Origin of the sequence: Pseudomonas sp. 44 R 15 (assembly GCF_900004965.1) — a bacterium.
Classification (GTDB): Bacteria; Pseudomonadota; Gammaproteobacteria; order Pseudomonadales; family Pseudomonadaceae; genus Aquipseudomonas; species Aquipseudomonas orientalis_A.
The window spans coordinates 1-53952 of record NZ_CVTU01000114.1 but is presented as its reverse complement, the minus strand read 5'-3'; the positions used below and the strand labels follow the sequence as shown (position 1 = coordinate 53952).

Below are 53952 nucleotides of genomic sequence, written 5' to 3'. Positions count from 1 at the left end.
AATTGAAAAATGACTGACATCAACAAAGAATCGATCTCTGTACTCAACGACCTGATCGAGACCAGCATCGATGGTCAGAAAGGTTTCAAAGAGTGCGCAGAAGACATCAAGCACCCTGAACTCAAAGCGCTGTTCGCCAAGCGCTCTGTTGATTGCGGCACTGCTGCCGCCGAGCTGAAAACCGCCGTACGTGCCCTGGGTGGCGATCCGGAAGATTCCGGCAGCGTGGCCGGTGCCCTGCATCGCGGTTGGGTTGACGTGAAGTCCATGGTGACCGGCAAGGACGAAGAGTCCGTGCTGAACGAAGCCGAGCGCGGTGAAGACCACGCACTGAAGGCTTATAAGGAAGCGATCGAGAAGATCAATAAGCACAACCTGCTGGGCATTCGTGACCTGGTTGAGCGTCAGTATCACGGCGTGCAACGTAACCACGACCAAGTCAAAGCCTTGCGTAACCAGGCTCGCGCCCAGTCGTAAGCCCTGTGCTGTAAGGCTGTAAAATGTGGGAGGGGGCTTGCCCCCGATAGCGGTGGATCAGTCGATAGCTCTATGACTGACACACTGCAATCGGGAGCAGGCCCCCTCCCGCTTTGCTTTCGTCTACCTGTCAGCCGATGCTGATCGGCGGCAGTTCGGTCAGCGTTACAACCTGCTGCTTACGCGGCGCAAGGATCTCCGCTTCGCCATCCACGACCAGTTCATCACGCTGGTTGAACACGCGAGTGGCAATGCGTACCCGGAACTTGGGCAGTTTTTCCAGAATTTCCAGGCGCACCGTCAGGGTGTCGCCGATTTTGACCGGCTTCTGAAAGCTCATCTGCTGGCCGATATAAATCGTGCCCGGCCCAGGCAATTCGCAGGCAACCGCCGCACTGATCAGCGCGCCGCTGAACATGCCGTGGGCGATACGCTCCTTGAACATGGTTGCCTTGGCATATTCGGCATCCAGGTGCACCGGGTTGTGATCGCCGGACATGGCGGCGAACAGCTGGATATCGCGTTCTTCGACGGTCTTGCTGAAGCTGGCGGTCTGGCCGACTTCAAGGGCCTCGTAGGGGGTGTTGGTTACCTGGGTCATCTAAACGTGCATCCTGTGGCTAATCGATAATTTAATCGGCTGATTTTAAACGCAAAGTCATTCGCAGCGGGTGGGCCTGCGCAATGCCTGAGTGTGCTCGAGCCACGTCAGGACATCCGCGGTGACGTCGTCGCGGTTGGTTTCGTTGAACACCTCATGACGCGCCTGCGGGTAGAGTGTCAATTGCAGGTGCTGGCAGCCGGCCTCACGCAGGGCGCGGGCCAGGCTCTTGAGACGCTTGCCTTCACTCACCGGATCACATTCACCGCCGATCAGCAGAATCGGCAGGCCCGGATCGATCTGCGCGAGATTGGACGCTTTGCTGATGTGCTGCAAGCCGCCGAGCAGGTCGACCCACAGTTGATTGGTGCAGCGAAAACCGCATAGCGGGTCATGGATGTACTTGTCGACTTCAAGCGGGTCGCGGCTGAGCCAGTCGAAGGCGGTGCGATTGGGTTTGAACGCCTTGTTGAATGAACCGAATGACAGAAAATCAATCAACCCACTGCGCCCGCGCAGGCCCTGGCGCGCGCGCTCGATACGTGCAATCAGCCGCGCTGCGCGATACAGCGCCACCGGCTGGAAATTCGAACCGCTCAGAATGGCGCCGTGCAAGCTGGCGCTGTGGTGCAGCAGGTACGCCTGGGCGATATAGCTGCCCATGCTGTGGCCCAGCAAGATGATCGGCAGCCCCGGATGCTGCTGGCCGATGTGCTGGTTGAGGCTGGCCAGGTCTCCCACCACCTTGTTCCAGCCATCGTTCTCGGCATACAGCCCCAGGGTGCCCTCGTCGGCGGTGCGGCCATGCCCGCGTTGGTCCAGCGCATATAAACCGTAGCCGGCGCCGCACAACGCCTGGGCCAGGCGTGCATAGCGGCCGCTGTGCTCGGCCATGCCGTGGGACAGCATCACCACGGCCTTGGGGAGCGCGTCAGGCATCCATTGATTGACGAACAGCCGGCTGTGGTCATTCGCGGTCAGCCAGAAAGTGCTGTGGTTCATGGCGGTTCCTTTGCTCAGGGTCGTTGCAGTGTATAGCTCATCTGCCCGAGGGCGGGGTATCTGCCTGCGCCTTAGCGACAAGATTCATACAATCAATGACACAGTTCAGCGTATTTGCCTGTTTGGCCATTACTGCTAACGTCCTCAAAGCTCCGCTCTTTGTAGCTGCATAGAAAAGCGGCCGGACCTGTTCAGGTAAAGAGGACAAGAATAATGCAACCTGATTTCTGGAATGACAAACGCGCCGCGGGCGTTCCCAATGACATTGATCTGACCAGCTACACATCGGTGATCGAAGTTTTCGAGCGCTCCTGCAAGACCTTTGCCGACCGTCCGGCGTTCAGCAACATGGGCATTACCCTGACCTACGCCGAGCTTGAGCGCCACAGCGCGGCGTTCGCCGGTTACTTGCAACAGCACACCGACCTCAAGCCCGGCGAGCGCATCGCGGTGCAGATGCCCAATGTGTTGCATTACCCGATTGCCGTTTTTGGCGCACTGCGCGCTGGGCTGATCGTTGTCAATACGAACCCCTTGTACACCCCGCGTGAAATGCGCCACCAGTTCAAGGACGCCGGCGTGCGCGCGCTGGTCTATCTCAATCTGTTCGGTTCGCGGGTTCAGGAGGTGTGTGCCGATACCGAGATCGACTACCTGATCGAAGCCCGGATGGGCGACTTCATGCCCGCCGCCAAGGGCTGGCTGGTCAACACAGTGGTCGATAAGGTGAAGAAGATGGTCCCGGCCTACCACCTGCCGCGTGCGCTGTCGTTCAAGCGCGCCCTGCGCATGGGCGGCGGCCTCGGCGTGACCCGCCATCCGGTGACCCTCGACGACATCGCTGTGCTGCAATACACCGGTGGCACCACGGGCCTGGCCAAGGGCGCGATGCTCACCCACGGCAACCTGGTGGCGAACATGCAGCAGGTGCGGGCGTGCATGTCCCAGACCGGCGACGATGGTCACCCGCTGGTCAAGGAAGGGCAGGAGGTGATGATTGCGCCGCTGCCGCTGTACCACATCTATGCATTCACCGCGAACTGCATGTGCATGATGGTATCCGGCAACCACAACGTGCTGATCACCAACCCGCGGGACATTGGCGGCTTCATCAAGGAGCTGAAGAAGTGGCGTTTCACCGGGTTGCTGGGGCTCAACACGTTGTTTGTGGCGCTGATGGACCACCCGGACTTCAAGCACCTGGACTTTTCCCATCTGAAGCTGACCAACTCCGGCGGCACGGCGTTGATCAAGGCCACCGCCGAGCGCTGGCAGCACATCACCGGTTGTGCGATCGGCGAGGGCTACGGCCTGACCGAAACCTCGCCGGTGGCCAGCACCAACCCGTATGGCAATAAGTCGCGACTGGGCACCGTCGGCATTCCGGTGCCGGCCACGGCCATGAAAGTGATCGATGACGAGGGCACCGAGCTGCCGCTGGGCGAGCGCGGTGAGCTGTGCATCAAGGGCCCGCAGGTGATGAAGGGCTATTGGCAGCAACCGCAGGCCACCGCCGAAGCGCTGGACGCCGAAGGCTGGTTCAAGACCGGCGATATCGCGGTGATCGATGCCGACGGTTTTATCCGTATTGTGGACCGTAAGAAAGACCTGATTATCGTGTCGGGCTTCAACGTGTACCCCAACGAAATCGAGGACGTGGTGATGGCGCATCCGGCCGTGGCCAACTGTGCGGTGATCGGCGTGCCGGACGAGCGTACCGGGGAGGCGGTGAAGCTGTTTGTGGTGGCGCGTGCCGAGGGGGTGAGCGTTGAGGAGTTGAAGGCGTACTGCAAGACCAATTTCACCGGGTACAAGGTGCCCAAGCATATTGTGCTCAGGGATTCGCTGCCGATGACGCCGGTAGGCAAGATTCTGCGCCGGGAGCTGCGCGACATCGCCTGAACCTTGAATTGAAATGCAATTAAAAATGTGGGAGGGGGCTAGCCCCCGATAGCAGTGGTTCAGTCAACACATTGAGTGACTGACACACCGCCATCGGGGGCAAGCCCCCTCCCACATGTGTTATTTGTCGCCCGGTATGGCTCATTCCAGAGCGGATTCCAGAGGTATAGAATCTTTGCTCTAAAAATGACCACTGGATATTCTTGAGTCATGTTTATGACTGTAGGGCCCTCTTTTGGCTCTAGGCGGGCCTTGGCAAAGCTGCTACTCTCGGCGCGCTTTGTGACGTCTAGGCCTGCTTGAAAGCGCCAGATTCACCTTAAAACACACACCAATAATAATCGCATCAAATGCGATGATGAATTCGCGTCGCTGAGGAGTGGGCTTCCATGAACGAAGACTTTTGGAAGGATAAGTACCCCGCCGGGATTGCTGCACAAATCAATCCAGACGAGTATCCGAATATTCAGGCGGTATTGAAGCAGTCCTGCCAGCGCTTCGCCAACAAACCGGCTTTCAGCAACCTGGGCAAGACCATCACCTACGGTCAACTGTACGAATTGTCCGGCGCATTTGCCGCCTACCTGCAACAGCATACCGACTTGAAGCCCGGCGATCGAATTGCCGTGCAACTGCCCAACGTCCTGCAGTACCCGGTCGCCGTATTCGGCGCCATCCGTGCCGGGCTGATCGTGGTCAACACCAACCCGCTGTACACCGCGCGGGAAATGGAACATCAATTCAACGACTCCGGGGCCAAGGCCCTGGTCTGCCTGGCCAACATGGCGCACCTGGCTGAAAAAGTCGTGCCCAAGACCGCCGTCAAGCACGTGATCGTGACCGAAGTGGCCGACCTGTTGTCGCCGTTCAAGCGCCTGTTGATCAACAGCGTGATCAAGTACGTGAAGAAAATGGTCCCGGCGTATCACTTGCCGCAAGCGATCAAGTTCAATGACGTGCTGGCCAAGGGGCACGGCCAGGCGGTCAGCGATGCCAACCCGGCCAGCGGCGATGTGGCTGTTCTGCAATACACCGGCGGCACCACCGGGGTGGCCAAGGGCGCGATGCTGACTCACCGCAACCTGGTCGCCAACATGCTGCAATGCAAGGCGCTGATGGGCTCCAACCTCAATGAGGGGTGCGAAATCCTGATCACGCCGCTGCCGCTGTATCACATCTATGCGTTCACCTTTCATTGCATGGCGATGATGCTGATCGGCAACCACAACATCCTGATCAGCAACCCGCGCGACCTGCCGGCGATGGTCAAGGAACTGTCGAAGTGGAAGTTCAGCGGCTTTGTCGGCCTTAACACCCTGTTCGTGGCGCTGTGCAATAACGAAGGTTTCCGCAAGCTGGATTTCTCCGCGCTGAAGGTCACCCTGTCCGGCGGCATGGCGCTGCAACTGGCGGCGGCCGAACGCTGGAAGGCCGTGACCGGTTGTGCCATCTGCGAGGGCTACGGCATGACCGAAACCAGCCCGGTGGCCACCGTCAACCCGATCCAGCATATCCAGATCGGCACCATCGGCATTCCGGTGCCTTCCACCGTGTGCAAGGTTATTGCCGACGACGGCACCGAGCTGGCGCTGGGCGAAACCGGCGAGCTGTGCGTCAAGGGCCCGCAAGTGATGAAGGGCTACTGGCAGCGTGAAGACGCCACCGCCGAGATGCTCGACAGCGAAGGCTGGCTGAAGACCGGTGACATCGCGATCATCCAGCCCGATGGCTACATGCGTATTGTCGACCGCAAGAAGGACATGATCCTGGTCTCGGGCTTCAACGTTTACCCCAACGAACTGGAAGATGTGCTGGCGGGCCTGCCGGGTGTGTTGCAGTGCGCAGCCATCGGCGTACCGGATGAGAAGTCCGGGGAGCACATCAAGCTGTTCATTGTGGTCAAGCCGGGGGCCACCCTGACCAAGGAGCAGGTGATGGAGCACATGCGCGCCAATGTCACCGGCTACAAAGTGCCCAGGGCGGTTGAGTTCCGCGATGCATTGCCGACCACCAACGTGGGCAAGATCCTGCGGCGTGAATTGCGTGATGAAGAACTGAAGAAGCTCGGTCTTAAAAAGTAACTTAAACCAAATGTGGGAGGGGGCTTGCCCCCCGATAGCAGTGGTTCAGTCAACACATTGAGTGACTGACACACCGCCATCGGGGGCAAGTCGAATCGTCGCACCGCCCCTCCCACATTTTTGATCGCGTTCTTACAGAGCGAACTGGGCGAAGCCGATTCCTGCACCGGCCGGCCGCACGTCCTTGAGGAACGAGTCCTTGTCGGCGCTCAGTTCCAGGGTGATCTCCGGCTTGCGTTTTCCGGCATTGCGCACCACCAGCCCTTCGAGGTTTTCGCGCAGGAACAGGGTCGGCACCTTCAGGTGCAGCAACTGGTCGGTGTCGGCGTTGTGCATCAACAGGTGGATCCACTCGTACTGGCCCACGCCGATCCGCACCACGGGCAGGTCGAACCACCAGATGTTGCGTTTGCGGTCCAGGTCGGTGAAATGACAGTTGTTGACGCCGAGTACGGCACCTCCCAGTTCCTGGTTTCTGCGGGCGATGGCCTGTGCTTTATCGAGTTTCATAACCTTCCTACGGGATCTGTTATTCAGCGTGTGAGCCTGAATGTGCCGGGCATTCTCGTGGGTTGGCCACAAAACATAAAGGCAAACCTGCCCCTTTCGATGAAATGCCCGCTGAAAATAATTGAAACTCTGGCGCATGGCGTCGAGTCAACCGCAGCGTAGTGACCAAAAACCATTTGATTGTTATCAGGAGTAATACCATGGGCAGCACTTCCGATAAGGTAAAAGGCATGGCTAACGAAGCCGTTGGTAACGTCAAGCAAGGCGTCGGCAAGGTTACCGATAATGACAAACTGCGTGCTGAAGGCGTGATCCAGGAAAAGAAAGGCGAAGCGCAGCAGGCTGTTGGCAAGACCAAGGATGCGGTGAAAAAAGCCACCGAGTAACACGGCTAGGCTGGCTCCTCTCCAGCAGCCCGACGGCCATCCACGGATGGCCGTTTTTGCAGGTACTGGCGCAACTAAACTTCAGAAATTGTTTCAAAGTCGCCAAATGGGCTACTTTGATGTAGAAAACGGCCCCTGAGTCGCCCACGACTTCAACTCTTTGCGGCGAAAGGAGACGCTAATGATTTTTCCGGTACTTGATGGTCTCAAGCTGCACAAGGTGCTGGTGCGCACCGTCACCGAATTCGTCGACGACGAGATGCCCACCTATGCCTCGGCACTGGCGTACCAGATGCTGTTCTCGCTGTTTCCCTTCCTGCTGTTCCTGATTGCTTTGATCGGTTTCCTGCACTTGCCGGACTTTTTCACCTGGCTGCGCCTGCAGTCTGAGCTGGTATTGCCGCCCCAGGCCCTGGAGCAGGTCAACCCGGTGATCGACCAACTGCAGCAATCCAAGGGTGGGCTGCTGTCGGTGGGTATCGTGATCGCCCTGTGGACCGCCTCCGCCGGTGTGCGCTTGATGATGAGTGCGATGAACGCGGCGTATGACGTGGTGGAGGGGCGGCCGATCTGGAAGCGTTTTCCGCTGTCGATTTTCTACACCGTCGGCATCGCCGGCATGCTGCTGGCCGCCGCCGCGCTGATGGTGCTCGGCCCGCAAGTGATGGAGTGGCTGGCGGGGCAGATCGGCATGCAGGAGTTCGTCGTCACCCTGTGGACGATCCTGCGCTGGCCGCTGATCGTGATCCTGCTGATGTTTGCCGTGGCCCTCATGTACTACGTGATGCCGGACGTGGAACAGGAGTTTCGCTTTATCACCCCCGGTTCCGTACTCGCGGTGGTGGTGTGGATCGTCGCCTCCCTCGGCTTTGGCTACTACGTCAAGACCTTCGCCGACTACAACGCTATGTATGGCAGTATCGGTGCGATCATCGTCCTGCTGCTGTACTTCTATATTTCCGCCGCCGTGTTGTTGCTCGGTGCGGAGATGAATGCCGTGATCGAACACATGTCCGCCGAGGGCAAGGACCCCGGCGAGAAGGAAATCGACGAACCGGGCCATACCTCTGAAAAACAGCATGTCTCAGGCCTAGGCCGGGACCACTCCAAGCCCCTCGCCGAGCCTGAACAATGATCCGTGACATCCTCAAAATGGGCGATGAACGCCTGCTGCGCATCGCTCCGCCGGTACCGCCGGAAATGTTCGACAGCCCCGAGTTGTGGCAACTGATTGATGACATGTTCCAGACCATGGAGCATGTGGGCGGCGTCGGCCTGGCCGCGCCGCAGATCGGCGTCGACCTGCAACTGGTGATCTTCGGTTTCGAGGCCAGCGAGCGCTACCCTGACGCGCCGCCGGTACCGCAGACCATCCTGATCAACCCACTGATCACCCCGCTCAGCCCGGTACTGGAAGAGGGCTACGAGGGTTGCCTGTCCGTCCCCGGCCTGCGCGGCGCCGTGGACCGTTACCAGCAGATTCGCTACGAAGGTTTCGACCCCAAGGGCGAGCCGATCGTACGCTTCGCCGACGGCTTCCATGCACGGGTGGTGCAGCATGAATGCGACCACCTGATTGGTCGCTTGTACCCGTCGCGGATTACCGACTTCAGCAAATTCGGGTTTATCGAGGTGATGTTCCCGGAAATGGACCCAGCCGCCGACGAATGATCTGCAGGCCCTCTGTAGGAGCGAGCTTGCTCGCGAAAAACGTCAACGATAACGCGTGCTTCCTGAATGAACGCGGTGCCTGTGAATTTTTCGCGAGCAAGCTCGCTCCTAACCACCGCTATCGGGAGCAAGCCATCCAGGTGATTGAAGTCCCATCGCGATCATCGGCTTGTTGCGCTTGTAACGCACCAGCCGCTCACTGAGCGATTGCGGCAGCACGGTGTCCTGTGAAAACCCCATACGCCGGTACAACCCTTCAAGGTCCGGATGGCACAACAGCCAGACCGTGCCGTCCACACCCGCCACGGCCTGGTGGATCAATCGCGCTGCCAGCCCCTGGCCGCGATAGGCCGGGTCAACGAACACCCCCGTCAGCCACTGCCCACCGACCACAGGTGTCAGGCACAACCCGGCCACAATCTCAGCGTCTCTGGCCACCCACAACTGCCCGCCCTTGAGCGCCTTCATCGACGAGTTGTGGTTGCGGTAAAACTTGTTCAGCAACGGCCATAGCGGCGCTGCCAGCCGTTCGATGTGCATGGTCAAACCAAATGAAAAGGGCAAGGCGCGCATTGTAACCGGTGCCGGCGGAGCACCGACAATGGCTGCGCTGATAGTACATAAAGTTATAATCAGATGAATTTTAAATATTATTAAAGAATAAGAGGGCTTGTTAGGATCGCTCCCAACCTGCACCCGCCGCCAAGGCCAAGGAAGCGCTCTTATGCTGAAAATAATTGTTGTTGCCGTTCTTTCGCTGTTCGCTGCCAACGTGCTGGCCGCCGATCCCTCCACCCTGCGCATTGGCTATCAGAAAAGCTCGGTGAGCATGGTGCTCGCCCGTGAGCACAAGCTCTTCGAAGCCGCGCTGCCCGGCACACAGGTGCAGTGGACCGAGTTCCTCGGTGGCCCGCCGCTGATCGAGGCGCTGAACGCCGGCAGCCTGGACATCGGCAATATCGGTGACATCCCGCCCATTTTCGCCCAGGCCGCCGGTATCGAGTTGCAGTACATTGCCGTCGAGCCCAATGATGGCAAGACCGAAGCCGTGCTCGTGCCCAAAGCCAGTACGATTCAGAGCGTGGCCGAACTCAAGGGCAAGCGTGTGGCCCTGCTCAAGGGTTCCAGCGCGCACAACCTGTTCCTCAAGAGCCTGCTGCGCGCCGGCTTGCAGTGGAAGGATGTGAACGTGGTGTACCTGTCGCCGTCCGACGGCCGCGCCGCCTTCGAGCAGGGCAAGGTGGACGCCTGGGTCGTGTGGGACCCGTATTACTCGGCCGCCGTGGTCGACGGTGCCGCCCGTGTGTTGGGCACCGGTGAAGGCCTCAATCCAGCGGGCAGCTTCTTCGTGACCAGCGGCGCGTTTGCCCGGCAAAACCCCCAGGCCATCGCCACCATCATCCAGACCCTCGGCAAGGCGCAGCGTCTGTCGCTGGCCCAGCCCGAGGACAGCATCACGCTGATGGCCAAGACCCTGGGCCTGCAACCGGCCGTGGTCAAAAGCTACTTCGAGCACCGCTCGCCGGCGCCGATCCGGCCGCTGCAGGGGGGCGACATCGCCACTCAGCAAGGCACCGCCGACCTGTTTTTCGCCAATGGCCTGATCCCGAAAAAGATCGAGGTGCAGCAGGTTGTGTTCAAAGGTCCATAAGCCCAGGCTGAGTTCAAAGTGTGGGAGGGGGCTTGCCTCCTCCCACATTTCTTGTTCAGCGGTGTGGCTTAGATGGCTGCCAGGGTGTCTTTCAGTGCCTGGGTTTGTGGAGCAGCCGTCTTCGCCGCTACCTGCTGCTGTTGCTGCTCCTTCAAGCGCTCCGCCACTTGGCTGGCAATGGCGTCTTGCCTTTCCTGCGGCAGGGCCTGCACTTGCTCCTCGGTCATCCCCTGCTCCTTGAGCAACTGTTCGCGGATGCGTTCGGCCGGGGATTTGCTCATGTACTCGGTGAATTCAGCCCGCGCCCCCGAGGTCGGTGCTGTGGTCTGCAGCTGCACGCGAGTCTTGGCGAACGCTTCGTCGATGCGGTCGCCCGCCTTGTCCAGCTCCTTCTGCGCGGCCGGCATCGCCGTACCTGGCTGCGCACCCTGCAGGGCGCCGCTGTACAACGCGCTGGCGGCGGCATTGGCCGGGTCCATGTCGGGCCGCTTGATCTGTTGAACCGTCGAAACGGCTTGGGTGTTGGTGTTAACCAGCATGATCGTTCACCTGTGCAAATATGCGGTGTGACAGCTGGAGCAATTAGCATGCCGGGCGCAGGGTGCGCGTTTTTACTGGGGTAGAGGCCGCCGTCGCGGCAAACACTGTCCCGCCGACGGCCAACTGTTGCCGTCAGTGGGCGATATGCTCCAACGCCAGGTTACGCGTACGCGGCCCGAACCAACTGATGGTAATCATCACGATCAACATGCTGCTGGCGATAAACGCCAGCACGCCCGGCGTGCCCAGGTGCTCGAGGATAAAGCCGATCAGCAGGCTGCTGAACACCGTGGACAAGCGGCTGAACGAATAACAGAACCCAACCGCCCGCGCGCGGATATTGGTGGGGAACAACTCGCTCTGATACGAGTGATAGCTGAAGCTCAGCCAGGCATTGCAGAAGGTGATCATCACCCCGCAGAAAATCAGCCCTACCGCCGTGGTTTGCAGGGCGAACAGGCTGCCGAAGATCACCGCGCCCATGGCCGAGCCGACGATCTGCCATTTGTTTTCAAAACGGTTGGCGACCTTGACGAACAGCAACGGGCCCAGCGGGTAGGCGAGGGTGATGATAAAGGCATAGAGCAGACTGTGGGTCACACTGACGCCCTGGCCCGACAGCAAGGCCGGCAGCCAGTTGCCAAAGCCGAAGAAACCAATCGCCTGGAACACGTGGAACACGATCAGCATCAAGGCGCGGCGACGGTAGGGCGGCTGCCAGATATCGGCGAAACGGCCGCTGCCCTGCACGCTGACAGCCTCCGGCTCCGGCGCAGCCAGGGGTTTGCCGTGATCCTTCAGGCAGCGCGCCTCCAGGTTGTCCATGATCGCGCCGGCTTCCTCGAAACGACCTTTCTGTGCCAGCCAGCGCGGTGACTCCGGCAGGCGCTTGCGCAGTTGCCAGATAAACAGCGCGAACACCGCACTGCTGAGCACCACCCAGCGCCAACCGGAGATGCCGAACGGTGCCTGGGGCACCAGCCACCACGACATCAGCGCCACCGCCGGTACCGACAGGAACTGGATGAAAAACGCAAAGGCAAACGCCGAACTGCGCATGCGCTTGGGCACCAGTTCCGACAGGTAGGCGTCAATCGTCACCAGCTCGATGCCCAGGCCAATGCCCACCAGAAAGCGCATGCAGATAATGCCCACGGCCGACGTCTGGATGCCCATCAACACCGTGGCGACGGTGTACCAGATCAACGCAAAGGTGAAGATCGCCCGGCGCCCGAAACGGTCGGCGAAGGGGCTGAGCAGGCTGGCACCGAGGAACAGGCCGAGAAACGTGGCCGAGGCGAATGCGGCCTGGTCAGAGAAGCCAAACGCGCCCGCGCTGCCGGTGTGGAATATCCCGTCGCTGATCAGGCCTGGGCTGATATAGGCCGTTTGGAACAGGTCATACAGCTCGAAGAAACCGCCGATCGACAGCAATGCCACCAGGCGCCAGATGCTGGCGACTGCGGGCAGGCGGTCGATGCGCGCGCTGATGTGGGCGGCGCGGGTCGGGTTGATGCCGTCGGTGGCAGCGGCGCTGAGGTTGGGCATGGGAGAAGTTCCAGAAGCAGTGAGCTGGAATCTTAACCTGCAACTGACAGTGAGCAATTGTGCAATGTAGGGCGAAAGCCGCTGTTTTGGCGATTTATTGCGTGCGGGTTTCATCGACGACCAATAATGGCCGTCGATTGGGCTCATGCACAGTAAAACAGCGGACCTTGAGTCACGCTTTCTTAGGAGGAAGAGGCTGCCCGCACATGCTTGAAGTTCTCTACCGTAAAAGCGCCAGATGAGAAGCTCATTTGCTGCACGCGGCGACCTCTCGTTTCAGCCTCGAAGTGAAATTTTGCAGTCAGGACACCGTCCTGTAATTGCAAGACGGTGAATTCTCCCCGGCTTGCAAAATAAGTACCCTGATTACCCGCGCGCGTATCATCAAATTCCAGCCTTACCTTATGATCGGTATCCGTTGCACCAATCGCGTAGGTCTCGCCTGAGCGAATATCCTGGTCAATGCTGATTTTGAGCAATGCGTGGTCCGTCATGATTCCGACGGTCGAATTAAAGCCGGCCTCTCCATTTAAATGAGCGACAAAGCTCGTCTGAAAGGGGACAGACCATCCGGAAACAGTTCCCGAGATTTTATCGTTTGGGCCCAGTATGTTAGTCATTTGTTTTTTCCGTATTCAAAGGGGAGCAATGGGTTGTCAGTGCCGCCCGATATGAATAAGCGAAGAGAAAAACCAGATCTACTGTCAAATCTGACAGGTATAGCGCGTTTCCGACTAACGGGTCGGCTGGTTCAATAAGTTATCGGTATCCCAAACTGTGCGAATGCATCGTCCAGCGGTTGGTAGTCAAGCAGACGCACTGTCTCGCTCAGGTCCAGGCGTTTGAAACGGTTATTGGAGATGCCATGGGCGATCAAGTGTTTCACGCCTTCGGCCTCAACCGAACGCTGTAATAATTGCACGGCATCGCGGGGGCTGAGCCAGGCGCTGAGGTCGCGGGCGTTGTTCAGGTCGTGGGTTTCGGGAAATTCAAACGCGCCGATGCGCACGGCGATGGTCGACAGCGCCGTCTTGGCGGCATAGTAGCCACATAGCGCCTCGCCGTAGCATTTGCTCACGCCATACAGGTTGGCGGGCATCACCGGCATGCCTGGCGTGATCTGGCGATCCACCGGGTAGCCTTCGATGGTTTGCGCGCTGCTGGCGAATACCAGGCGCTGCACGCCGGCGTTCACGGCGGCTTCGAACAGATAGGTAGTGGCGAGGATGTTGTTGGGCAGCAGTTCGTCGAACGAGGCGCTGGCGTGGGGGATGCCCGACAGGTGCACGATCACATCGATGCCCTGGAGCAGGGCTGCGAGGCTGGATTTATCACTGAGGTCGGCGTGTATGAAGCGGTGTCCAGCCAAATCGAACTCCGGCGCGATGCGGTCAGTGAGGGTGAAACGGTAGCGATCTTTCGACGCCTGGAAAAATGTCTTGCCGATTCTGCCGCAGGCGCCGGTGAGGAGTACGTTGAGTCCGTTCAAGAGGGTGTCCCTGTATTCAGTTGTGGCCGTCGAGGGCGAAGGTGTTGAAACCGGCATGTTGGCTGAGCCGCTGGTAGTAGGCGGCGATGGCCGGGTAGGGCGGACGCTCCATGGGCGTCACCTGCCAGCGGTGCACCGAGAGGCCGATCAGGATATCGGCGAGGGTGAACTCGTCGCCGGCTACGTAAGCGCCGGTCCTGGTCAACTGTTGTTCGAGGATGCCCATCTTGTCGTTCCAGACCTGCACAGCGGCGGCAATCTGTGTCGCGTCCAGCCCATCGGGATTGTTACGCACCAGCGCGGTGAATGCGTCGCCCCAGGCACGGTTGAGTTCGGTGGCTTGCCAGTCGATCCATTGTTCGACGCGGGCCCGTGGCGCGGGCTCGAAGGGCAGCAAGTCAGCGCGTTGATACAGGCCGACGAGGTAGCGGCAGATGGTATTGGACTCCCATAGCACGCCGTGGTCATCGATCAAGACGGGGATTTGGGCGTTGGGGTTCAGGGCGAGGAACTCAGTGGATTGGGTGGGCTTGAAGCCGATGCCCCAGTCCTCGCGCACATAGTCGATGCCCAGTTCCTGGCAGGTCCAGAGTACTTTTCGCACGTTGATGGAAGAGGTGCGACCCAAGATTTTCAGTGAGTGTCCCATGGTGCTTCCCTGGCTTGGAGAGTGGTTAATCTAGCAGGGGCCAAGTGGGCACGGTTAAAAAATGTGGGAGGGGCGGTGCGACGATTCGACTTGCCCCCGATAGCGGTGGGTCAGTCAACTTATCTGTGACAGACCCACTGCAATCGGGGGCAAGCCCCCTCCCACATTTTCGATTGAGTCAGGCTTTAACAGCGTGGTGTGTGCTGGTCCATGGCTTTGCCCACCAGCAAGACGCTCAGCTCGCTCAGTTGATGAATGGCGAGTGCTATATCGCGCTGCTTGCCGGTGAGGTCATCGGACAGGTCGAGCAGCAAGGTGCTGACGGAGCATACGGTTTCGTAGCTGTTGATCAGCAGGGTTTCGGTGGAAACATCGGGGACGAGGGTGAAGAGGGTGGTTGGCGGCGTATCGATTTTTTTGATCATTAGAGCATCCTGGAATGGGCTGCCGCCGTATCGCTACTAAACGAGGGTGGCAGCTGTACGCAGGTTAGTAGACCGGTGGACACTCAAAGCCGGCGCACTCGAAAGTGCCCTACGCACAGCCGCCATTAACGCGGGCAGACTTATGCACCTGGAGTGACCAAACTCAGGCTACTAAACCCGATCACCGAGAAATTCAGCGACCGGCAAACCTTAAAGACCGCCACCCAGGCACACAAGCCGGCCGATTCTGACGTAAGCGTAGGTAGCGGAGCAAGGCGCTTGCCTTAATGTCAGCCGCTTCCTACAGCCGTCCTACGTACTCTCGCGCACCTGCAACTCGAACCCCATATCCACCACCGGCTTGGCGATCCGGTTGCCCGCCATGATTGTCAGCAAGTGCTCCGCCGCGCGCCGGCCAATGGCTTCCCGTGGCGTGCTGATGCTGCTCAGGCGCGGCACCATGAACGACGAGGCGGGCAGGTCGTTGAAGCCCAGCACGGCCACGCGCTCTGGCACTTTGATGCCGTGGCGCATGGCTTCGAGCAAGGCGCCCTGGGCCAGGTCGTCGTTGCCGAAGAAAATGGCATCCACGTCCGGATGCGCCGCCAGCAATTGCAGGAACAGTTCGCCGCCCAGGCCCACGGAGGAGGGGCGAGGTGTCAAAAGCTCCAGCGCCGGGTCGTACAGGCCCGCTTGCTGCAAGGCGCGGCGGAAGCCTTCGCCACGCAGCAAGGTGCGTTGGTCCAACTGCGCGCCGATGTAGGCCAGGCGCTTGCGCCCACGGGACAGTAAATGCGCCGCCGCTGTTTCGCCTGCGGCCAGCTGTGAGAAGCCCACGCAGTTCACCCCGGCATTAGGGTCCAGATCCATCATGTATACGCACGGCACATTGCTGGTCTCGACCATCCGTCGCGCGCTTTCGGTGCGGTCGAACCCGGTCAGCAGCAAGCCGCGAGGCTGGTAGGCCATGTAGTTGCGCAGCAGGTTTTCTTCTTCGTCGCGGCAGTAGTGGGAGTTGCCGATCAGCACTTCAAAGCCCTTGGGCCGCAGCACCTGGTGGATGGCTTCGAGGGTTTCGATAAACAGCAGGTTGGACAATGACGGCACCAAGACCACCACCGAATGGCTCTGGGCCGACGCCAGGGCGCGGGCGGCGGGGTTGACCACGTAGCTGAGTTCGGCGGCGGCCTTCTGCACTTTCTCCACCAGTTCGGTGGCGACCGTGCTGATGCCACGCAGGGCGCGGGAGGCGGTGATCGGGCTGACGCCGGCCAGACGGGCAACTTCATTCAAGGTGGGGCGACCGGTGGTGCGGGTATTTTTATCGTTCTTGGAGGTCATCAGGCGGCTTGCCAAACAAAAATCGAGGCACTAAGGTAGCGCTGTCTCCAAACGGCTGCAAATGCTTGAACGTTGGGTTGCCTGATCCCGTTCGAATGATTGGAGCGGATGCACGCGTCACTCCATAAAAAAAGACAAGACGGCGCGGGAAAAGCCTGTTTTTGCACTAGCCTTAGGCTGTGCAAAGGTAGCGCTATCTGCGTCCTGAGGTGTTTCATGAGTCAACCTGTTACCGCCCTGGTCATCATGGGTGTTTCCGGCTGTGGCAAGTCCAGCGTCAGCGAGGCCTTGTGCCGCCTGAACGGTGCCACCGCCATTGAAGGCGACAGCTTTCACCCCGCCGCGAACATAGAAAAGATGAGCGCCGGCCACCCCCTCAACGACGACGACCGCGCCGGCTGGCTCGACATCCTCTGCGATGAATTGCGCCGCTCGCTCAAGGCCGGTGAACATCCAGTGCTCACCTGTTCGGCGCTGAAAAGGAAATACCGTGACCACCTGCGCGAAGCCGCACCGGGCCTGGGCTTTGTATTCCTGGAGCTGACCCGTGAAGTGGCCGCCGACCGCGTGTCCCATCGCCCCGGCCATTTCATGCCGGCAAGCCTGATCGACAGCCAGTTCGCCACCCTCGAGTCGCCCAGGGGCGAGCCGCTGACCCTGGCCCTCAATGCCAGCGAAGACAGCGTCGAGGCATTGGCCGAGCAGACCAATGCCTGGTGGCGCGAGCACGGCTTTGAACCTACCCATTAATTTTTTGCCGGAAAGATAGCGCTATCCCCGGCAGGAAGTTCAACACCCGCTTTAATAACAACAACAAACAGGAGAGATCCCCATGTTTGGCATGTCCCACGAGTCGTATCTGCTGCTGGATGCAGTCGTCACTATCATTGGCCTGATCGTTCTGATCACCAAGTTCAAGGTGCACCCGTTCATCGCACTGATCATCGCGGCCGGCTTCCTCGGCCTGACCTCGGGCATGCCCGTGGAGAAGATCATCAAGGCGTTCCAGGACGGCTTCGGCGGCGTGCTCGGTTTTGTCGGCATCATCCTCGCGCTGGGGACCATGCTCGGCAAGATGATGGCCGAGTCCGGCGGTGCCGATCAGATCGCCCAGACCCTGATCCGCGCCTTCGGCAAGGAAAAGGTCCAGTGGGCCATGATGTTCGCCGCGTTCCTGGTGGGCATCCCGCTGTTCTTCGAGATCGGCTTTGTGCTGCTGATCCCGCTGGTGTTCATCGTGGCGCGGCGTACCGGTGTGTCGCTGATCAAGATCGGCATCCCGTTGCTGGCTGGCCTCTCGGCCGTACACGGTCTGGTACCCCCGCACCCGGGCCCGCTGCTGGCCATCGGCGTGTTTGGCGCGGACATCGGCAAGACCATCCTGTATGGCCTGATCGTCGCTTTGCCGACCGCCATCATTGCGGGCCCGATCTTCGGTACGTTCATCGCCAAGTACATCCCGGGCAACCCGTCCCAGGAACTGGTCGACCAACTGGCCCGCGAGACCGATAACAAGGCGCTGCCCAGCTTCGCCATCACCCTGGTCACCGTGCTGCTGCCGGTGTTCCTGATGCTGCTCAAAACCTTCGCCGACATCGCCTTTGCCGAAGGCAACGTGGTGCGCAACTGGATGGACATGATCGGTCACCCGATCACCGCGCTGTTGCTGGCATTGCTGCTGTCGCTGTACACCTTCGGCCATCGCCAGGGCATCCATTCCAAGCAGATCCTCAAACTGCTCGACGCCAGCCTTGCGCCGACCGCCGCGATCATCCTGATCATCGGTGCCGGTGGTGGCTTCAAGCAGATGCTGGTGACCAGCGGCGTGGGTGACGTCATCGGCCACATGGCGGTAAACGCCCAGATCAACCCGATTCTGCTGGCGTGGCTGGTGGCGGCGGTGATTCGCGTGGCCACCGGTTCGGCCACCGTGGCGACCATTACCGGCGCGGGCATCGTGGTGCCGGTGGTGGGCATGATTCCAGGGGTTAACCGTGAACTGCTGGTGCTGGCGACGGGGGCTGGGTCGTTGATCCTGTCTCACGTCAACGATGCGGGGTTCTGGCTGGTCAAGCAGTACTTCAACATGACCGTGGCCGAGACCTTCAAGACCTGGACGGCGATGGAAACCATTCTGTCGGTGGTGGCGCTGATCTTCATCATGTTGCTGTCGTTGGTGGTGTAGGCCTCAACCACCTGTCGCAACCGGTAGTTTTCACAGTATCGAGGGATCACGAAGACTTCTAAAACGACTCCGAAGCTCGTCATTTTTGACGAGCATTGGAGGAAAAATCATGGAAAACGACAGTTATAAGCCAGAAAGTGACTCAAAAGTCTTAGTGCCGACGCCTATTATTCAAAACCTGAAGGAGGGGGACAGGGTCGCTGCAGATTTCGTGATAAGAGGGTGGGCTTCTCCTGGCGGAGCGGCAGTTGTGGTGAACAATAGCAACTCGCCCTATCAACAATTTGGTACTGCGCAGGTTACGTTTCCGACTGAGTGGGAGTTTTCCTTGAGCAAGCATTCCATGGGGCGGGGGTCTTACAAGATCAGTGCTTATACGCATTCTGGACCGCAGATTTCCCATCCAACGAACCCCCTGTCATTTGAAGTGATTTGAACGGGCGTTCATACGGCGACTCTTTAATCTGTCAGGCCCGCGCCAGTAAGGGCCTGACAGAACCCTCATTGCGTCGCTTACCCGCCTGTTTTTTTAACTAACCCATCGACCCTGAACATCCCGCGAATCCCTCGCACCGCCTGGCGAATTCAGGCCCAGCCATACATCGACGCTTTGGGATTCTCCACCACTGTCGTTGGTGGTGTAGGCCGCACCGCAGCTTCCTATGTGGCCACCCAGTCAAATGTGGGAGGGGGCTTGCCCCCGATAGCGGAGTGTCAGTCACTGTATCTGGTGACTGAACCACTGCCATCGGGGGCAAGCCCCCTCCCACATGTTGACCGAGTCAGACGCTGGCTTTCGGTGCTATTCCATCGGCCCTGAACATCCCGCGAATCCCTCGCACCGCCTGGCGAATCCGGTCCTGGTTTTCGATCAGCGCAAAGCGCACGTGATCATCCCCATACTCGCCAAACCCGATCCCCGGCGACACACACACCTTGGCTTCCAGCAGCAGCTTCTTGGCGAATTCCAGCGAACCCATGGCGGCATATTGCTCGGGAATTTTGGCCCAGACATACATTGATGCCTTCGGATTTTCCACCATCCAACCCAGCTCATGCAGGCCCTTGACCAACACATTACGGCGCTGGCGATACTGCTCGGCGATGTCTTTCACGCACTGTTGATCGCCTTCCAGCGCCGCAATTGCCGCCACCTGCAGCGGGGTGAAGGTGCCGTAGTCGTGGTAACTCTTGATCCGCGCCAGGGCGTTGACCAGTTCCGGGTTGCCCACCATGAAGCCAATGCGCCAGCCCGCCATGTTGTAGCTCTTGGACAGGGTGAAAAACTCCACCGCAATGTCCTTGGCGCCCGGCACCTGCATGATCGATGGCGCTTTCCAGCCGTCGTAGACGATGTCGGCGTAGGCTAGGTCGTGCACCACCAGTACGTCGTACTGCTTGGCCAGGGCGATCACGCGCTCGAAGAAGTCCAGCTCCACGCACTGCGCGGTCGGGTTGGACGGAAAGCCCAGGATCATCATCTTCGGCTTGGGGATCGAACCGCGAATCGCCCGCTCCAGTTCGGCGAAGAAGTCCACGCCGGGCACCAGCGGCACCGAGCGCACCTGGGCGCCGGCAATCACGGCACCGTAGATGTGAATCGGGTAGCTCGGGTTCGGCACCAGTACGGTGTCGCCCTGGTCGAGGGTGGCCAGCATCAAGTGCGCGAGGCCTTCCTTGGAACCGATGGTGACGATGGCCTCGGTTTCGGGGTCGATATCCACTTCATAACGGTCCTTGTACCAGCGCGAAATCGCCCGGCGCAGGCGCGGAATGCCTTTGGAGGTGGAGTAGCCGTGGGTGTCTTCGCGCTGGGCGACGGTGACCATTTTCTCGACGATGTGCGGTGGCGTGGCGCCGTCGGGGTTACCCATGCTCAAGTCGATGATGTCTTCGCCGCGCCGACGCGCAGCCATCTTCAGCTCGGCAGTGATATTGAACACGTAAGGGGGGAGTCGATCTATGCGCGCAAAGCGGCGCGGCGAACCTTGGTCTGCCATTGTTGCCTCGAGGTACGTAAGCGCCCGGAACCGTCCGAGCGACGTCGGCCACTGCGGTGGCCTGCGGGGCAGACAATACGGTCGATGATGGCAAGTTGTCCATATGCGTAGGAAAAATTTCTGCATGGAGTACGGCGCGGATATGCCCCTATACTCGTTGCGGGTTTGTTCCCTCATAAGAAGGAGACTGTTCGTATGGATCAGCAGACAAGACAACCGTTGGAACCACGCATGGAAGCCGGCAAGGCCCTGGTGATCGCAGGCGTCCAGGGGCGTTATTCGAAAGCCACCGTGGGGGACATTCCGCGGCTACGGGAATTGTTCGACAGCTGTATCAAGGACATCAAAAAGCGTGTCGGCGGCGTGACCTACGGGGTTTGCCATAATCCCAGGCATGGCGAATTCGACTACATGGCCGGTGTTGAAGTCCCCACCAAAAGCGATGTACCGGGCAATTTCCAGTTCATTGAAATTCCACCACTGAACTATGCCGTGTTCCCTCATCACGGGGCGGTGCAGGCGCTTGAGCAAACCTACGAGCGCATCATGTTCGAGTGGCTGCCGCACTCGGGCTACAAGGTGATGGGGGCGGATTTCGAGCGCTATAGCGCGGATTTTGATGCGAGGAAGGGCACCGGGACGGTGGAGATCTGGTTGCCGGTTGGGCAAAAGGTCTGATCGGAACAGGGGCCGATGGAGTGGCCCCTGTCAGTGCCTGGTCGGGCAGTGAGACGGGCTCTACACACTCAGCACGCGCCCAATGAACGATCCCCCGGACACATTGCCGGAAATCTGCAGCTTGCCGTGGCCCGAAACCCATTCAAGCTTGTCCACGAAGGCGGTCAGGGGACGGCCTTGCGGGACTCTATAGGCCTCGGCGACGCCGCCGATACCGAACAGGGTGTCCCAGTATCCGCCCAGCGTATGCCTGACCAGATTGACGTAGCTGCCCCTTGCGTAGTCCCTGGCCAGGGCAACCATTTTTCCATCGTCTTGAAATATCAGACTTGTGTAAGCACCCGTATTATTGTCATCGGTGACCTTCGGGGAGCCGTTGTTGAATTCCTGGCTGAATGAGCCATTGGGCTGGAGTTTCGTGATGAAATTCTGCTCATCGGGGGGGAAGCGACTCGCCCCTACGACCCCAATAGAGCCTTGAGGGCCGAGAGCCAGAGCCGAGACAGTGAGGTTTTGCCCCAGGGCTTTCTCGCCTCTTTCACCAAATTCGACATCAGGCTCACCACTTGCGTCATATAAACATGGGTGAATGCTCGGGGTCGAGCTCACCGTCGGCGTTATGGATGAACACGGCGATGTAGGGCAGGTTTTCAAAATAGCAAATGCCTGCCGTGATAATTGAACCATCGTCTCGTAATGCAGAAATGCCGGTGATCTGCGAAAAAAAGCTCTCGCCTGTTTTAGGAAGGGTATTACCGAAGCTCAGATCCTTGCTGCCTGCGGAATTGGCATCGATGTTCGAGCGTCTGGCTGGAATGCTCATGAGTCTGCTCCTTGAGGGGGTAGAGGTTTCCATACCTGCTTGATAACCGCTCAACGCGACGACGATGGAGTCCTATTGAACAACGGGTGGGCCCTCATGCGCAGCTGGCAACTATCACAGTAGACAAGTCGAGGGATCTTCGGGTTGGATCGCCACTCACCTTGCAAACTCCCAGCTCAGCCTGCGCTCATACCCGACCCGCCCTTTGTATGCCTCACCGCTGTCCACCCAACCAGCCCCCAGATACAACCCCATCGCCGCCACATTGTCCGCATCCACCGACAATTCCAGCGCCTTGATCTGCGGCCATGCCTGTAGCGCCGCTGCAGGCAGCATCTGCAGACAGATTTTGCCGTAGCCGCGCCCTTGCTGATGCCGATCCACCTGCAATGCATGCAAGGTGGCGCTGTGTTCATCTGCCCAATGGGGCAGGCACGGCGGGCGTTTGAGCAGCAGGAACGCCACGGGCACGTCGCCCGCGAGGAGGGCGAAGCCTTTGACGCTGTCGGGGTTGGGATTGACCAGCAGGCTGTTCAGCGCGCAATAGATATCACCGGAGTACGCCAGTTGCTCGGGGTGCACCGTCAGGCCATCCAGTTGCTGTTTTTGCAGAACGTTCAGCGTTTCGTAGGGGGCGAGGCGGGTTTGCATGGGCGGCATATCCAAAATTCCTACGAAGGGGCGGGAATTCTACCTCATCCGCTTATAGCGCTCGTGCCCCTTGCATACGCCGGTCCTCATGGCTCACTCGAGCATCTTTGCCAACAACCAACTCCCCGCCGGGCCCGGCGGTTGTTGTCGCGACCACAGCGCATCCACCGCCACCGAGCGTGGCCAACCGCGCACCTTGAGCTCGACCAGCCGGTTGTCGCCGAAGCGCTCCACCAACCAGCGCGGTATGGGGCCCCAGCCAAAGCCCAGTTGCGCCATCTCCATCAGCATCAGGTAGCTTGGTGCCGACCACACGCGTTGGGCGCCACGGTTTTCGTCAGGGTTGATGACGCTTGCCAGGCGCAGTTCCCGATGTGCTTGCAGGGTATGCGGATCAAGACCGGCCTGGCTCGCCAGCGGGTGTCTGGGCGAGACGAACAGGGCGATCTCGGTGCTGTCCTCAATCGTCGAGCAACTGAGGTCCGGGGGATAAACCTGCTGCTGCTCGATAAACGCGATGTGCGCCCGGCCACTTTGCACCAGGGCGATCAGGTCTTCGCATTCGGCGATCAGGCATTCCAACTCAAGGTCCGGGTAGCGTTGTTCAAAAGCGCTGAGGGCGACTTCGAAACGATCGGACTGATAGGTATCGGACATGGCGATACTCAGCTTCGGCTCCAGCCCCCGGGCCAATTGACTGGCCGCCAGTTCCAGCCGGCTGCTGGCTTCCAGCACCTGTTCGGCACGCTGCAACAGCACCTGGCCGGCCGGGGTCAGCGTCGGCTTGCGGCTGCCGCGATCGAACAACACCACATCCAGGTCGATTTCCAGGCTGGCCACCGCTGCGCTGATGGTGGACTGGCTCTTGCCCAGCTTGCGGGCGGCGGCGGAAAACGACCCCTGGGTGGCGGCCTGGACAAACGCCTGGAGCACTTCATGGGAGGCCATGACTATCGCCTTGATCGATGGTTATTGGTTATGAAGTATCGGCCTGGGGCGTGATCATGGCAACCATCGTCACTCACGGAGCCGGGTCATGCACCCTACCAAGTCGATTACTGAACGTGTTTTCCAGGCCTTGGGGTTTGAAGGTTTGGCCTTATTGATCTGTACGCCTTTGCTGGTCTGGGTGACCGGTCGACCGGCCTTGGAAATGGGCACGGTGACCTTGGGCGTCAGCTTGCTGGCGCTGAGCTGGAACGTCATGTTCAACAGCCTGTTCGACCGCCTTAAAGCGCGCCTGCACCTGTCCAACGGTGGCCGCACGCGAGTGCTGCACGCGCTGCTGTTCGAAGGCGGGTTGATCCTGCTGGCGGTGCCGTTGATTGCCGCATTGATGAAGACCAGCCTGTTGGAGGCGTTCATCCTCGACATTGGCGTGCTGCTGTTCTTCCTGCCATACACCTATGTGTACCACTGGGCGTATGACGTGATTCGGGAACGAGTCACCCGCAAAACGCCAATCGCCCTGTAGTCGCCAGCCGCTTACAGAAACATGCCGCCCGAGGCCTCGATCCGCTGGCCGGTGATCCATTGGCCTCCATCGGCCAGCAGCAGCGCCACGGCCCCGCCAATATCGTCGGGCAAACCGGCGCGGCCCAGGGCGGTGTTGTTGGCGACCATGGCATTGAGGTTGGCGTTATCGCGTACCGCTCCGCCGCCGAAGTCGGTTTCAATCGCGCCAGGGGCGAGGATATTCACGCTGATGCCACGCGCGCCGAGCTCCTTGGCCTGGTAGCGGGTCAGCACTTCCATCGCGCCCTTCATCGCCGCGTAGGCCGCGTAGCCCGGCAGGCTGAAGCGCGCCAGGCCGCTGGACACATTGAGAATGCGCCCACCGTCGCGAATCAACGGCAACAGCTTCTGGGTCAGAAAAAACGGCCCCTTGAATTGGATAGCGACCAGTTGGTCGAACTGGGCTTCGGTGGTTTCGGCAAAGCTTGCGTGAATACCGATACCGGCGTTGTTGACCAGAAAATCAAACTGATCCTGTGCGAACACATCCTTGAGCGCGTCAGTCACTTGATCGGCAAAGCCTGCAAACGTCGCGCTCTGGCTCACATCCAGTTGCAACATCGCCGCGCGGCCGCCCAGTTGTTCGATTTGCGTCACTAACGCCTGCGCCTCATCGGCCCTGCTGTGGTAAGTGCCGAGGATATCGACACCCTGGGCGGCAAGGTGCAGCGCAGCGCTTTTGCCCAGGCCACGGCTGGCGCCGGTGATCAGTGCGATTTTACGTGGGGTCATGGTGCAGTCCTCTTGGGTGATGATGGGACTGAGTGTATTTGTCCGCCCATAACGTGATAAACAGCGCTATACCGGAATCACTGGTCGAACAGGGCGAACAATCCCATGAATAAACTTGAGCTGCTGCGCACGTTTGTGCGCGTGACCGAGCTGTCGAGCTTTACCCAGGCCGGTGAAAGCCTTGGCTTGCCGCGCTCCACCGTGTCCGAACAGGTGCGCGCCCTGGAAGAACTGCTCGGTGCACGCCTGTTGCAACGCACCACGCGCAAGGTGCAGGCCACCCAGGACGGCCAGGTGTTGTATGAGCGCAGCAAGGATTTGCTGGCGCACATGGAGGAACTGGAGGGGCTGTTTCGACAGGACGAAACCCAGTTGGCCGGGCGCATACGGGTGGACATGCCCAACGTGATAGCGCGCACGCTGATCGTGCCCAACTTGCCCCCGTTCATGGAGCGCCACCCCCTGATCGAGATGCAAATCGGCAGCTCGGACCGCCAGGTGGACCTGATCGCCGAAGGCTTCGACTGTGTTGTGCGCGTGGGCGCCCAGCCCGACCAGAGCGTGGTGGCGCGGCGGGTGTGCAGCATGCAGATGGCCAATTGTGTGAGCGCGGGGTACGTGCAGCGTCACGGCGTTCCGCGCACCCTGGCTGACCTGCAACATCATCAGTTGGTGCATTACGTGCGGCCGCTGGGCGCACGCTCGGCGGGGTTCGAGTACCTGCAAGGCAACAAGGTGCTGCGGCTGCCAATGGCCGGGCGGGTGACCGTCAGCAGCACCGATGCGTACCAGGCGGCGTGCCTGGGCGGCTTTGGCATTATCCAAGTGCCGCGGCTGGGCATTCGCGATTTGCTGGCCAGTGGCGAATTGGTCGCGGTGCTGGCCGATTACCCGGCACCGCCTTTGGACGTGTCCTTGCTTTACGCCGGCCAGCGGCATTTGCCGTTGCGCGTGCGTGTGTTCATGGAGTGGTTGGCGGCCACCCTGCAAGCCCATCTTTAACTTGCGCCGCCAACAATGTGGGAAAGAGCTTGCCCTATCACGCTTTCTGTAGGAGCGAGGGGGGCGCCTAGCTCTTGCTCGCGAAAAACGTCAACGATAACGCGTGCTTTCTGAATGAGCGCGGTGCTTGTAAGTTTTTCGCGAGCAAGCTCGCTCCTACATTCGATTGAGGGTGGGTCAGAACAGTTGGGTGAACAGCCAGTAAAGGCTGCCCGACAACACAATCGCCGCCGGCAACGTCAGTACCCAGGCCATCAGCAAATTGCGGATGGTGCGCATCTGCAAGCCGCCGCCGTTGGCTACCATGGTCCCGGCCACGCCCGATGACAACACATGGGTGGTCGATACCGGCAAACCGAACATGTCCGCCGCGCCAATGGTCAGCATCGCCACGGTCTCGGCCGAGGCGCCCTGGGCGTACGTCAGGTGGGTCTTGCCGATCTTCTCGCCCACCGTCACCACGATGCGCTTCCAGCCGACCATGGTGCCAAGCCCCAGGGCGATGGCCACTGCGATCTTGACCCACAGCGGGATAAAGCGCGTGGCGCTGTCGATCTGTTGCTTGAACAGTTGCAGCTTGCCCTGGGTGTCGGCGTCGAAATTGCCGACCTTGCCCTTGTCCATCAGGCGAATGGTTTCGCTGGTCAGGTACATGTCGTTACGCACGTTGCCCACGGCTTCAGCCGGTACCGCGGCAAGGGAGCCATAGCCTTTGACTTCGGCGCCGATGTGCCCGGTGATGGCGGCAAGGGCGGGCACCAGTTCCGGGGTGGCTTCTTTGGTGCGCACGTAAGTGGATAAGGTTGCTCGTGAATCGCCGGGAGCCGGCTGCGGTGCGGATTTCACCAATGCGGCCTGGGTGACTTCCGCCACCGCTGCAAATTGCAGTGACTGATCGGCCGGCATGGTGCGGTTCAGCGCGTAGGCCATCGGCAACGTGCCCACCAGAATCAGCATGATCAGGCCCATGCCTTTTTGCCCATCGTTGGAGCCGTGGGCGAACGACACACCGGTGCACGTGACGATCAGCATGCCGCGAATCCACCACGGCGGCGGGGTGTCGCCCTTGGGCGCTTTGTACAGCGCGCGGTTCTTCACGAAGGCGCGCAGCGCCAGCAACAGCAAGGCGGCAAACGCAAAGCCGATCAGCGGCGACAACAGCAGCGCGTAACCGATCTTGGCCGCCTGGCTCCAATCCACGCCACTGGTGCCATCGCGGCCATGCATCAACGCATTCGCCACGCCGACACCAATGATCGAGCCGATCAGCGTGTGGGACGACGACGCCGGCAAACCCAGCCACCAGGTGCCGAGGTTCCACAGGATCGCGGCGATCAGCAGGGCGAAGATCATGGCGAAGCCGGCCGAAGAGCCCACCTGCAGAATCAACTCCACCGGCAGCAGGGCAATGATGCCGAACGCCACCGCGCCGCTGGACAGCAGCACGCCGAGAAAATTGAAAAAGCCCGACCACACCACCGCGAAATGCGGCGGCAGCGAGTTGGTGTAGATCACCGTGGCCACCGCATTGGCGGTGTCGTGAAAGCCGTTGACGAACTCAAAGCCCAGGGCGATCAACAGCGCCACGCCGAGCAGCAGGAACGGCGTCCACGTGGTGAGCTGGGCGCCCATTTCGTGCATGTCGTGCATCAGGCTGTAAGCGGTGAACAGCAGGCCCATGGCGAGCACGGCGAAGAACATGATCACCGTAACCAGGCCGGGCTTGGTGTCCAGGCGCGGTTTGGGGGCGGAGGGTGAGGCTGTCAGGGAAGGGGTGGCCATGCCGGAGCATCCAGTGTGAGGAGGATGGCGTTCATGATCATTGCAAATTGTTACAGAGATGCTGCGGCAGGTCAGTGTTCAGGTGGGGGAGGGCCTTTCAGTTCATTAAATCCTTACGCTTTCTGAATGCCCAGCGCCCGGCAATCAGGGTGAAGGTCGCCACCAGCGCGACCAATATCCAAAAGCCTTCCGGGTCCTGGGACAGCGGCACCCCACCCACATTCATGCCGAAAAAGCCGGCGATGATATTGATCGGCAGCGCCAGCACCGTCACCACCGTGAGGGTGAACAGCGTGCGGTTGCTCTGCTCGTTGAGGTTGGCGGCGATCTCTTCCTGCAACAGCTTGATGCGCTCGCCCAGGGCCGTGAGGTCGTTGATGATCAGCGCGAACTCTTCGGTGGATTTGCGCAACTCCTTCACGTCTTCCTTTTGCAGCCATTGCGGCGGCCGGTTGAGCAGGCGCAACAGCGAACCCGGTTCCAGCGCCAGCAGGCGTTGCAAACGCACCAGCACGCGACGCGCGGCACCGAGTTCGGCGCGGTTGGTGGACAGGCGCGAGGACAGCAACTGGTCTTCGATATGATCGACGCTGAGGCTGGTCTTGCGCACGATCTGGGTCAGCACTTCGCCCTGGTCGCGCAGCAAATGCACCAGCAACTCCAGCGGCGAGCGAAAACGTTCACCGGCCTTCACCGACGAGCGCAACTTATCCACCGAGTGCAGCGGTTGCAGGCGCGCACTGATCAGCAGGCGACTGCGCGCACACACCCACAAGGTGGATATATCCGAGGAGACCATGCTGCTGAAGTTGAACACCACATCGTTGACCACCGCCAGCAGGGCCGAATCGACATGCTCGATGCGCGTGGAGCGCGAACCTTCGTGCAGCGCTTCGAAGAACTCTTCGGGCAGTTCCAGGTGCGCTTGCATCCAGCGCTCACAGGCGGCATGGGCCAGGTTCAGGTGCAGCCAGAGAAATTCCTGCGGGTCACCGGGTTGTTGCAGGCATTGCAGGGCGGTAGCGGAATCAATCTGCTGGCCTTTTTCGCCGGGCAGAAAGCGGAAACCGTAAAGCAGGCCAAACAGGTCGGGATCCTGGTGGGCGTGATCAATGCTGTGGTTCATGGGGGCTCGCACAGAAAAAGCCTGTAGGACATTTCACAGGTCGCGTGGCCCATCATTGCAGGCAAATCTGACGTTTTTATGACGGCTTATCCAGGCGCGGGCGGCGCGCCTGGGTGCTGGCTCACGCCACTGGCAGGCGGAAGGTGAACACCGTGCCCTGCAGTTCACTGCTGCAAACGCTCAGTTCGCCGCCATGGGCGTCGGCAATCTGTTTGACGATATACAGTCCCAGGCCAAGGCCGGCCTGCGGGCCTTCGGTGGCGGGGCGTGCGTAGGGTTCAAACAGCCTCGGCAGCGCCTGCCGGTTGATCTGCCCGGCGTTTTTCACCACCAGTTCGAAGTGCGCCTGTTCAACTGTCGCACTCACTTCGATGGGACCGTCAGGGGCACCGTGGCTGACAGCATTGGCCACCAGATTAGACAGCAATTGTGCCAATCGGTCACGGTCACCCCTGATGCCTTCGACCATTCCGATCTGCGCACGGATGTCACGCTCGGGATGCACACTCTGCAATTCCGCCACCACCTGCTGCAGGGCGGTTTGCAAGTCTTCGCAGTTGCCCAACTGCAATGGAATACCGCCGCCCAGCCGCCCGCGCGCAAAATCCAGAACATCTTCTACCAACTGCGCTGCACGGCGCCCGCTGGCCAGGATATGGCGCACGATGTTGTCCGTGGCAGGGTGGGGGTGCTTACGCAGCAGGCGTTCGGCGCCAACGTTGATGGCGAACAGCGGGTTGCGCAGATCGTGACCCAGCACCGCGATGAATTGTTCGCGCAGCTGCGCCGTGTTGCGTTCTTCGCGCAGGGTGTCTTCGGTGCTCTGCTGGTTTTCCTCGGCTTCGATTTGCAGCGATAAGACCCGTGCGAACGATTCCATGGTGGACTGGATGGTGCTGCTGCGCAGCGGCGCGGGGTTCGGATCGAGGGCGCAGATGGTGCCGAAAAAACTGCCGTTGGTACGGAACACGGGGACTGAGATGTAGCTTTCGAACCTGTACATCAGTGGGGTGTGATGTGTGCGGTACAGCGGGTCCTCACTGGCATTATCGATCACCACGGACACATGGGAGCCGCGGATTTCATGGCAAATGGTGGTGGTCAGGTCCAGTTCGCCCCCCACGTCCAGGCCGAACGCCAGTTGGTCGAGCACGGCGCAGGCGGTCCAGGTGTTGTCGGTCACTCGGGCGACGGCGACAAAGCGCAGGCCGGTCATGTCACTGATGACGCGAAGCATCGCGGGCACGGCACTGATTCGGCCGATGGTGGCGATGTCGGCGGTTTTCTGCCCCATGGACGTTCTCATATTGGCGATGACGGCAGCGTAGTGCTCGGTCGATGTCGGTGAGTTTAACGACCTTGCATGGTGTAGGGCGAATTTGATCTTTGGCAGGGCAAAAAAAAGCGCCACCCGAAGGTGGCGCGTTTTTTTGGATTGAACTCAGGTATCGAGTTTGTCTTCCAGCACAGCGCCGGTCTTGGCGTCGAGCTTCACTTCGTAGTTCTTGCCGGCGGTGTCGGTCAGGTCAACTTCATAGACCAGTACGCCGCTGTTGTTGTGGTCCAACTCGGTGTCGTTGATCGTTGCGCCAGCGTGTTTGGCCACGGCCGCAGCGTTCAGTTTTTCGAATGGCATCACGGCACCGGACTTGAGCAGGCCTTCAATCTGGTCCGGGCGAATATCCGCCTGGGCCAGGCCCGCAGTCAGTGTCAGGGCAGTGGCGGCGAACAAAGCGGTCAGGGTTTTCATGGTGTGTGTCCTTCTGGTTGAGCTGTTTAAGTGGCGCCAGATTAACCGGCGCAACTTAACTCATCCTTAATGGCTCACTGACACCAACGCCTCAGTATTTATGATCGCTCAACAGGTCCTGCACGCTGGACGACGGCCAGCGCTTGTAGAACTTCAACAGTTCGCCGGCACGGTTGGTGAAGATGCCATCGACGCCGGCCTTCATCACCTTGTCGAAGTCGACCGGCTCGTCGACGGTGTAAACGTGCACCAACAGGCCCTTGTCGTGGGTCAGCTTGTTCATCTCAGGCTTGACCAGGTCGGTGTAGCTCTGGTCGCCATGGTCGGTCAGTTCTGCCGAAGGGCCGGTGCCGATGGCGCCGAGGCTTTTGGCCTGGTCGACCCATTTTTCGAATTCGGCCGCGTCTTTCGGTTCCTGCTTGGCGTAATAGGCGGCTTTGGTCGCCTCGCCGGATTCGGCGAACGTCACCTTGGACTTGGGCTCAATGCTGCCTTCACCGACCCACAACAGCAGGATCTTCGGCGTGTTGGGCATTTCTTTTTGCAGTTCTTTCAAGCTGGCCACCTCAAAGGTTTGCAGCACCACACGGCCCTTGCCCTGGCCGACGCCGGTGTTGCTCTTGCCCAGCTTGGAGCCGGCGGAGCTCAACCAGCCCTTGTCGAGCAACTTGTTTTTCAGGTCGGCTTCGATGCCCGGGAATTGCTTGGGCTCCTTGGTCTCGATGTACAGGCCCGGCTTATGTTGCGGATTGCCTTCGGCGATCTTGATGATGTCATCCAGGCTCTGGATTTTCAGGCCGACGAAACCCGGGCGTGCACGGTCCGGGTAGGCTGCGTTGAACCAGCTGCCGGCATCAAGGCTTTGCAGTTCTTTCCAAGTGAATTCGTTGGCCGGCGCGTCTTTGCGCTCGGGGAACTTGGTCGCCACGTCGGTGGTGCGCTGCAGGTTGTTGTCGTGCAGGGCGAACAATACGCCGTCCTTGCTGCGCTGCAGGTCCAGTTCCAGGTAGTCGGCGCCCAGGTCGCGCGCGACCTTGTAAGCGGCGGCGGTGGACTCGGGGGCGTCATAGGACGCGCCACGGTGGGCGATCACCGCAGGGTAGGGGATGCCTTCGTTTGTCGCCAATTCAGCCGGGCTGATCGGGTCGGCAGCCTGTGCGGGAGCAAGGCCGAGCATCAGCGCCAGCAGCACGGCACTCCCTATCGTGGTGCGCACCAGGCCGTTGGTTAACGTGACAGGCATATGGGAAGTCCTTTCGTGGAGGTAACTTTGAGAAGGCGTCCTTTTTAACAATTGATTGCGAAAGGCGCTATCACCAAACCGACATTAACCTGCGCGCGGACCAACTTTTAGGGTTTTTCTGTGATGTATTGCAGTACTCTTGGCCACAGCTGCCCCGTCAGAGGGCGGTATTTTTTGCCACGCGTGTAAACCATCTTTCCAGTCCCTGTGGGACTTTTCAGTGAGGTTTACCATGCGCATCACTTCCGAGCTTATCTGCCAGGCCGCCGACCAACTCCACGGTTTTGTTGGCCTGAATCGCAAGACTGGCCAGTACATCGTGCGTTTCAGCGAAGATGCCTTCGGCATGGACGTGGCCGATGACGGCATCATTCCCACCGCCGAGTTCGTCTGGGTCCCGGCTGCCGACCACAGCATGATCCTGTCGCGCGCGCGCATTCAGTTACTGCTGGAGCAGAATATCGACGACCGGCTCAACATCAGCGAACCGTTGCGGGTGTATATGCGCCGGGTCGAGATTCCGCAGATCAGTGCGTTGCGTAGCCTGGTCAGCTAGGCCTGCACCTGTGTGCAGGTCAACCTGGGGGAGCGGGCCTGGGGCTCACGTCGGGAATGCGTAGTCGCGTTCTACTTTGCATACGCGAGTTTGAAACGCGGTGTACCAGAGGGAACGCCCTTGCTCCCGCACCTGTCGATGCTCGGCCTGCTGTTTCCAGGCCAGGATCGCCGCTTCGCTGCTCCAGTAGGACACGGTGATCCCCAAACCCTCTTCCCGCGCCGACTCCACGCCGAGAAATCCCGGCTGTTCACGCGCCAGTTCCAGCATGCGCGTGGCGGCCTGACCGTAGCCCTGGTCGCCCTCGGTGCGCAGTGAGCTGAAAATCACCGCGTAGTAGGGTGGCGGCGGTGTCTTGGCGATCATGCCGAGGCCTCCCGGCACGCCTTGAGCAGGGCTATCGCCAGCGGCGGCGTGGTGCCTTTGAGGGCGGCGCGTTCGGGCTGGAACAGGGTGGCGACGAAAAATGGATGGCCCAGCAGCTCTATCGCGCGAAGCTCGCCAGCCGCGTCATGGCCGCCGGGGATCAACGCCCCGTCGAGCAGTGCGTGAGCGAACTGCGGATTGATACCGTAGCTGCAACGATAACCTTCGTGGATATCCAGGCTGCCGTAGGCTTGGGCGATACGCGTATTGGGTAGCAGGCGCACGGTGTCGCTGGCTTCCACCAGCGCACAGCTCAATGGCGTAATGACCGCGCGTTCGGCGTCCGGTACCAACTCGCCGTGTTCGGCATTCGCCCATCCCAGCACGTTGCGGGCATATTCGAGTACCACGTGCTGAAAACCACCGCAGGTGCCGAGGAACGGTCGCCGCTGCTCGCGGGCAAAGCGGATGGCTCGCAGCGCGCCTTCGATGTCGCGATAAGGGCTGGCAGGCACGCACCAGAAGCCGTCAAACCTGTGCAGCGAGGCCGGGGAGGTGAGGGTGTCGGTGCCGAGCCAGTGCAGGTTGACGTCAAGCTTCAGGGCTTGGGCCGCTTGTTGCAGCGCTACCGGGATGGCTTGGTGCGCAATCACGTCGGGGTTGTAATCGCCGATCAGAGCGAGGTGCAGCGGGGTGTCGTTCATCGTGTGCATCCCATGGCTTGTGGTGTCCTGGTGGGCACTATAGATTGGCGCTCACGCAATCGATATTGGCGTTTTCCCACATGGTCAATGCAGCCACGCACTATCAGCTCGACTATAACGACCTGTCGCTGGTCCTCGCTCTGGTGCGTGGCGGCACGCTGGCGCGGGCGGCGGGGTTGCTGCGCGTGGATGTGTCCACGGTGTTCCGCGCGGTACGGCGCCTGGAAGCAGCCCTGGGCCAACCGCTGTTTGAAAAAAGCCGCGCCGGCTATCTGCCCACCAGTCTGGCCAACCACTTGGCGCAACAGGCCGAGCGCGCAGAGCTTGCCCTGGAGGCTGCACGCATCGGTGTGGAGCAGGGCGGTGAAGTGATCAGCGGCACGGTGCGCCTGACCTGTTCCGACTCGGTGCTGCAAGGTTTGCTGCTACCCGCCCTGGCCAGCTTCATGGCGGACTATCCGGCGTTGATCCTGGAGCTGAGCACCTCCAACGATTTCGCCAACCTCAGCCGCCGCGATGCGGATATCGCGCTGCGCCTGACCAGGAACCCGCCGGAGCATCTTGTCGGACGTTGCCTGGGCACGGTGACGTATCAGGTGTGCGCCAGTGCCGACTATGCCCGTCGGCATGCAGGCCATGAACTCGCCGACCTGACCTGGATCGCGCCGGATGACTTCTTGCCCGACCACCCCACCGTGGCCTGGCGCCGTGAGCATCTGCCGGGCGTGCGCCCCGGTTATCGCTGCAACAGCATGCAGTCGGTGACGGAATTGGTACGCGCCGGGCTTGGGGTGGCGGCGTTGCCGGATTTCCTGATAGACGATGGCTTGCAACGCCTGGGCCCCGCTTTGGCAGGACATGACACGGCGCTGTGGCTGTTGACGCGCCCTGATTGCCGGGCGTTGCGTTCGGTGGTGACGCTGTTTGATGAGCTGGGGCGACACGTGCGCTGGCTGCGCCGTTAGGTTTTGCGCACAAAGTGCTCATGCATTTCACTGGTCAGGGTTTCGATACGCTCGGTCAGCTGTTTGGTCATTTGCGTCAACCGCGTGTTCTGCTCCAACAGTTCCAGCAGCTGTTGGGTGGTCTGTTCCGCCTGGGCCTGGCGTGCGGTATTGGCGGTGGCCAGGGCTTCGCGGTGCTGCGCGTCGGCGTCGGACTGGGCTTTGTCGCGCGCCGCCTGGCGCGTCTGGGCCAGCAGGATCAGCGGCGCGGCATACGCCGATTGCAGACTGAAGGCCAGGTTGAGCAGGATGAAGGGGTAGACGTCGAAGTGGGTGATGCCGGTCGCGTTCAGCACCACCCACAGCACCACAATGGCGGTTTGCGCGCCAAGGAACGTTGGGGTGCCAAAGAAGCGCGCGAAGGCTTCGGCCTTGAGGGCAAAGGTATCGTTGCCAAAGGTCGGCGCCAGGTGAGCGTGGTGGCGATGGAAGCGCAGGTGGTCGACAGGGATCGGGTCGGGTTTATCTGAGGTCATGGCAGGCTCGAGTCGAGGGCGTAAGGCTTACGCACTATAGACCGAGCCTCCCGGCCAGGCACATGAAGAAGCCGTCAGCGATTGCCCCGCTCGTTGGCGAACGCGCTCACCGCCTGCACGGCCTCGCTGGTGCCTTCACGAATCTGCAGGATCACCGTACCGGCCTGGTTGGCCAGCTCCACGCCCTGGGCCGCACGGTCGCGGGTGGCGTCCATGCTGTCGATGGCCTGGCGGGTTTCGTCCTGGATCATGGCGATCATGCCGGAAATTTCCATCGTGGAGCCGCTGGTACGCGCCGCCAATTGGCGGACCTCATCGGCGACCACGGCAAAGCCACGGCCTTGCTCGCCCGCACGGGCGGCTTCGATGGCGGCGTTGAGGGCCAGCAGGTTGGTCTGGTCGGCGATCCCGCGAATGGTGTTGACGATGGTGGTGATCTGTTGCGAGCGCTCGCCCAGCTTGGCGATCAGTTGCGAGGAAGCGTCAATATCCACGGCGATTTCGCGCATGCCGGTGGCGGTTTTCTGAATCACGTCGGCGCCTTTTTCGGCCATGTCCTGGGTATTGAGCGACAGGTGATACGCCTGCGCAGCGCTTTGCGCGTCAGCGGCATGCTGTTGCACACGGGCGGTGACGTCCGACGCAAACTTCACCACCTTGCACAGACGCCCGCTGGCGTCGTACACCGGGTTGTAGTTGGCTTCGAGCCACAGCGTGTTGCCGTGTTTGTCCACGCGCTCGAACTGGCCGTTGAACAGTTCACCCTGGTTCAGACGTTTCCAGAATTCGCTGTAGGCGGCGCTGCCGGCCAGCTCTGGTGTGCAGAACAGGCGGTGATGCTTGCCCTGGATCTGCGCCAGGCTGTAGCCCATGCGCTGCAGGAAGTTCGCATTGGCGGTGATGATGGTGCCATCGAGGTTGAACTCGATCATCGCCATGGCGCGGTCGATGGCTTGCAGCTTGGCGTTGGCTTCACTTTCGGCCTGCAGGCGTGGGGTGACGTCCATCGCGTATTTCACCACTTTGATCACGCGGCCGGTTTCATCCTTTACCGGGTTGTAACTGGCTTCCAGCCACACCGATTGGCCATTGGCGCCCACTCGCTCAACGGTGCCCGACTCGAATTGGCCGTTGCGTAGATGCGTCCACAGCTGGTTGTACTCTGCGCTACGGGCGAACGCCGGTGTGCAGAACAGGCGGTGGGGTTGGCCCAGGATCTGTTCGGCGCGATAGCCCATGGTCTTGAGGAAATTGTCATTGGCGCGCAGCACCGTGCCCTGCGTGTCGAATTCGATGACCGCCATGGAGCGCTCGATCGCGTCCAGCAGGCTGGCTTGTTGGGCATTGGTGTGTTGCAAGGCGGTGATGGTTTTTTTGTAAGCATTGAATAGCATGGTCGGAAGCTCGAGCAGGCATGCGTATGAGGATTCCATGTAGATGCGCCTGACCCCGTAGGGCATCTGGGCCTCACGGTTGACTTGCTCATTGCCAGCTTCCTTGTGCTGACAGAGGGGTGGAACAACGGGTTCAGAGTGATCGGCCGGCCGAGAAGTTCGCCGCTTTGGGGGCGTATTTCATGACCATGCGACCAATGGCGGCATTATGCTATCGCGGCAGGCTGGGGGAATAAAATTCAGACGAAGCGTTGTAAGACGACTCAGGCCGGACGGCGTACCGTCAGCGGTGAGCATTGACCTCATAACCTGCCAGGAACAGATCGATTGCCGATTCGATCACATTGGCCTGGGACGCTGCATCCAGGGTAGGTTGGCCAAGGGTAATCTGCGGCCAGAATGCGAAGGCCTTGAGCAGGCTTTGTACCTGGTGGGCGGCGAACGCCGGGTCGTCGCCACTCAGCCGGCTGTCTTCCTGGGCGGCGCGTATCCACAGGGTAAAGCCTTCTTCACGGGCGCTCAGGCGGTTGACCATGTCCTGGGCACGTGCCGGCGAATGAATGGTGGCCGCAATGGCCACGCGCGCCAGGTCGAGGAAGTTGGTATCCGACATCATCTTCATTTTCGCTTCCAGCAACTGGCGCAATTGATCGCGCAAGGGTTGGTCGCGGCTGTAGGCCACATCCAGTTGCGCGGCGCTGCTGGCCCACAATTTGTGCATGATTTCGGCAAACAGCTCTTCTTTACTGGGGAAGTGGTTGTACACCGTACGCTTGGAAACCCCGGCAGTGGCGGCGATCTTGTCCATGCTGGTGACCTCGAAGCCATTGGCGCGAAATTCGGCAATGGCCGCCGTTACGATAGCTTCGCGTTTACGGTCGGTGAGGCGTGGGGAGGCATTCATGGAGGGCGTTCGGCTCGAAGATGAAGTTACACTCGGTAGTTTACTTGTTCAGGATTTTGTTGCAATGTAGAAACTACACTGTGCAGTGTAATTCATCAGCAGACGTAGGAGTCACTGTGTAATGGGCACCCTTTCAACCCGTCTCGATCCCGCACCCACTGCGCGCAAGCCTGCCGAGCGGGAGCAGGGGCATTTTCATAACGATGCGCCGGTGCCGCACGGTGGCTTTGGCAAGACCTTGCGTATCTTTTGGAACATGTTGTTCAACAAACCGCGTACTACAAGGCCTGTGGGCAATATCCCGGTACAGCGTCTGACCCGCGAACACCTGATGGCCGCCCCTGACCACAGTGTGTTCCGCCTGGGCCATTCAACCGTGTTGCTGAAAATGCGCGGTAAGTTCTGGATCACCGACCCGGTATTCGCCGAGCGCGCCTCGCCGTTCAGTTGGGCCGGCCCCAAGCGTTTCCACCAGCCGCCTATCAGCCTTGAAGAGTTGCCGCCGTTGGAGGCGGTGATCCTGTCCCACAATCACTACGACCACCTTGACCGCGCGGCGGTCGTGCAACTGGCCGACAAGACGCGCTACTTCCTGGCGCCTTTGGGCGTGGGAGACACGCTGATCAAATGGGGTGTGGATGCCGATAAAGTGCGGCAACTGGACTGGTGGCAGGGCACCGAGGTCGATGGCATTCGTTTTGTTGCCACGCCGGCGCAGCATTTTTCCGGGCGTGGCCTGTTTGATGGCAACCAGACCCTGTGGTGTTCCTGGGTGATGATCGATGACGCGCGGCGGATTTTTTTCAGCGGCGACACGGGGTATTTCGACGGTTTCAAGCGGATCGGCGAGCAATACGGACCGTTTGACCTGACCCTCATGGAGACCGGGGCCTACAACGTCGACTGGCCTCACGTGCATATGCAGCCGGAGCAGACATTGCAGGCGCATATCGACCTCAAGGGCCGTTGGCTGCTACCGATTCACAACGGTACGTTCGACCTGGCGTTCCACGCCTGGCACGAGCCGTTCGACCGCATCATGGCGCTGGCCTGGGAACGCAATGTGTCGATCACCACCCCGGCCATGGGGCAGGCTTTCAGGCTCAGCCAGCCCGAGCGAGGGCATGCGTGGTGGCTGGAAGTAGAGAGTCATGATGCAAAAGAACACGCTGCGGGCTAATTGAAGAGCGTGTGGAAAAAGGTATTTTCAGGGTGTTTCAACGCTGCGACAAACGTCGGAAGGGAGTGCGATGATCCCTCGGAAATTTAATTTCGGGGAGACGTTGTCATGAGCGACGACTGCAAGAAACTATGGCGATTGGGCATACCCTGCTTCTCGGCGGCGTCGCACGCCGTTGAGCAGGGGAGCGTTGATCCTGGCTCTGCCAGCACCACGGCGGCGCATACCGATAACACCAACCCCGGTGCTATCGTCTTCGGTACCGCACGCGCTGAGGGCGCGGTGCTCATACCCGGCTACAATGCGTTGGCGCCCATGATCAAACCCCCGCGCGACCCGGCTTTATCACTGATCGCCATCAGTGGTGTCGACCCCACTGAGCCTGTGATGGTTGAAGTCCCCCTGGTGCAAAACAACAGTGCTTCGCGTGCATCCCTGGTACTGGAGGGGTGGCGTATCGGTTATGCCAGCCGCTATGTACGCGGTGGTCATATCGAACCTGCCGACCACAGTGCGACCCTGCAGCGAGCGTTCGTCATCCTGCGCCAAGCGGGCGTGCAGTTGGTGGCAGTGGACGCGCAGTGTACGAGCGACCCGCTTGAATCCGGCACGGCCATTGATGAGCTTGCGACCCGCCATCGTCTGGATGCCTTGATATCAGACGAGCAAAGCCAGGCGTTTCATGCCGCCTGCAGAAGCGGCTACCCCAGTGGTTGCCAGGCACTGGAAGACGGGGCCAGGCTCTGGTTTTATGGGGCTCGCTGGGCAAGTGAGCGGGTGACGGTTGTGCTGCGAACTTATGCTCAGCTGATATCACCCCGCGCACCTACAGCGGCTATGGAATGATCATACCGGGCGGTAGGATTAGCCTGTACAGCGCTGCCGGAACGACCTCTTAGACTGCTGTCGGGTTATCGCAAGATAACCCTCATTCAGTCACTTACAGGGGTATTTCATGATCGGACCCGTTTCGGCAGGTGGGTGGGCGTCAGGCCTGTTGCAAGAACTTTCAAATCCGCCGCAGGGCTTCAAAGGCGCCTGTCAAATGGCAGGGGAGATGGCCAGCCAGGGCGGGGTCACCTCAGAGTCGCTGGTGAAGGACTCATTCAGACAAATCGCTAATATTGACCGTGGCCTGCAGGGCGGTAACGCGTTTGTAGAAACCAACCCGGATGCCCTCAACGACGCCAGGGCTCGCGATCTGGAACGTAAAAGAGGCCATGTGCGCGGGTATTTGCACGGCGTTCCCATTGCCCTCAAGGACGTGTTCGAAACCAGGGACCGTATGCAAACAAGCGGTGGTTCCAGGGCTTTGGTGGGAAAGGCGGCGACTAAAAATGCCAGGGTTGTGGACAACTTGCTGGGGGCGGGGGTGGTGGTTGTCGGTAAAACCAACATGAGCGAACTGGCCAACTTCCGCTCTGAACTGCCCGTGGATGGCTGGAGTTCGCGAGGCGGCCAAACGCTGAACCCACATCGCCTGGGCGGGGTGGTAGCAGGGTCGAGTTCAGGCTCCGCCGTGGCAGTTGCACAGGGGCATGTACCGCTGGCGTTGGGGGTGGAAACCAGCGGATCGGTCATTACGCCAGCGGCTTATAACGGCGTTTTTGGCTTGAAAACCTCCGTAGGCTTGCTGAGCAACGAAGGTGTCATGACCAGTTCACGCATGGATACGATTGGCACATTCACCCGCAATGTCTGCGACGCGGCAGAAGCGCTCAACGCCATGGCCGAGACCCGTGTGTACACCGAAGGCCTGCGCTCCGATGCGTTGAAGGGCAAGCGCATCGGCTACACGCCGGTGCCTGAATTGTCCGAAGAGGATGCAAAGGACCCCGCGAAGCGCGCCGACAGCAAGCATTACGCAGAGGCGCTTGAGGTGCTGCGGTCTCAAGGTGCGATCCTGGTGCCCGTCGGCACCCTCGAGGAGGGCGTCGAAGAGCAAACCTACAGCGATTACAACGAAGCGTTGTTTTCAGACGTCAAGCATCACTTGGAAGAGTATCTCGCCGGACGCGAAGGCTTGCCGGTCAAATCGATTAGCGATCTGATTGCATTCAATCAGCGTACCCAGCAACCGGGTGAGCCTGATCACAAGCTGCTTGAGATTATCAATGGCCTGGAAACGACTCAGGACCAGCGCGATGAGCTGTGGGAGAGCGTCCTCCCTCTTTTTCAGAAAACCATCGATGATCCGATGAAAGAGCACAAGCTCGACGCCATGGTGTCGAATTTCCTCTCGAACAATTATTTTTTCACCGCAGCGGCAGGCTACCCCGGAATGTCCGTTCCGTCCGGCATGGATGACGAAGGTATGCCAACTGCACTTTACCTTTACGGGGCGGCTAACAGCGAGGCGACATTACTGTCGGCTGCCTACGTTTATGAGCAAGCCACACAGGCGATCAAAAAACCGGCATTCCTCCCCGGCACTCCGTTTACGCCGGCACCCGTAACGGTAGATAACGCCGCTGAGGTACCTGCAGGCAACGTCTGAATGTGATCCAACCTCTGCCCGATGGCATACGGCAGAGGTTGTCCCTCTGTGGTCAACCGACAAATAATGCATAGAGCTGCGCCACTGCTGGCCCAACGTCGGCGTGGCTTGAACTCAATGTCATGGAGAGAAAACCATGGCCTGTAGAATTCACATCCTTGGCGCTGCGGGCGCCGGTACGTCCACCCTGGGCAAGGCGTTGGCCGACTGCCTGAATGTGGCCTTTTTCGACTCGGACTTCTATTACTGGCAGCAAACCCCGGAGCCGTTCTCTGCTGCCCGACCCAAAGGTGAGCGCATCCGCCTGCTGCAGGAACACACCGCACGCCATGAAGGTTGGGTGTTGTCCGGCTCGCTATGCGGATGGGGGGATACCATGATCCCGCTGTTCACCCACGTGGTCTTTCTGCGCCTGGACCCCGACGTCCGCCTGCATCGCCTGCGCGTGCGAGAACAGCAGCGCTACGGCGACCAGATACTCGAAGGCGGCAGCCGCCATGCAAACAGCGCGGCATTTCTTGACTGGGCCGCGCGTTACGACGACGGCAACCACAGCCTGCGCAGTTTGCGTCGGCATGAAAGCTGGTTGAAACCACTGAGTTGCCCGGTGATCCGGCTGGACTCTACGCGCCATTCGGTTGAGGCGTTGTTGACTCAATTGATGCAGTGGGTGAGCCCAGCAACCGGGAGATAATGCCAGGTGTGGCAGGCTCGGCCGATACGATGTCGAACCGGCGTTTGCTCATTCCCCATCCGGGTGCAAACCCCGGGAAAAACACCAGCCCTTGGGCCTCCAGGCAAAACGCCAGGGCCAGTCGAGTTTCATCCTCGACATCGCCATGGCTCTCCAGTTGTTGAACGGCCTGCACCGCCACGCCAGCCTGGCGGGCCAGTTCTTCGCGGCTCCAGCCCAACATGACACGGGCCTGGGCGCTGTGTTTGGCGGTGAATTGATGAAGGACGATCTGCTGTTCTACGAAAGAGCTCATTGCCAGAGAGGACATGGGGATTTCTCCAGGTTCGACAGGGGAGGCACAACTATACTGTGTTTTTATACAGTTGTTCCTACCGCTCATCAACTCAGGGCAATGGCTGGCGTTCCAGCTTGCGCCTACTCCACGCCGGGCGCCTCGCGAATGATCAGGTGATCCAGGTTTTCAATATCGGCACTGAATACCCCGAACGTCTGCTCGGGGTTCTTCTTGCTCGGCACGTGCTTGAGCTGCGGCGTGACGCCATAGAAAAAGCAATACAGCGCTTGTTCGCTGGCAGCTGCGGCCTTGATCTGCTCCAGAAATGCCATGCGCTTGCGATAGTGCTCGATGAGCTTTTTGCTCAGGTAGACGTTGACGGCGTAGGGCTTTTTGTCGAGCCATACCTTCTTTTCGAAGTCGATGCGAAAGCTGCTGGTGTAGTCGTTGATGGCCTTGATCCTGCCCCAGTAGATCAGGCCCTTGTTGTCCTGCAGGTATTCGATTTTTTTGAAGAACGCCCAGTACGTCGCCGTGTGCTCGCCGATTTTCAACGGCATTGATTTGAGCTTGTCCTTGTCATCGATATTTGACACGTAGCACTCCACCGGGTGGGCGAATACGCTGGTTTTGTCCGGGGTGGTGTCGTTGTTGCCGTGGGATGTGGCGACGCGATTTGAAGGGGTCTTCGTTGATTCTTGCAGGGCGACGTTCTCGGTGCCTGTCAGGTGGCTCTTACGTTCGTATTGACGCCGCGTCAGCACAAACTCCGACGGGAAGTTTTCCTCGCGATCGTCATCGCTTTCTCCGGTCGCGTTCCGGTGCACGCTGGCGTAGCGGCAACCTTCGATATGCCGGGTGCCGGTCTTGTTCTTGAAGTGCGGCGTGCGCTTGTAGTTGAGGTTCTTTGCGTTGAACGTACTCAGGGTATTGCCGGTATCGAACGCCGCGCGGCAGACATCGTTGGGGCACAGAAAGTGGTCTGTGTCGGAATCGAAATCGGCGGTTTCGTCGAAATTCAGGTCTCGTACGTCATAGATCGACAGCTTGTCATCGAGACTCAGGCTGTAGGCCGTGTCGAATTTCATGGGGCTCGGGTCCGTGAGAGGTTTGGCTATTAATAGCGAGAACCTGCGCAAATATCAGCAAGAACTTGCAACCCGTCGCCCACTCAGGAAACACAGGGTTCCGCCGGCGGCGGTCAATGCCGCCAGGGCATAAAACATGCTGGCCGGCGTCGCATTGATCAGCAGGTACCCACACATCACCGGGCTCATCGCTCCGCCAAACGCCGCCAGGTTCTGCGCGCCGTAGTAGCTGCCCCGCAGTGCATCGGGGGCGATGGTGTCGATAAACAGAAATTCTGCGGGGTAGATAATCATCTCGCCCAAGGTGAATACGAACATCGCCAGGCACCAACTGACCAGGCTGTCGGCCAGGCTGAACCCCATCAACCCGAGAATAAACAGCAAGGTGCCCAGCGCAATCCAGTGGCGTAACTGCTCGCGTTTGAGAAAACGGCCAATCTGGTACTGCAGCAAAATCACCGTGATGGCGTTGCAGGCCAGCACGGCGGACAGAATCTTCAAGGCGGCTGCGGGCTTGTAGGCAACCAGTAGAAACTGCGACAGATACAGGGTGTAGCGCCCGTGGACAATGGTGCTCAACAAACTGCCGCTGGTGAAGAGGATCAGCGTGCGGTCGCTGCGCAAGGTCTGCAGGGTGCGCAGAAAGCTTTGCGGTTTATGACGGGTATCCCGTGCGGTCGGGGCAATGCCGACCATCAGGAACAGGCTGCCAAAAGCAATCGCGCTGGCGATCAGGAACGGCGCCCAAGGCAGTTGGCCGGCGATCACCACGCCGACCATGGGGCCGGTGGCATAGCCGACGTTGGTCAGGGTGTAGCGCAGGGAAAACACTTTGGCGCGCTCACCCACCGCGAGGTTTTCGCTGATGATCGCCTTGGAACCGATCAGGAACAGCGCCGACGCGGCTTCAGTGATCACCAGGGTCAGGGTGGTGAGGTAGAGGTTGCTGGCAAACGTTAGCAACAGAAAACCGATGGAGCTGGAGAGCATGGCCAGGATCAGCAGCTTGCGCTTTTCCAGGCGGTCGATGATGTAGCCGCCGTACAGACCGAGCAACGTGGCGATAAACACGGCAACGCCCATCAGCAGGCCGATGTCCTGCTGGTTGAGGCCCAGGCGGGTACTCAGCCAGAGGGCCAGCAGTGGGCTGGTCATGGAACGGCTGACCACGATGGTCACCGAGCAAATCAACAGGCGGCGAATTACCAGGGAGTAGGTGGCCACGGTGGGGGAGAGCATCCTTGTTTTTGCTTATGAACACACAGATCCAATGTGGGAGGGGCTTGCCCTCCCACATTTTCAGACCTCGTTTCTACTGGCCCGCATTGATGCTGATCTTCTCGACCGCACCTTGCTCCAGATCCCACTTCTTCAAAATCTTGCCGTAGGTCCCGTCATCGATCATGCCCTGCAATGCTTCACTGATCGCGGCGACCAACTCAGTATTGCTCTTCTCGATCCCAAGCCCGGTGAACTGCTTGGAAATCGCCAGCCCCACCGGCTTGTACTTGCCCTTGTCCAGCGACATCAGATAAGGAATCGTCTCGCTGCCCTGCATCGCCGCATCCAGACGGTTCTGCTGCAACTGCGCGCGCGCATCGGCCGAGCCTTCGGTGCCGATCACCACGATCGCCGGCTTACCTGCGGCTTCGCAGTTTTCCTTGCTCCACGCGGCAATTTCCGAAGGCCAGGTGGTACGGCGGCTGGTGCCGACTTTTTTACCGCACAGGTCAGTCAATTCCTTGATCTCTTCACGCTTGGCCAGGGTGTACAACTGCGGGCCGCTGGTGAAGTAGTCGATAAAGGTCACCGATTTCTGACGCTCGGCGGTGTCGCTCATGCCCGACAGCACGATGTCGACGCGCTTGGTGGTCAGGCCGCTGAGCATCTGCTCGAACCCGGTTTCCTGCCACTTGATCTTCACACCCAGACGTTCGGCCAGGGCGTTGCCCAGGTCGAAGTCAAAGCCGGTGAGCTTATTGGTGGCCGGGTCCTTGAAATCCATCGGCGGGTAGTTCGGCACGATGGCTGCGCTGATTTCACCCTTGTCCTTGATGGCTGCGGGCAAGGCCGCGAACACCGCGCTGGAAGCCATCAGGCCGGCGAGCAACGAAGGAATAAACATCTTTTTCATGGGGGCGTTCTCGTTAGTTTTTTAGTTAAGTGCGAACGGCAGAAATAAAGCTTTGGGTACGCGGGTTTTGTGGGCTTATTAGAATGTCTTCGGGGCTGCCGGCTTCCACAATCTGGCCGGCATCCATAAACACCATGCGGTTGGACACTTCACGGGCAAAGCCCAACTCATGGGTGACCACGATCATGGTCATGCCGGTGGTGGCCAGATCGCGCATCACCGACAGCACTTCGCCTACCAGCTCCGGGTCGAGGGCTGACGTGGGTTCGTCAAACAGCATCAGCTTGGGGCGCATCGCCAACGCGCGGGCGATCGCCACACGCTGCTGCTGGCCGCCGGACAACTCCACCGGGTAGGCATTGCGCTTGTCCGCCAGGCCCACGCGGGCCAGCAACTCCAGCGCATCCTCGGTGGCCTCCTTGGGCGAGCGCTTGAGCACCTGGCACGGGCCTTCGATGATGTTTTGCAGCACGGTCATGTGCGGGAACAAATTGAAACGCTGGAACACCATGCCGGTGGCCAGGCGCTGCCTTGCGATCTGCACTTCGTTCATCTCGTGCAGCTTGTTGCCGACCACCCGGTAACCGACCAGTTCGCCGTCGACCCACAGGCCGCCTTTGTCGATTTTTTCCAACTGGTTGACGCAACGCAGCAGGGTGCTTTTACCCGAGCCGGATGGGCCGATGATGCACATCACTTCGCCTTGCTCGACCTCGATATTGATGTCGCGCAGCGCGTGATACTGGTCGTAATACTTGTTCAGGTTGACGGCCTTGACGATGCTTCTCATGGGGGCAAATCTCCTCAACCCAGACTTACGAGCGCTTGCCGGCGCCGCGGGCAAAACGACGCTCGAGGCGGCTTTGACCAAAGGAAAGAACCGTCACCACCGCCAGGTACCAGATGCCGGCCACCATCAGCAGCTCCATGACCCGCGCGTTGGCGTAGTAGATGTTTTGCGCGTTGTGCAGCAGCTCCGAATACTGGATCACGCTGGCCAGGCTGGTCATTTTCACCATGCTGATGAACTCGTTGCCTACCGGCGGAATGATCACGCGCATGGCCTGCGGCAGAATGATCCTGCGCAGCGCCTGCAGGCTCGGCATGCCGATCGACTTGGCCGCTTCGTACTGGCCGGTGTCCACCGACAACAGCCCGGCGCGCACCACCTCGGCGGTGTAGGCGCCCTGGTTGATGCTGAGGCCGAGCAGGGCGGCCACGAACGGCGTCATCAGGTCGACGGTGTCGAGGCTGAACAGGCCGGGAATGGCGATCACCGGGAAGATCAGCGCCAGGTTGAACCACAACAGCAGTTGCAGAATCAACGGAGTACCGCGAAACAACCAGGTGTAAGTGATCGCCACGTAGCGCAGGATCGGGTTGGCCGACATGCGCATGATTGCCGTGATTACCCCGATGATCACGCCCAGCGCCATCGCCAGGATCGACATGATGATGGTATTGGCCAGGCCCCAAAGAATGGCTTCAGACGTCAGGAACTGCCCGATGTAGGACCATTCGATCTGACCATCGGCAAACGCACGCAACAGCGCCGCCAACGCAATCACGATCAACGTGGCAAAAAACATCCGCCCGTAATAACGCCGCGGTACGTGCTCGTACTGCGTGATATCGAACTGATTCTCGGACAACTTGCGCTCTATCTCCAAGCGCTCGGCCGGGGTTTGGTTCATGGTGATTCTCCAAAAATTTTGCTTGATGCTGATCGTTCCCACGCAGAGCGTGCTGATCGTTCCCACGCTCTGCGTGGGAATGCCGCCCCGGACGCTCCGCGTCCCGCGCATAATGTGGCGACGCGGAGCGTCACGGGATGCATTCCCACGCAGAGCGTGGGAACGATCGTCAAATCCTGAATCCCTGATAACTCCCAGCCCATACCTGCTGCTCAGCCAACGCCACCTTCAACCGCCCAATCTGCTCCTTCACCCGCTCCGGTGCCGTCCCGCCCCACCCGCTGCGCGCCGCAATCGCCGCCTCCAGGGTCAAGCAATCGCGCACCTCAGGTGTGAGTCGCGCATTCACCTGCGCCAGCATCGCCGGCGAGGCTTCCCACAACTCAATCTCATGCTTCTCACAGGCCTGCACCAACGCGCCGGTAATCTCATGTGCTTCTTTAAACGGCACGCCCCGGGTGGCCAGCCAATCCGCCACCTCAGTGGCCAGGGTAAAACCCATCGGCGCCTGCCGCCGCAGTTCGTCGACCTGCACCTTCATGGTCGCGACCATCCCGGCCATCGCCGGCAACACCAACAGCAAGGTGTCCACGCTGTCCAACACGCTGTGCTTGTCTTCGCTCAAATCACGGTTGTACGACAGCGGCAACGACTTGAGCGTCGACATCAACCCGGTCAGGTTGCCAATCAAACGCCCGGCCTTGCCCCGCGCCAGTTCGGCAATGTCCGGGTTCTTTTTCTGCGGCATGATCGAGCTACCGGTAGCGTAGGCATCATCCAATACCACCCAGCGAAACTGGCGCGACGACCACAGGCAAAACTCCTCCGACAGCCGCGAAATATTCACCCCGAGCATGCCCGCCACAAACAGAAACTCCGCGACATGGTCGCGGCTGGCGACAGCGTCGATGGAGTTTTCGCACGGCCCGGTGTAACCCATTTCCTTGGCCGAATACTGCGGCTGGCGTGCAATCGCCGAACCCGCCATCGCCGCCGCGCCGAGGGGCGACAACGCCGTACGCGCATCCCAATCCACCAGGCGCTGCACATCGCGCAGCATCGACTGCGCATGGGCCAGCAAGTGGTGGGCGAACACAATCGGCTGCGCCTGCTGCAGATGGGTGAAGCCGGGGCAGATGCTCTCAATATGCTGCTCGGCCTGCTCGACCAATGCCTGCTGCAACCCCAGCACCTCGGTGGCGATGGTGCGCGCATGGTCACGCAGGAACAGGCGCAGGTCGTTGGCCGTCTGGTCATTGCGCGAACGCCCGGCGCGCAGCTTGCCGCCCAGGGCGCCGAGGCGCTCGGTCAATACGCGTTCGATAAAGGTGTGAACGTCTTCGTCATCCAGGGTTGGATGCAGGCGGCCGGCGGCGAAGTCATCGCCGATACGGTCCAGGGCTTCCAGCGTGCGCAGGGTCTCCGACTCATCCAGCAACCCGGCGCGCTGCAACTCACGGGCATGGGCACGGGAGCCGGCCAGATCGTAGGGAGTGAGGCGAAAATAAGGCTCGGGGCAGCGTGACAACGTGGCCAATGCCGCAGACGGACCGGTCTTGAAACGAGCGCCCCAAAGGCGGTCGGTGGGCTGGGACATGGGTATTCCTCACGCTTGTTTTTAGAAGAGTCGGAGGCAGTAACAAGAAAATTTCAACGCGTTGGAACCGGCGTCTGACGCGCCGTATTCAAGGTTGCCAAGGGCGGATGTTTATGTTCATTATCGCCGCCTGGCTATGTTCAAGGATTGGGTTCAAGCCTGTTGAATATGGCACTCGAGGTCAACGCGCATTATGGAAACCCCACTTTCCACTTCTGGAAACCTGCCCCCCAAACCCGGCACACGACCACCGCTGCAACTGAGCGGGCTGGACTTCAAGTTGCTGCGGGTATTCATGGCCGTGGTCGAGGCCGGCGGTTTCAGTGCCGCGCAGAACGAGCTGAACGTGGGCCTGGCGGCCATCAGCAAACAGATCTCCGACCTCGAGATTCGCATCGGTATGCGCCTGTGCACACGGGGCCGGGAAGGCTTCGGGCTGACCGAAGAAGGCAAGTTGGTGTATCAAGCGTCCATTGAGTTATTTACCTCAGTGGACAGTTTTCGCGACAAGCTTAGTTCAGCGCAAAACGAGCTGATTGGTGACCTTAGTGTGGGCGTTATTGATAACACCGTCTCCGACATTAACTCGCCGCTTATTGCCGCCTTGCGCACCTTGCACAGCGAATCGCCAAAGATCAGATTGCGCCTGCACGCCTCGCAATTGGATGAAGTTGAGCGCGGCGTCGTGGAAGGGCGCCTGGTCGCCGGCATCGTCCCGGTGTACCAACGTCGCGAAGAATTCGACTACTTCCCACTCTACGAAGAAAAGGCCCACGCCTACTGCGCCGTAGGACATCCGCTGTTTACCGCAAACGACATCTCGCCCGAGGTACTGCGCCAATACGAAGTGGTCAACCACCGCTACGCCATCCACCGCGACAAGCCCAACTTCGTCAACCACGACAGCCAGTCCGCCTCAGCCTCCCAAGTGGAAGCCGTCGCCATCCTGATCCTCACCGGCCGCTTCCTGGGCTTTCTGCCGGAACACTACGCCGCGCCGTTGGTAAGGGAAGGGCGCCTGCGTGCCCTATGCCCGGAGCGGGTCCACCTGAGCACCGCGTTCAACCTGATCCTGCGCCACAACGCGCCAAGAAGCCCGATGGTCAAAGCCTTCGCCACGGCGCTGGGCGTGGACCTGAAGACGCCGCTCTAAGCCCAGTCAAAGATCAAATGTGGGAGGGGTGGAGCTTCAGCGAGGCAGCGATGGGATCACCGCGTTCTAGCTGGCGAGCGCGCTATGTGTAGCGACATATTTTCTGCATAGGCGGCAAGCCTATTGTCTTCAACATCCCGTAGGAGGGTGTCTATGCATCACACAAATCACTTCAAGGAACCTCTCCGTCAGCCGCTTGTGGGTAATCGAAAAAAGACCAAAATAACGACCTGTTTTAAAAGGAGAGATCTCCATGCAACTTGTTTTGGCTGACGTGGCCGTCAGCGTATCCGAACTCAAAAAGAACCCTTCATCCGTCATGAACGGAGCCAACGGCTCGGCGGTGGCTGTCCTCAACCATAATCGCGTGATGGGTTATATGGTCCCGGCTAGCGTATACGAGGCGATGGTTGAGCGCCTTGATGAGCTGGAACTGGTGCAATTGGTCAAGGAGAGGCTGGACGCCAAGGAGGCACCGATTCGGGTGTCCCTTGATGAGCTGATTGCTGAGGCAGAGGCGGATATCGCCAATGGGCATTGAGTTTAGTATTGAGTGGGATCCGAAGGCGTTAAAGGAACTCAAGAAGCTGCACGGTACAATTCGTCATCAGTTTTTGCGCAAACTTCAGGAGCGCCAAGATCACCCGCGGGTTCCAGCTGACGCGCTTTATGGAATGAAGGATTGCTACAAAATCAAATTACGTGGTGCCGGCTTTCGGCCGGTCTACCGTGTTGAAGGCGATCGAATAGTCATCCTCGTATTAGCGGTGGGTAAGCGGGAACGTAGCACTGTCTACGATTCGGCCAAGAGCCGATAAGCAACCGACGAGGTCTGTTTCACAGCCCCTCCGTACGCTACGTAACCCGGTGGTAGAGTTCACCCGGCTATTTCAGAAAGTTGAGGGGCCGGAAAGCTTTTCGCTGTTCGTCTAGACGCCGCATCACCGCTGCAACCGAGCCCGCCTTTTCTTCTTCGCATGAAAATGCCGAAAATGCGCATCCTGCGCCGCCGCCAGCAACTCCCGATCCCCACGCGTATCGCCCCAGGCCCTGAGCCGATACTCCCCCAGGTCCCCATACACCGCTTCAAGCCGCAGCACCTTGTTCTCACAGCGGCAATTATTCCCCGTGAGCTTACCGGTCAGCACCCCGTCCACCACCTCAAGCTCAGTCCCGATCAAACGGATCCCCAGCCGATCGGCAAATGGCTGCAACACCAACGCCGGCGACGCCGAACACAGCGTCACTACCGCGCCCGAGCCCAACTCCTGCTCCACCGACAACACCCCCGCCGGACGCATCAACCGCGCCCAATTGCGCTGGCAATACTCCTCGGCCTTCTGCTGCACCCACGCCTTCTCCACCCCGGTCATAAAGGTGCGAATCAACTGCGCCTTCAACTCATCCCGGCTGATCTGCCGCACCAAAAAACGCAGCCCCGGCACGGCCAGCTTCACCATCCGGCCATAAAACGCGCCAGTGCCAAAGGCAAACTTGAGGAAGGGCACGAAACTGTCGTGGTGGGTGAGGGTGCCGTCGAAGTCAAAGACGGAGAGTACTTTGGCGTCGATGGGGCCGGCTTCGAGCATGTCTGGGTTCACGGGTTGGCCTCGGTCCTATCTAGTATTTTTTGAATGTGCATCAGGTGTGACAGCAGGAGTCTACTCCCGTGCCAATCTTCCGATTTTGGCGTAAAGCCCTTCGGTGAAAGCCTCCCGATCGCTCGACCGGTGACAACGCTGATGGCAATTGGGGCACAAGGCTACAGCATTGCTGATGCGATCCGAACCCTTCTGGGCGAGGTGCTTGACGTGATGTACTTCAAGAAATGGTAGTCCGTCGACCTCGAACGGCGCGTTTGAACCGCAGCCTTCGCAGATGCCGTTGGCTTCTTTCAACACCCAAGCGCGTACTTTCGGGTCGCGAACGAAGGCTGTGCTGAACGTGGATACCTTCTGCGGTTGGGCAATGCCGTCCGGGAGTTTTGAGAAGGTTTGCTGCTGCAGTTTGGACGCGCGGCGGATAAGCGTTTGCTCATCGGCGGTTTGGGCAGCGTCTTCGGATTCGAACACGCCCTGTGCAGTGAGGGCGTGGCGGATGCGTTGCTCTACGCCGGAGCCCACGTTCTTGGCGGGTTTATAGCCCTCAATACGATCCCAACCCATACGGACCAGCACGGTGGAAATGTTTTGCATACGGAATTCGATGGAGCCCTTCGCACGGCCTGCCACCGGGCCTTCGCGTAGAAGCCGGTTCTCGAGGGCTTTGTTGAAAAGTTGGCCGCTCTTTTCCCAGGCCAACATCTTTAGATACGCCTCGACCGCCGCTGCCAGCTCCGCGTCGCTCCAATCCGTTTTGTCTTTCGTAATGTCCATGCAGCCGCCGAGGGTGGAAAACCCTCGGACGATACTGAGTAGCCATTATGGCGTCTACGAAATTTCCTACTTGTCCGTAGGAAACGCCGGGCGAATATGTCAGTAGACTCGCTGACTGATTCGGAGCGATTGTATGAGCTTGCGCCACCACGGCGTGTTCTCGGTCTCTTTCCGGTAGGTTCTATTCACCAGCAAATACGGCATGTCTCGAAGACGAATCCAGCCCTCATCCTGCCAATGCAACAGGTTCAACGACATCTCGGGCCAATCCAGCATGCTCAATAAGGGGCGCTCCATCGTTCGTGCCTGGCGATTGTCTCGCAACGTCGGAACAACTTCGTGAGTCAGCCAGCTACGTAGTAAGCGGTTTCCCGGTATGTAGTGATAGACCAGTAATGCATAGGCGCCGGATTCACTGATCATTAACATTTCTTCCGGCTGACCGTGGAATAGCAGGTTTATGGTTCTTTTTTGATCTTCATCAAGCTTGCGAGTCGTTCGCTGATCCAAGCGCCATCCCATCAAACGACCAAGATCGCGAGCGCAGAACCAAGGTTGGTTTTCCAGCAGAAGAGTATGTAAATGAAGACTGTGACGAGTGAAAACAATGGCGATAAACGGTTCAGCCGCGACTGCTTCTTCAGCGACCGGTAAGTTGGATTGATGTTGTTTGGACATTCCCTATGACCTCTACGTGGTTTCTGAAGGGCCAGAACCCAGCGTAGAGAGTGGGGTTTTAAGAAACTCCAACCGACCAAGCCTCATTGCAGCGTGAATTCCGCATGACTGACATCGAGCGGAATTTTTGCTGTGTGAGTTAGGCTTGCTTCTACGTTGGGCGTTTCTTAGGCACCGGCGGATGAGCCTAGGTAACATCGACATTCGCATCAACCCTTCCATGGATGATCGTCTTGTAGGAGGGGTCCTATTCAAGTCAGCGTGCATAAAAAAGCCCTGAACAAGTCAGGGCTCTTTAGTGTTAATTGGCTTGGAAATCAGTCCCAGCTCAACGCCCCACCCGTCTGATACTCAATCACGCGGGTTTCAAAGAAGTTTTTCTCTTTCTTCAAATCCATAATCTCGCTCATCCACGGAAACGGATTCGTCGTCCCTGGATACTCTTCTTTAAGACCAATCTGCGACAACCGACGGTTAGCGATGAACTTGAGGTAGTCCTCCATCATCGCCGCATTCATCCCCAGCACCCCACGCGGCATGGTATCCCGCGCATATTCAATCTCCAGCTGCGTCCCCTGCAGGATCATCTGGGTCGCTTCTTCCTTCATCTCGGCATCCCACAAGTGCGGGTTTTCGATTTTGATCTGGTTGATCACATCGATCCCGAAGTTCAGGTGCATCGACTCATCGCGCAGGATGTACTGGAACTGTTCGGCCACGCCGGTCATTTTGTTGCGGCGGCCCATGGACAGGATCTGGGTGAAGCCGCAGTAGAAGAAGATGCCTTCCAGTACGCAGTAGTAGGCAACCAAGTTGCGCAGCAGCTCTTTGTCGGTGTCGACGGTGCCGGTTTCGAACTTCGGATCGGAGATCGAGCGGGTGTACTTCAGGCCCCAGGCGGCTTTTTTAGCGACCGATGGGATCTCGTGGTACATGTTGAAGATCTCGCCTTCATCCATGGCCAACGATTCAATGCAGTACTGGTAGGCGTGGGTGTGGATCGCTTCTTCGAAGGCCTGGCGCAGGATGTACTGGCGGCATTCGGGGTTGGTGATCAGGCGGTACACGGCCAGCACCAGGTTGTTGGCGACCAGGGAGTCGGCGGTGGAGAAGAAGCCGAGGTTGCGCATGACGATGCGACGTTCGTCGTCGGTCAGGCCTTCGGGGTTTTTCCACAGGGCGATGTCGGCGGTCATGTTGACCTCTTGCGGCATCCAGTGGTTGGCGCAGCCGTCGAGGTATTTCTGCCAGGCCCAGTCGTACTTGAAGGGCACGAGTTGGTTGAGGTCGGCGCGGCAGTTGATCATGCGCTTTTCGTCGACGGCGACGCGGGCGGAGGCGCCTTCGAGTTCGGCGAGGCCTTCGGCGACGTCGAGTTTGTCCAGTTCGGCCTTGGCGCGTGCGATGGCGGCCGAATCACT

The 53952-nt window shown here is 59.7% G+C and carries 60 protein-coding genes; 22 read left to right on the top strand and 38 right to left on the bottom strand.

Annotated features, from left to right (window positions below; genetic code table 11):
- Nucleotides 1–9: 9 nt before the first annotated feature.
- The gene (locus BFP93_RS22805; protein WP_065895035.1) at nucleotides 10–477 is read left to right on the top strand and encodes a ferritin-like domain-containing protein; all 468 of its coding nucleotides are present in this window, start codon (nucleotides 10–12) and stop codon (nucleotides 475–477) included.
- A 130-nt stretch (nucleotides 478–607) separates the two neighbouring features.
- On the opposite strand, the gene BFP93_RS22800 is transcribed toward BFP93_RS22805, so the two are convergent.
- Entirely contained in the window at nucleotides 608–1078 is a 471-nt protein-coding gene (locus BFP93_RS22800) for a MaoC family dehydratase (protein ID WP_034115694.1), read from the bottom strand.
- A gap of 57 nt (nucleotides 1079–1135) precedes the next feature.
- Nucleotides 1136–2080 carry an alpha/beta hydrolase gene (locus BFP93_RS22795; RefSeq protein ID WP_065895034.1) on the bottom strand — a complete coding sequence of 315 codons (945 nt, stop codon included), beginning with the start codon at nucleotides 2078–2080 and terminating at the stop codon, nucleotides 1136–1138.
- A gap of 213 nt (nucleotides 2081–2293) precedes the next feature.
- Between BFP93_RS22795 and fadD2 the strand changes: the two genes are divergently transcribed.
- Nucleotides 2294–3982, top strand: a complete 1689-nt coding sequence (fadD2, locus tag BFP93_RS22790) for a long-chain-fatty-acid--CoA ligase FadD2 (protein ID WP_065895033.1) — start codon at nucleotides 2294–2296, stop codon at nucleotides 3980–3982.
- 389 nt (nucleotides 3983–4371) lie between these two features.
- A complete protein-coding gene (fadD1, locus tag BFP93_RS22785) occupies nucleotides 4372–6063 on the top strand; it encodes a long-chain-fatty-acid--CoA ligase FadD1 (protein WP_065887701.1) in 1692 nt (563 codons plus the stop codon).
- 132 nt (nucleotides 6064–6195) lie between these two features.
- Here fadD1 and BFP93_RS22780 read toward each other — a convergent pair whose 3' ends face one another.
- Nucleotides 6196–6573 carry a hypothetical protein gene (locus BFP93_RS22780; RefSeq protein WP_065895032.1) on the bottom strand — a complete coding sequence of 126 codons (378 nt, stop codon included), beginning with the start codon at nucleotides 6571–6573 and terminating at the stop codon, nucleotides 6196–6198.
- Between the two features lie 200 nt (nucleotides 6574–6773).
- Between BFP93_RS22780 and BFP93_RS22775 the strand changes: the two genes are divergently transcribed.
- From BFP93_RS22775 to def, 3 genes are all read left to right on the top strand, one after another.
- Nucleotides 6774–6959, top strand: a complete 186-nt coding sequence (locus tag BFP93_RS22775; protein ID WP_065895031.1) for a CsbD family protein — start codon at nucleotides 6774–6776, stop codon at nucleotides 6957–6959.
- A gap of 181 nt (nucleotides 6960–7140) precedes the next feature.
- The gene (locus BFP93_RS22770; RefSeq protein WP_065895030.1) at nucleotides 7141–8094 is read left to right on the top strand and encodes a YihY/virulence factor BrkB family protein; all 954 of its coding nucleotides are present in this window, start codon (nucleotides 7141–7143) and stop codon (nucleotides 8092–8094) included.
- Nucleotides 8091–8630, top strand: a complete 540-nt coding sequence (gene def / locus BFP93_RS22765; RefSeq protein ID WP_065895029.1) for a peptide deformylase — start codon at nucleotides 8091–8093, stop codon at nucleotides 8628–8630. Before BFP93_RS22770 ends, def begins: the two co-directional genes overlap by 4 nt.
- A 108-nt stretch (nucleotides 8631–8738) precedes the next feature.
- Here def and BFP93_RS22760 read toward each other — a convergent pair whose 3' ends face one another.
- Nucleotides 8739–9170 (bottom strand): GNAT family N-acetyltransferase, encoded by a 432-nt coding sequence (locus BFP93_RS22760; RefSeq protein ID WP_065895141.1) that lies wholly within the window; start codon nucleotides 9168–9170, stop codon nucleotides 8739–8741.
- Between the two features lie 184 nt (nucleotides 9171–9354).
- On the opposite strand from BFP93_RS22760, the gene BFP93_RS22755 reads away from it, so the two are divergent.
- Entirely contained in the window at nucleotides 9355–10281 is a 927-nt protein-coding gene (locus BFP93_RS22755; RefSeq protein WP_065895028.1) for an aliphatic sulfonate ABC transporter substrate-binding protein, read from the top strand.
- Between the two features lie 68 nt (nucleotides 10282–10349).
- Here BFP93_RS22755 and BFP93_RS22750 read toward each other — a convergent pair whose 3' ends face one another.
- The 7 genes from BFP93_RS22750 to BFP93_RS22720 form a co-directional block, all read right to left on the bottom strand.
- Nucleotides 10350–10820, bottom strand: a complete 471-nt coding sequence (locus BFP93_RS22750; protein ID WP_065887711.1) for a hypothetical protein — start codon at nucleotides 10818–10820, stop codon at nucleotides 10350–10352.
- A gap of 133 nt (nucleotides 10821–10953) precedes the next feature.
- Entirely contained in the window at nucleotides 10954–12369 is a 1416-nt protein-coding gene (locus BFP93_RS22745) for an MFS transporter (RefSeq protein WP_065895027.1), read from the bottom strand.
- A 182-nt stretch (nucleotides 12370–12551) separates the two neighbouring features.
- A complete protein-coding gene (locus BFP93_RS22740) occupies nucleotides 12552–12989 on the bottom strand; it encodes a hypothetical protein (protein WP_065895026.1) in 438 nt (145 codons plus the stop codon).
- A gap of 131 nt (nucleotides 12990–13120) precedes the next feature.
- Nucleotides 13121–13858, bottom strand: a complete 738-nt coding sequence (locus BFP93_RS22735; protein WP_065895025.1) for an NAD-dependent epimerase/dehydratase family protein — start codon at nucleotides 13856–13858, stop codon at nucleotides 13121–13123.
- Nucleotides 13859–13874: 16 nt separating this feature from the next.
- A complete protein-coding gene (locus BFP93_RS22730; RefSeq protein ID WP_065895024.1) occupies nucleotides 13875–14507 on the bottom strand; it encodes a glutathione S-transferase family protein in 633 nt (210 codons plus the stop codon).
- Between the two features lie 185 nt (nucleotides 14508–14692).
- On the bottom strand, nucleotides 14693–14932 hold the full coding sequence (locus BFP93_RS22725) for a DUF6124 family protein (RefSeq protein ID WP_065895023.1): 240 nt from the start codon (nucleotides 14930–14932) through the stop codon (nucleotides 14693–14695).
- A gap of 312 nt (nucleotides 14933–15244) precedes the next feature.
- Nucleotides 15245–16276, bottom strand: a complete 1032-nt coding sequence (locus BFP93_RS22720; protein WP_163001601.1) for a LacI family DNA-binding transcriptional regulator — start codon at nucleotides 16274–16276, stop codon at nucleotides 15245–15247.
- A gap of 213 nt (nucleotides 16277–16489) precedes the next feature.
- On the opposite strand from BFP93_RS22720, the gene BFP93_RS22715 reads away from it, so the two are divergent.
- The 3 genes from BFP93_RS22715 (at nucleotide 16490) to BFP93_RS28715 (ending at nucleotide 18894) form a co-directional block, all read left to right on the top strand.
- On the top strand, nucleotides 16490–17023 hold the full coding sequence (locus BFP93_RS22715) for a gluconokinase (RefSeq protein ID WP_065895021.1): 534 nt from the start codon (nucleotides 16490–16492) through the stop codon (nucleotides 17021–17023).
- An 82-nt stretch (nucleotides 17024–17105) separates the two neighbouring features.
- Nucleotides 17106–18458: a GntP family permease gene (locus tag BFP93_RS22710; protein ID WP_065887726.1), complete on the top strand. Its 1353-nt coding sequence runs from the start codon at nucleotides 17106–17108 to the stop codon at nucleotides 18456–18458.
- Between the two features lie 109 nt (nucleotides 18459–18567).
- Entirely contained in the window at nucleotides 18568–18894 is a 327-nt protein-coding gene (locus BFP93_RS28715; protein WP_141688004.1) for a hypothetical protein, read from the top strand.
- 346 nt (nucleotides 18895–19240) lie between these two features.
- On the opposite strand, the gene alaC is transcribed toward BFP93_RS28715, so the two are convergent.
- Nucleotides 19241–20458 carry an alanine transaminase gene (gene alaC, locus BFP93_RS22705; protein WP_065895020.1) on the bottom strand — a complete coding sequence of 406 codons (1218 nt, stop codon included), beginning with the start codon at nucleotides 20456–20458 and terminating at the stop codon, nucleotides 19241–19243.
- A gap of 195 nt (nucleotides 20459–20653) precedes the next feature.
- On the opposite strand from alaC, the gene BFP93_RS22700 reads away from it, so the two are divergent.
- Nucleotides 20654–21136, top strand: coding sequence for a GyrI-like domain-containing protein (locus BFP93_RS22700; RefSeq protein WP_065895019.1), 483 nt, complete (start codon nucleotides 20654–20656; stop codon nucleotides 21134–21136).
- A gap of 60 nt (nucleotides 21137–21196) precedes the next feature.
- Here BFP93_RS22700 and BFP93_RS22695 read toward each other — a convergent pair whose 3' ends face one another.
- From BFP93_RS22695 to BFP93_RS22680, 4 genes are all read right to left on the bottom strand, one after another.
- A complete protein-coding gene (locus BFP93_RS22695) occupies nucleotides 21197–21439 on the bottom strand; it encodes a hypothetical protein (RefSeq protein ID WP_065895018.1) in 243 nt (80 codons plus the stop codon).
- Nucleotides 21440–21707: 268 nt separating this feature from the next.
- Nucleotides 21708–21959 carry a hypothetical protein gene (locus tag BFP93_RS22690; RefSeq protein WP_065895017.1) on the bottom strand — a complete coding sequence of 84 codons (252 nt, stop codon included), beginning with the start codon at nucleotides 21957–21959 and terminating at the stop codon, nucleotides 21708–21710.
- 156 nt (nucleotides 21960–22115) lie between these two features.
- Nucleotides 22116–22610: a GNAT family N-acetyltransferase gene (locus BFP93_RS22685; protein WP_065895140.1), complete on the bottom strand. Its 495-nt coding sequence runs from the start codon at nucleotides 22608–22610 to the stop codon at nucleotides 22116–22118.
- A 93-nt stretch (nucleotides 22611–22703) separates the two neighbouring features.
- A complete protein-coding gene (locus BFP93_RS22680; RefSeq protein ID WP_065895016.1) occupies nucleotides 22704–23558 on the bottom strand; it encodes a LysR family transcriptional regulator in 855 nt (284 codons plus the stop codon).
- Between the two features lie 88 nt (nucleotides 23559–23646).
- On the opposite strand from BFP93_RS22680, the gene BFP93_RS22675 reads away from it, so the two are divergent.
- Nucleotides 23647–24084 (top strand): multidrug/biocide efflux PACE transporter, encoded by a 438-nt coding sequence (locus BFP93_RS22675; protein ID WP_065895015.1) that lies wholly within the window; start codon nucleotides 23647–23649, stop codon nucleotides 24082–24084.
- Nucleotides 24085–24095: 11 nt separating this feature from the next.
- On the opposite strand, the gene BFP93_RS22670 is transcribed toward BFP93_RS22675, so the two are convergent.
- On the bottom strand, nucleotides 24096–24857 hold the full coding sequence (locus BFP93_RS22670) for an SDR family NAD(P)-dependent oxidoreductase (RefSeq protein WP_065895014.1): 762 nt from the start codon (nucleotides 24855–24857) through the stop codon (nucleotides 24096–24098).
- Nucleotides 24858–24962: 105 nt separating this feature from the next.
- On the opposite strand from BFP93_RS22670, the gene BFP93_RS22665 reads away from it, so the two are divergent.
- Nucleotides 24963–25859, top strand: coding sequence for a LysR family transcriptional regulator (locus tag BFP93_RS22665; protein ID WP_065895013.1), 897 nt, complete (start codon nucleotides 24963–24965; stop codon nucleotides 25857–25859).
- Nucleotides 25860–26036: 177 nt separating this feature from the next.
- On the opposite strand, the gene BFP93_RS22660 is transcribed toward BFP93_RS22665, so the two are convergent.
- The 5 genes from BFP93_RS22660 to BFP93_RS22640 all read right to left on the bottom strand — a co-directional run bounded on the left by BFP93_RS22660 (nucleotide 26037) and on the right by BFP93_RS22640 (nucleotide 31760).
- Nucleotides 26037–27641: an inorganic phosphate transporter gene (locus tag BFP93_RS22660; RefSeq protein ID WP_065895012.1), complete on the bottom strand. Its 1605-nt coding sequence runs from the start codon at nucleotides 27639–27641 to the stop codon at nucleotides 26037–26039.
- A 97-nt stretch (nucleotides 27642–27738) separates the two neighbouring features.
- On the bottom strand, nucleotides 27739–28767 hold the full coding sequence (locus BFP93_RS22655; protein ID WP_065887744.1) for a transporter: 1029 nt from the start codon (nucleotides 28765–28767) through the stop codon (nucleotides 27739–27741).
- Nucleotides 28768–28888: 121 nt separating this feature from the next.
- Nucleotides 28889–30061, bottom strand: a complete 1173-nt coding sequence (locus BFP93_RS22650; RefSeq protein ID WP_065895011.1) for a sensor histidine kinase — start codon at nucleotides 30059–30061, stop codon at nucleotides 28889–28891.
- Nucleotides 30062–30208: 147 nt separating this feature from the next.
- Nucleotides 30209–30517: a PepSY domain-containing protein gene (locus BFP93_RS22645; protein WP_065887745.1), complete on the bottom strand. Its 309-nt coding sequence runs from the start codon at nucleotides 30515–30517 to the stop codon at nucleotides 30209–30211.
- Nucleotides 30518–30608: 91 nt separating this feature from the next.
- Nucleotides 30609–31760 (bottom strand): glycerophosphodiester phosphodiesterase family protein, encoded by a 1152-nt coding sequence (locus tag BFP93_RS22640; RefSeq protein WP_065895010.1) that lies wholly within the window; start codon nucleotides 31758–31760, stop codon nucleotides 30609–30611.
- A gap of 232 nt (nucleotides 31761–31992) precedes the next feature.
- Between BFP93_RS22640 and BFP93_RS22635 the strand changes: the two genes are divergently transcribed.
- A complete protein-coding gene (locus BFP93_RS22635) occupies nucleotides 31993–32316 on the top strand; it encodes a DUF2025 family protein (RefSeq protein ID WP_065895009.1) in 324 nt (107 codons plus the stop codon).
- Nucleotides 32317–32361: 45 nt separating this feature from the next.
- Here the strand turns inward: BFP93_RS22635 and BFP93_RS22630 are convergent, their stop codons facing one another.
- Both BFP93_RS22630 and BFP93_RS22625 read right to left on the bottom strand, forming a co-directional pair.
- Complete coding sequence (locus BFP93_RS22630) at nucleotides 32362–32682, bottom strand: antibiotic biosynthesis monooxygenase family protein (RefSeq protein WP_065895008.1); 321 nt, start codon at nucleotides 32680–32682, stop codon at nucleotides 32362–32364.
- A complete protein-coding gene (locus tag BFP93_RS22625) occupies nucleotides 32679–33386 on the bottom strand; it encodes a CTP synthase C-terminal region-related (seleno)protein (RefSeq protein ID WP_065895007.1) in 708 nt (235 codons plus the stop codon). Before BFP93_RS22625 ends, BFP93_RS22630 begins: the two co-directional genes overlap by 4 nt.
- A gap of 80 nt (nucleotides 33387–33466) precedes the next feature.
- Between BFP93_RS22625 and BFP93_RS22620 the strand changes: the two genes are divergently transcribed.
- Nucleotides 33467–34351: a LysR family transcriptional regulator gene (locus BFP93_RS22620; protein WP_065895006.1), complete on the top strand. Its 885-nt coding sequence runs from the start codon at nucleotides 33467–33469 to the stop codon at nucleotides 34349–34351.
- Here BFP93_RS22620 and BFP93_RS22615 read toward each other — a convergent pair.
- The 3 genes from BFP93_RS22615 to BFP93_RS22605 all read right to left on the bottom strand — a co-directional run bounded on the left by BFP93_RS22615 (nucleotide 34348) and on the right by BFP93_RS22605 (nucleotide 37164).
- Nucleotides 34348–34866, bottom strand: a complete 519-nt coding sequence (locus tag BFP93_RS22615) for a DUF1003 domain-containing protein (RefSeq protein WP_065895005.1) — start codon at nucleotides 34864–34866, stop codon at nucleotides 34348–34350. The genes BFP93_RS22620 and BFP93_RS22615 overlap by 4 nt on opposite strands.
- 74 nt (nucleotides 34867–34940) lie before the next feature.
- On the bottom strand, nucleotides 34941–36260 hold the full coding sequence (locus BFP93_RS22610; RefSeq protein WP_065895139.1) for a methyl-accepting chemotaxis protein: 1320 nt from the start codon (nucleotides 36258–36260) through the stop codon (nucleotides 34941–34943).
- Nucleotides 36261–36543: 283 nt separating this feature from the next.
- Nucleotides 36544–37164, bottom strand: coding sequence for a TetR/AcrR family transcriptional regulator (locus BFP93_RS22605; RefSeq protein WP_065895004.1), 621 nt, complete (start codon nucleotides 37162–37164; stop codon nucleotides 36544–36546).
- Nucleotides 37165–37285: 121 nt separating this feature from the next.
- Here BFP93_RS22605 and BFP93_RS22600 point away from each other — a divergent pair, with 121 nt between their 5' ends.
- From BFP93_RS22600 to BFP93_RS22585, 4 genes are all read left to right on the top strand, one after another.
- Nucleotides 37286–38344, top strand: coding sequence for an MBL fold metallo-hydrolase (locus BFP93_RS22600; RefSeq protein ID WP_065895003.1), 1059 nt, complete (start codon nucleotides 37286–37288; stop codon nucleotides 38342–38344).
- 108 nt (nucleotides 38345–38452) lie between these two features.
- Nucleotides 38453–39190 carry a hypothetical protein gene (locus BFP93_RS22595; RefSeq protein WP_176717577.1) on the top strand — a complete coding sequence of 246 codons (738 nt, stop codon included), beginning with the start codon at nucleotides 38453–38455 and terminating at the stop codon, nucleotides 39188–39190.
- 199 nt (nucleotides 39191–39389) lie between these two features.
- Nucleotides 39390–40841, top strand: coding sequence for an amidase family protein (locus tag BFP93_RS22590; RefSeq protein WP_065895002.1), 1452 nt, complete (start codon nucleotides 39390–39392; stop codon nucleotides 40839–40841).
- Nucleotides 40842–40977: 136 nt separating this feature from the next.
- Nucleotides 40978–41535, top strand: coding sequence for an AAA family ATPase (locus BFP93_RS22585; RefSeq protein WP_065895001.1), 558 nt, complete (start codon nucleotides 40978–40980; stop codon nucleotides 41533–41535).
- On the opposite strand, the gene BFP93_RS27860 is transcribed toward BFP93_RS22585, so the two are convergent.
- The 7 genes from BFP93_RS27860 to argH all read right to left on the bottom strand — a co-directional run bounded on the left by BFP93_RS27860 (nucleotide 41465) and on the right by argH (nucleotide 48325).
- On the bottom strand, nucleotides 41465–41845 hold the full coding sequence (locus BFP93_RS27860) for a helix-turn-helix domain-containing protein (protein WP_083205712.1): 381 nt from the start codon (nucleotides 41843–41845) through the stop codon (nucleotides 41465–41467). The genes BFP93_RS22585 and BFP93_RS27860 overlap by 71 nt on opposite strands.
- A 107-nt stretch (nucleotides 41846–41952) precedes the next feature.
- Nucleotides 41953–42900: a hypothetical protein gene (locus BFP93_RS22575; protein WP_065894999.1), complete on the bottom strand. Its 948-nt coding sequence runs from the start codon at nucleotides 42898–42900 to the stop codon at nucleotides 41953–41955.
- 54 nt (nucleotides 42901–42954) lie between these two features.
- Entirely contained in the window at nucleotides 42955–44124 is a 1170-nt protein-coding gene (locus BFP93_RS22570; RefSeq protein ID WP_065887776.1) for an MFS transporter, read from the bottom strand.
- 88 nt (nucleotides 44125–44212) lie between these two features.
- On the bottom strand, nucleotides 44213–45034 hold the full coding sequence (locus tag BFP93_RS22565; RefSeq protein WP_065894998.1) for an ABC transporter substrate-binding protein: 822 nt from the start codon (nucleotides 45032–45034) through the stop codon (nucleotides 44213–44215).
- A 25-nt stretch (nucleotides 45035–45059) separates the two neighbouring features.
- A complete protein-coding gene (locus BFP93_RS22560; RefSeq protein WP_065887758.1) occupies nucleotides 45060–45824 on the bottom strand; it encodes an amino acid ABC transporter ATP-binding protein in 765 nt (254 codons plus the stop codon).
- 25 nt (nucleotides 45825–45849) lie between these two features.
- On the bottom strand, nucleotides 45850–46728 hold the full coding sequence (locus BFP93_RS22555) for an amino acid ABC transporter permease (RefSeq protein WP_065894997.1): 879 nt from the start codon (nucleotides 46726–46728) through the stop codon (nucleotides 45850–45852).
- Between the two features lie 169 nt (nucleotides 46729–46897).
- Nucleotides 46898–48325, bottom strand: coding sequence for an argininosuccinate lyase (gene argH / locus BFP93_RS22550; RefSeq protein ID WP_065894996.1), 1428 nt, complete (start codon nucleotides 48323–48325; stop codon nucleotides 46898–46900).
- 193 nt (nucleotides 48326–48518) lie between these two features.
- On the opposite strand from argH, the gene BFP93_RS22545 reads away from it, so the two are divergent.
- From BFP93_RS22545 to BFP93_RS22535, 3 genes are all read left to right on the top strand, one after another.
- On the top strand, nucleotides 48519–49478 hold the full coding sequence (locus BFP93_RS22545; protein WP_065894995.1) for a LysR family transcriptional regulator: 960 nt from the start codon (nucleotides 48519–48521) through the stop codon (nucleotides 49476–49478).
- Nucleotides 49479–49731: 253 nt separating this feature from the next.
- Complete coding sequence (locus tag BFP93_RS22540) at nucleotides 49732–50019, top strand: type II toxin-antitoxin system Phd/YefM family antitoxin (RefSeq protein WP_065894994.1); 288 nt, start codon at nucleotides 49732–49734, stop codon at nucleotides 50017–50019.
- Nucleotides 50009–50296, top strand: a complete 288-nt coding sequence (locus BFP93_RS22535; RefSeq protein WP_370737809.1) for a type II toxin-antitoxin system RelE family toxin — start codon at nucleotides 50009–50011, stop codon at nucleotides 50294–50296. The genes BFP93_RS22540 and BFP93_RS22535 overlap by 11 nt, the downstream gene beginning before the upstream one ends.
- A 123-nt stretch (nucleotides 50297–50419) precedes the next feature.
- On the opposite strand, the gene BFP93_RS22530 is transcribed toward BFP93_RS22535, so the two are convergent.
- The 4 genes from BFP93_RS22530 to BFP93_RS22515 all read right to left on the bottom strand — a co-directional run.
- The gene (locus BFP93_RS22530) at nucleotides 50420–51067 is read right to left on the bottom strand and encodes an HAD-IB family hydrolase (RefSeq protein WP_065887762.1); all 648 of its coding nucleotides are present in this window, start codon (nucleotides 51065–51067) and stop codon (nucleotides 50420–50422) included.
- Between the two features lie 72 nt (nucleotides 51068–51139).
- A complete protein-coding gene (locus tag BFP93_RS22525) occupies nucleotides 51140–51853 on the bottom strand; it encodes an HNH endonuclease (RefSeq protein WP_065894993.1) in 714 nt (237 codons plus the stop codon).
- 99 nt (nucleotides 51854–51952) lie between these two features.
- Nucleotides 51953–52531 carry a BRO-N domain-containing protein gene (locus BFP93_RS22520; protein ID WP_065894992.1) on the bottom strand — a complete coding sequence of 193 codons (579 nt, stop codon included), beginning with the start codon at nucleotides 52529–52531 and terminating at the stop codon, nucleotides 51953–51955.
- 317 nt (nucleotides 52532–52848) lie between these two features.
- A partial coding sequence (locus tag BFP93_RS22515) for a ribonucleotide-diphosphate reductase subunit beta (RefSeq protein WP_065892591.1) occupies nucleotides 52849–53952 on the bottom strand: 1104 nt, incomplete at its 5' end.

Excerpts from the sequence above, each read along its gene's own strand:
- BFP93_RS22805 (WP_065895035.1), top strand. The coding sequence starts at position 10 with ATGACTGACATCAACAAAGAATCGATCTCTGTACTCAACGACCTGATC.
- BFP93_RS22800 (WP_034115694.1), bottom strand. The coding sequence starts at position 1,078 with ATGACCCAGGTAACCAACACCCCCTACGAGGCCCTTGAAGTCGGCCAG.
- BFP93_RS22795 (WP_065895034.1), bottom strand. The coding sequence starts at position 2,080 with ATGAACCACAGCACTTTCTGGCTGACCGCGAATGACCACAGCCGGCTG.
- fadD2 (WP_065895033.1), top strand. The coding sequence starts at position 2,294 with ATGCAACCTGATTTCTGGAATGACAAACGCGCCGCGGGCGTTCCCAAT.
- fadD1 (WP_065887701.1), top strand. The coding sequence starts at position 4,372 with ATGAACGAAGACTTTTGGAAGGATAAGTACCCCGCCGGGATTGCTGCA.
- BFP93_RS22780 (WP_065895032.1), bottom strand. The coding sequence starts at position 6,573 with ATGAAACTCGATAAAGCACAGGCCATCGCCCGCAGAAACCAGGAACTG.
- BFP93_RS22775 (WP_065895031.1), top strand. The coding sequence starts at position 6,774 with ATGGGCAGCACTTCCGATAAGGTAAAAGGCATGGCTAACGAAGCCGTT.
- BFP93_RS22770 (WP_065895030.1), top strand. The coding sequence starts at position 7,141 with ATGATTTTTCCGGTACTTGATGGTCTCAAGCTGCACAAGGTGCTGGTG.
- def (WP_065895029.1), top strand. The coding sequence starts at position 8,091 with ATGATCCGTGACATCCTCAAAATGGGCGATGAACGCCTGCTGCGCATC.
- BFP93_RS22760 (WP_065895141.1), bottom strand. The coding sequence starts at position 9,170 with ATGCACATCGAACGGCTGGCAGCGCCGCTATGGCCGTTGCTGAACAAG.
- BFP93_RS22755 (WP_065895028.1), top strand. The coding sequence starts at position 9,355 with ATGCTGAAAATAATTGTTGTTGCCGTTCTTTCGCTGTTCGCTGCCAAC.
- BFP93_RS22750 (WP_065887711.1), bottom strand. The coding sequence starts at position 10,820 with ATGCTGGTTAACACCAACACCCAAGCCGTTTCGACGGTTCAACAGATC.
- BFP93_RS22745 (WP_065895027.1), bottom strand. The coding sequence starts at position 12,369 with ATGCCCAACCTCAGCGCCGCTGCCACCGACGGCATCAACCCGACCCGC.
- BFP93_RS22740 (WP_065895026.1), bottom strand. The coding sequence starts at position 12,989 with ATGACTAACATACTGGGCCCAAACGATAAAATCTCGGGAACTGTTTCC.
- BFP93_RS22730 (WP_065895024.1), bottom strand. The coding sequence starts at position 14,507 with ATGGGACACTCACTGAAAATCTTGGGTCGCACCTCTTCCATCAACGTG.
- BFP93_RS22725 (WP_065895023.1), bottom strand. The coding sequence starts at position 14,932 with ATGATCAAAAAAATCGATACGCCGCCAACCACCCTCTTCACCCTCGTC.
- BFP93_RS22715 (WP_065895021.1), top strand. The coding sequence starts at position 16,490 with ATGAGTCAACCTGTTACCGCCCTGGTCATCATGGGTGTTTCCGGCTGT.
- BFP93_RS22710 (WP_065887726.1), top strand. The coding sequence starts at position 17,106 with ATGTTTGGCATGTCCCACGAGTCGTATCTGCTGCTGGATGCAGTCGTC.
- BFP93_RS28715 (WP_141688004.1), top strand. The coding sequence starts at position 18,568 with ATGGAAAACGACAGTTATAAGCCAGAAAGTGACTCAAAAGTCTTAGTG.
- alaC (WP_065895020.1), bottom strand. The coding sequence starts at position 20,458 with ATGGCAGACCAAGGTTCGCCGCGCCGCTTTGCGCGCATAGATCGACTC.
- BFP93_RS22700 (WP_065895019.1), top strand. The coding sequence starts at position 20,654 with ATGGATCAGCAGACAAGACAACCGTTGGAACCACGCATGGAAGCCGGC.
- BFP93_RS22695 (WP_065895018.1), bottom strand. The coding sequence starts at position 21,439 with ATGGTTGCCCTGGCCAGGGACTACGCAAGGGGCAGCTACGTCAATCTG.
- BFP93_RS22690 (WP_065895017.1), bottom strand. The coding sequence starts at position 21,959 with ATGAGCATTCCAGCCAGACGCTCGAACATCGATGCCAATTCCGCAGGC.
- BFP93_RS22685 (WP_065895140.1), bottom strand. The coding sequence starts at position 22,610 with ATGCAAACCCGCCTCGCCCCCTACGAAACGCTGAACGTTCTGCAAAAA.
- BFP93_RS22680 (WP_065895016.1), bottom strand. The coding sequence starts at position 23,558 with ATGGCCTCCCATGAAGTGCTCCAGGCGTTTGTCCAGGCCGCCACCCAG.
- BFP93_RS22675 (WP_065895015.1), top strand. The coding sequence starts at position 23,647 with ATGCACCCTACCAAGTCGATTACTGAACGTGTTTTCCAGGCCTTGGGG.
- BFP93_RS22670 (WP_065895014.1), bottom strand. The coding sequence starts at position 24,857 with ATGACCCCACGTAAAATCGCACTGATCACCGGCGCCAGCCGTGGCCTG.
- BFP93_RS22665 (WP_065895013.1), top strand. The coding sequence starts at position 24,963 with ATGAATAAACTTGAGCTGCTGCGCACGTTTGTGCGCGTGACCGAGCTG.
- BFP93_RS22660 (WP_065895012.1), bottom strand. The coding sequence starts at position 27,641 with ATGGCCACCCCTTCCCTGACAGCCTCACCCTCCGCCCCCAAACCGCGC.
- BFP93_RS22655 (WP_065887744.1), bottom strand. The coding sequence starts at position 28,767 with ATGAACCACAGCATTGATCACGCCCACCAGGATCCCGACCTGTTTGGC.
- BFP93_RS22650 (WP_065895011.1), bottom strand. The coding sequence starts at position 30,061 with ATGGGGCAGAAAACCGCCGACATCGCCACCATCGGCCGAATCAGTGCC.
- BFP93_RS22645 (WP_065887745.1), bottom strand. The coding sequence starts at position 30,517 with ATGAAAACCCTGACCGCTTTGTTCGCCGCCACTGCCCTGACACTGACT.
- BFP93_RS22640 (WP_065895010.1), bottom strand. The coding sequence starts at position 31,760 with ATGCCTGTCACGTTAACCAACGGCCTGGTGCGCACCACGATAGGGAGT.
- BFP93_RS22635 (WP_065895009.1), top strand. The coding sequence starts at position 31,993 with ATGCGCATCACTTCCGAGCTTATCTGCCAGGCCGCCGACCAACTCCAC.
- BFP93_RS22630 (WP_065895008.1), bottom strand. The coding sequence starts at position 32,682 with ATGATCGCCAAGACACCGCCGCCACCCTACTACGCGGTGATTTTCAGC.
- BFP93_RS22625 (WP_065895007.1), bottom strand. The coding sequence starts at position 33,386 with ATGAACGACACCCCGCTGCACCTCGCTCTGATCGGCGATTACAACCCC.
- BFP93_RS22620 (WP_065895006.1), top strand. The coding sequence starts at position 33,467 with ATGGTCAATGCAGCCACGCACTATCAGCTCGACTATAACGACCTGTCG.
- BFP93_RS22615 (WP_065895005.1), bottom strand. The coding sequence starts at position 34,866 with ATGACCTCAGATAAACCCGACCCGATCCCTGTCGACCACCTGCGCTTC.
- BFP93_RS22610 (WP_065895139.1), bottom strand. The coding sequence starts at position 36,260 with ATGCTATTCAATGCTTACAAAAAAACCATCACCGCCTTGCAACACACC.
- BFP93_RS22605 (WP_065895004.1), bottom strand. The coding sequence starts at position 37,164 with ATGAATGCCTCCCCACGCCTCACCGACCGTAAACGCGAAGCTATCGTA.
- BFP93_RS22600 (WP_065895003.1), top strand. The coding sequence starts at position 37,286 with ATGGGCACCCTTTCAACCCGTCTCGATCCCGCACCCACTGCGCGCAAG.
- BFP93_RS22595 (WP_176717577.1), top strand. The coding sequence starts at position 38,453 with ATGAGCGACGACTGCAAGAAACTATGGCGATTGGGCATACCCTGCTTC.
- BFP93_RS22590 (WP_065895002.1), top strand. The coding sequence starts at position 39,390 with ATGGCAGGGGAGATGGCCAGCCAGGGCGGGGTCACCTCAGAGTCGCTG.
- BFP93_RS22585 (WP_065895001.1), top strand. The coding sequence starts at position 40,978 with ATGGCCTGTAGAATTCACATCCTTGGCGCTGCGGGCGCCGGTACGTCC.
- BFP93_RS27860 (WP_083205712.1), bottom strand. The coding sequence starts at position 41,845 with ATGTCCTCTCTGGCAATGAGCTCTTTCGTAGAACAGCAGATCGTCCTT.
- BFP93_RS22575 (WP_065894999.1), bottom strand. The coding sequence starts at position 42,900 with ATGAAATTCGACACGGCCTACAGCCTGAGTCTCGATGACAAGCTGTCG.
- BFP93_RS22565 (WP_065894998.1), bottom strand. The coding sequence starts at position 45,034 with ATGAAAAAGATGTTTATTCCTTCGTTGCTCGCCGGCCTGATGGCTTCC.
- BFP93_RS22560 (WP_065887758.1), bottom strand. The coding sequence starts at position 45,824 with ATGAGAAGCATCGTCAAGGCCGTCAACCTGAACAAGTATTACGACCAG.
- BFP93_RS22555 (WP_065894997.1), bottom strand. The coding sequence starts at position 46,728 with ATGAACCAAACCCCGGCCGAGCGCTTGGAGATAGAGCGCAAGTTGTCC.
- argH (WP_065894996.1), bottom strand. The coding sequence starts at position 48,325 with ATGTCCCAGCCCACCGACCGCCTTTGGGGCGCTCGTTTCAAGACCGGT.
- BFP93_RS22545 (WP_065894995.1), top strand. The coding sequence starts at position 48,519 with ATGGAAACCCCACTTTCCACTTCTGGAAACCTGCCCCCCAAACCCGGC.
- BFP93_RS22540 (WP_065894994.1), top strand. The coding sequence starts at position 49,732 with ATGCAACTTGTTTTGGCTGACGTGGCCGTCAGCGTATCCGAACTCAAA.
- BFP93_RS22535 (WP_370737809.1), top strand. The coding sequence starts at position 50,009 with ATGGGCATTGAGTTTAGTATTGAGTGGGATCCGAAGGCGTTAAAGGAA.
- BFP93_RS22530 (WP_065887762.1), bottom strand. The coding sequence starts at position 51,067 with ATGCTCGAAGCCGGCCCCATCGACGCCAAAGTACTCTCCGTCTTTGAC.
- BFP93_RS22525 (WP_065894993.1), bottom strand. The coding sequence starts at position 51,853 with ATGGACATTACGAAAGACAAAACGGATTGGAGCGACGCGGAGCTGGCA.
- BFP93_RS22520 (WP_065894992.1), bottom strand. The coding sequence starts at position 52,531 with ATGTCCAAACAACATCAATCCAACTTACCGGTCGCTGAAGAAGCAGTC.